The organism is Kitasatospora sp. NPDC054939 (assembly GCF_053610105.1).
In genome coordinates this window covers 1-46,061 of the sequence record NZ_JBSGXP010000059.1, presented here as the reverse complement: position 1 = coordinate 46,061, position 46,061 = coordinate 1, and the positions used below count along the sequence as shown (strand labels likewise).

Below are 46,061 nucleotides of genomic sequence, written 5' to 3'. Positions count from 1 at the left end.
GAGCACGAGCCCGCAACCGGAGCACCGGTGAGCGCCCCGCGCCCCGGGCCGACAGCGGAACGGAATCCGGCCGCCGGGCCACCGGCCCCGCAGACGGCCCCGGGCGGAGAGCCGGCGGGACCCCCGCCACCGCCGACAACCCGGGCAGGCGGGCATGAGCGACACCCCGCCCCACCGGCGACCGCCGCCCGCCCGACCACGCCACCGCAGCACGAGGAGGAACGGTGCCCCGTCGACCACCGCTGACCACGGGCCTCGGCCTCAGCGCCCCCGCGGCGCGGCTGCTCGCCGACGGGCTGCGCGGCAGCCGCGCGCCGCTGCGCCGGATCGCCGGCTGGTCGGCGCTGGAGGGCGCCCCCGCGCTGGCGTCCGGCTGGGTGACGGCCGCGGCCCTGGACCGGGGCTTCCTGGCCGGCCGCCCGGGCGTCGGGCTGGCCTGGATCGCCCTGCTCGCCGGGCTGTTCCTGGTCCGGGCCGCCGCCGAGCGGGCGATGTTCGCGTCGTTGGCGGAGGTGGTCGAGCGGCTGCGGGACACCCTGGTGCGCCGGGTGGTGCACGGCGTCCTGGAGCGGGCCACCGCGGCCGGGCGCAGCAGCGGGTCGGCGGCCGTCTCGCAGCTGAGCGGTCAGACGGAGACGGTCCGGAACCTGGCCGGGACGCTGCTGCGCACCGCCCGTCCGCTCGCGGTGTCGCTGCTGGCGGCCGTGGTCGGACTGGCCGGGCTGAGCCCGGTGCTGGCGCTGCTGGTGCTGGGGCCGCTGCTGCCGGCGGTGGCGGTGTTCCTGTGGTCGATGCGCCGCTTGACGGCCCGTCGCCGGGAGCTGGTCCTCGCGGAGGAGGCGGTGGCGGGCCGGGCGGGGGCGGCGCTGGGCGCGGCCCGGGACCTGACCGCGCTGGGTGTCGAGCGGCAGGCCGCCGCGCTGGTGGAGCAGGAGGTGGCGGTGGCGGCCCGGGCGCAGCTGCGGGTGGGGCTGGCGGCGGCGGTGCGGGTGCCGATCGTGCTGCTGGGCGGCTACCTGCCGCTGCTGCTCCTGCTGTTCGCCGGTCCGGGCCTGGTGGAGCGCGGGTCGGTGAGTGCGGGGGCCGTGGTCGGGGCCGCGACCTATGTCGCGGCGCACCTCGTCCCGGCGCTGCAGCTGATGGCCGGGGCGGTGGCGGGGTACTGGAGCCAGCTGGGCGTGGTGCTGCACCGCCTGGCGGAGGCGGCGACCACGCCGGAGCCGTCCACGCCGGAGCCGCCCGCCGGATGGGAGCGGGCGCCCGGGTCCCCGCCCGCGGCGCTGCGGCGGACGGACCTCGTGGTGGAGGGCCTGGACTTCGCGTACGGGCCGCACGCCGAACCGGTCCTGCGCGGCCTCGACCTGGACGTCCCGGCGGGAGACCACCTGGCCGTGGTGGGTGCCAGCGGTATCGGGAAGTCCACCCTGGCGGGGCTGCTCGCCGGGATCGTGGCTCCGACCGGGGGTGCGGTCCGGCTGGGCGGCTGCCCGGTGGCGGAGCTGGACGAGGAGGTGCGCCGCCGGGTGGTGGCGCTGGTGCCGCAGGAGGCGTACGTCTTCCCGGGCACGGTGGCCGCCAATGTGGCCTACCTCGCCCCGGACGCGTCGCGGGCCCGGCTGGAGGCCTCGGCCCGGGCGGTCGGCCTGGACGCGGTGATCGGGCGGCTGGGCGGCTGGGACGCCAGGATCACCGCCCCGGCGACCGAACTGTCCAGCGGTGAGCGCCAGTTGTTCGCCCTGGCGCGGACCCATGCGAGTGCCGCGGCGGTGGTGGTGCTGGACGAGGCGACCTGCCATCTGGACCCGGTCGCCGAGGAGCGCGCCGAGGCGGCGTTCGCGGAGCGCCCCGGCACCCTGATCGTGGTGGCGCACCGGCTGGTCTCGGCCGCCCGGGCCCGCCGGGTGCTGCTGCTGGACGGTGGGCGGACGGCGCTGGGCACCCATGCCGAGCTGCTCGCCTCCGCCCCGCACTACGCCGAACTCGTCGGCCACTGGAACGGGCAGGCGGACGCGGGCGCCGCCGCCTCGGCCTCGGCCTGACGGGCGCGCGCTCCCGCGGACCGTACGCGCCCCCGGGCGCACCCGTGCGCCGTGCGGCGGGGCTGCGCGACCCCTGGGCGGGGGCGGCCGGCTCTGGCACGGTTGGCCGGCACGGCGCCGATCCCGCCGCGGGCGCCCGGCCGGGGCGCGGGCCGGGGTGTGTCGCGACCGACAACGACGCGACCGACGACGACGCGACCGACAACGATCTGGGGGTACCGCGTGGCAAGACGCTGGCTGGTGACCGGCTGTTCGTCCGGACTGGGGCAGGCGCTGGCGGCGGCCGCCGCCGCGGCGGGGGACACCGTGGTGGCCACCGCGCGCAAACCGGTGGCGCTGGAGGAGTTGGTCCGCGACCACCGGGACCGGATCCTGCCGGTGGCGCTGGACGTCCGCGACCCCGCCCAGTGCGCGGAGGCGGTCGCCACCGCCGTGGACCGCCTCGGCGGCCTGGACGTGCTGGTCAACAACGCGGGCAACGGCGTCTTCGGGACCGTCGAGGAGGTCGGCGACGAGGAGTTGCGCGACCAGCTGGAGACCCTGGTGGTGGGGCCCTGGCGGCTGGCCCGGCTGGTCCTGCCGGTGATGCGGGCGGCGGGCGGCGGCCACATCGTCAACGTCTCGTCCCTGGCGGGCCGGATGGCCTTCCCCGGTCTGGCCGCGTACGTCACCGGCAAGTACGCGCTGGAGGGGATGACGCAGGCGCTGGCCGTGGAGGCCGAGCCGTTCGGCATCCGGGTCACCGCGCTGGAGCCCGCCGGGTACGCGACCCGCTACGGCACCTCGGTCACCGATGCGGCCGGGCGCTCCCCGGTCTACGCCCCCTACACGGACCCGATGCGCGGGCAGTTGCGGATCATGGCGGACCTGCCGACGGTCGGCCGCCCGGAGGACTTCGCCCGGGACGTCCTGCGGCTGGTCGCCGAACCCGGTCCGCTGCCGGTCCGGATCCCGCTCGGTCCCGACAGCCACACCTTCGTCGGGGCGGCCGAGGAGGCGGCCCGGACGGAGCTCGCCGCCGCGGCGGCCCTGCTGCCGGACCCCGGGAGCCGCTGACGCCCCCGGCGCGGACGTGCGACGGCCGGCCCCCCCGGGGTGGGGGCCGGCCGACAGCGGCGTCAGGCCTTCTCGCCCGCACCCTCGGTGTCGATGTGCGGCAGGATCCGGTCCAGCCAGCGCGGCGTCCACCAGGCGCGCGGGCCCAGCAGCGTCATCACCGCGGGCACCATCAGCAGTCGGACGATGGTGGCGTCGATCAGGACGCTGACGGCGAGGCCGAGGCCCATCATCTTGATGACGATGTTGTCGCTGACGATGAAGGCCGCGAACACGCTGACCATGATCAGCGCCGCGCAGGTGATCACCCGGGCGGTGATCTCCAGGGCGTGCGCGACGCTCCCGGCGCTGTCGCGGGTGCGGATCCACGCCTCGTGGACGCGCGAGAGCAGGAAGATCTCGTAGTCCATGCTCAGGCCGAAGACGATGGCGAACATCATCATCGGCACGTAGCTCTCGATCGGGACGGTCCCGGAGACGCCCAGCGCCGGTCCGCCCCAGCCCCACTGGAAGACGGCGACGACCACGCCGTAGGAGGCGCCGATCGAGAGCAGGTTGAGGACGGCCGCCTTCACCGCGATCAGCAGCCCGCGGAAGACCGCCAGGATGATCAGGAAGGCCAGGCCGACGACCACCAGGATGATCCACGGGAGCCGGGCGGAGACGATGTCCAGGAAGTCGACCTGGCCGGCCGTCGTGCCCGTCACGTAGGTCTGCGCCCCGGTGCCCTGGACGGCGTCCGGGAGCACGGTGTCCACCAGGTTGCCGACCAGCTTGGTGGTGCTCTCGTCCTGGGGGCGGTCGGTCGGGATGACGGTGTTGTAGATGACGACGCCGTCCGGGCTGGTCTGGAACGGCGTCATGCTGGCCGTGCCGGGCAGTCCGGTGAGGGCCTGTTCGACGGAGGTCAGCAGGGCGGGCCGGGCGTCCGCGGCCACCGCGGTCTGGTCGACGACCACGGTCAGCGGACCGTTGGACCCCGGGCCGAACGCATCCGACATCAGGTCGAAGGCACGCCGGTCGGTGAACGAGGTCGGGTCGGCGCCGTCGTCGATGTGGCCGAGCTGGATCGAGAACAGCGGGATCGTCAGGATGCCCACCGCGACCAGCCCGCCGGCCAGGAACCACCACGGGCGGTGCTCGACCCGCTGGGCGTACCGGTGCCAGACGCCGGTGACCTCCTCGCCGGGCGCGGCGCCGGTCTCGGCGACCGGCTTCTTCACGGTGATGCGGTCCATGTTCCGGCCGATCAGGCCCATCATCGCCGGGAGCAGGGTGAGCGCTCCCAGCACCGCGGACACCACGGTGACCGCGGCGGCCACGCCGAGCTTGGCGATGAAGGAGACGCCGGAGACCGAGAGACCGGTCAGCGCGATGATGACCGTGCAGCCGGAGACCAGCACCGCCCGGCCGCTGGTGGCCACCGCCTGGCCGGCCGAGGCGACCGGGTCGACGCCGTCCATGAGGTTCTGCCGGTGCCTGGTCAGCAGGAACAGCGCGTAGTCGATGCCGACGCCGAGGCCGATCATCGTCGCCAGGGTCGGGGCCACCGTGGCGAAGGTCGACACCGCGGCGAGCAGCCCGAGCGCCCCCAGGCCGCAGATCGCCGCCACCAGGGCGGTGATCAGGGGGAGTCCGGCGGCGATCAGGCTGCCGAAGCCGATCAGCAGGACGACGATCGCCACCGCGAAGCCGATCGCCTCGCTGGTCCGGTCGTCGGGCGCGGGGCGGGCCAGCTCGCCGAGCGGGCCGCCGTACTCCACCTCCACGCCGGCCGCGCGCAGCGGGGCGACCGCCTGGTCCACCTCGGTCAGGTAGTCGTCGCCCAGGGTGCTGGGGTTGGTGTCGAAGCGGACGGTGATGTAGCCGGTGAGGCCGTCGGTGGACAGCGGCCCGTTCGGCGGGGCCGGCTGGCCCTGCGGGGGCAGCGGGCTCTGCGCGGAGTTCACGTGCGGGAGCTGCTGCAGCGCGGTGACGGCCTGTTCGATCTGCGCCTGGAAGTCGGTGAGCGGCTGCCCGTCGTGCAGGACGACCTGGGCGTTGGTGCCGCCGGCGGCGGGCTGGTGCTCCTGCAGGACCTGCTGGCCCTTCTGCGACTGGCTGCCGGACAGCGAGAAGTCGTCCGAGTACTCCCCGCCGACGCTCCGGTTCGCCACCTGGATGCCGATCAGGGCCAGGATCCACAGCGCGATCACGATCACGAAGTGCCGGGCGCACCACGACCCGAGGCGGTGCAGCCCCCCGGGCGCGGCCGGGGCCGAGGGCGCCGCGCCGGAGGACTGGGTGGACGGCGGCATAGGCGCTCCCGGGCCGGTGGAGGTGACGGACCATCGTCCGATACGGGCGTTTTGCCCGGTTCGTGATGGTAGGCAGTCGTCCGCCCGCTGCTGCACAGGCGCGGCGGTGGGTCCCCCGGCCGGTCGGCAGGACCGTTTCCGCAGGACGCCGCCCCGCCGGTCCGTCCTGCTCTGGCCCCGCCCGCCGGCCCCGCCCACCCCGTCTGCCGCCCCGCCGGCCCCGCCCCGTCCGCCGGGCCCGGCGGGAGCGGCGGCTCAGTGCGGGAGTTCGACCTCGACGTGCGGGGCCAGCGCCCGCAGGAAGTCCGCGGCGTCGAACATCGCGCCCGCCGAGGCCGTCCCGCCGCCCCGGGTCCGCCCGTCCAGGATCCGCCGGACGGCCTCCACCGCCAGCGGCGCGGAGACGGCGTAGATGTCCCGGCCGCGGGCCGTTGCCCGGCGCTCCGCACCGCCCGCGCGGACCAGCACGTCCACCACGAAGGTCTGGTCCGAGCGCCCCTGGTCGTCGACCGCCTCCGGCGCCGGGGTGCCCTCGTCCGCGAGGTCCCGGGCGGCCTCGACCGTCATGTAGGTGCGGACCTCCGGCACGGCCAGGTGGCTGGGCACCGTGACGACGTCGGCCATCGAGAACTCGGCGAGCACCCGCCGCCGGCCGAGCGGCTGCGGGAACTCCCAGTCCTGCTGCGCCGCCGGGTCGTCGTGGTACTGCAGCGCGCCGCCGGTGAAGCGCACCCGCCGGCCGGCGCGGCGCTCGTGGGAGACCCGCCCGGCCGCCCGGGTGCCCTCGGTGGGGCGCCAGCCGCTCAGCCCGTACGCGATGTGCACCTCGTCGGCGGCCCGCCACCCGCCCATCGCCGCGGTGGCCAGCAGGTCGCCCAGACCGCCGTAGAAGGCCATCGCCGGCAGCACCGGCGGGCCGTCGTCCCCGGCCGCCCCGGCGAGGACGGCGGCGTTGGCCTCGATCTCGGCGGCGACGTCCACGTACGGGATGCCCGCGCGCCGGGCCGCCGCGACCAGCGGGCCGCCGGTCACCGCGAACGGGCCGGCGCAGTTCACGACGGCCGCGGCCCCGGCGAGGGCGCGGTCCAGGGCCGCCGGATCGTCCACGGCGGCCGGGCGCACGGCCACGTCGTCCCAGTCGGCCGCCGCCTGCGCCAGCCGGGCCGCGTCGCGCCCCGAAGCGACGGCGGTGAAGCCCCGCCGCCGCAGCTCCGCGACCACGAAGCGGCCGGTGTGCCCGGTCGCCCCGTACACCACCACCGCCGGTGCCGTGTGCTCGCCGTCCATGCTTTCCCCCGATTCCTCCGGTTCCGATGGGTCCAGTGTTGCGGCGGTCGGCGGGCGGCCGTGATGGTCCGGAAGGACAGCACCCGTACACTTTCGGACATGCCCTCTGTCGCCCTGCTGACGGCCGGTCACCTGCTGCACTTCGAGCTGGCCGTGGCGTACGAGATCTTCGGGAACCCGCCGCGGGAGGCCGTCGACGACTGGTACGAGGTGCTGCTCTGCGGGCCCGGGCCGGTGCGGGTGGGGCCGTTCACGGTGGTGCCCGAGCACGGGCTGGAGCGGGCGGCCGACGCGGACACCGTGATCGTGCCCGCCTGCGCCGACATCGACGAACCGCTGCCGCCGGAGCTGGTCGAGGCCGTCCGGCGGGCGCACCGGGCGGGCGCCCGGGTGGCCTCGCTCTGCACCGGGGCGTTCGTGCTGGGCGCGGCCGGGCTCCTGGACGGCCGGCGGGCCACCACCCACTGGGCGCACGCCGCGGAGCTGAGCGCCCGCCACCCGCTGGCCGAGGTCGACCCGGACGTCCTCTACACCGACAACGGCAGCGTGCTCACCGCCGCCGGCAAGGCCGCCGCCGTGGACCTCTGCCTGCACCTGGTGCACCTCGACCACGGCGCCGGCATCGCCAACTCGGTCGCCCGCCGCCTGGTCATGCCACCGCACCGGCCGGGCGGGCAGGCGCAGTTCGTGGCCACCCCGGTACCGGCCGGCGGCGACCACGCGCTCTCCGAGCTGCTCGCCTGGGCCCACCGGCGGCTGGACCGGCCGCTGACCGTCACCGATCTGGCCCGGCGGGCGAACACCAGCCCCCGCCACCTCGGGCGGCAGTTCCGCGCGGTGACCGGCGAGACCCCGCTGCAGTGGCTGCTGACCCAGCGGGTGCGCCGGGCCCAGGAACTGCTGGAGGCCACCGACGACGGCATCGAGGCGGTCGCCCGGGCCACCGGCATGGGCACCGCCACCACCCTCCGGCGCCAGTTCAAGCGTGTCGTCGGGGTGCCGCCGGACGCCTACCGCCGCTCCTTCCGCGCCGCGGGCCCGGTCTGACGGGAGGTCGGACCGGGCCCCGGGGAGCGGGATCAGGCAGCCCGGTGCCGGTGGAAGCCCCGGCCGGACTTGTGGCCGAGCAGCCCGGCCTCCACCATCCGGGCGAGCAGCGGCGGCGGGGCGTACAGCGGCTCCTTGTACTCGTCGTACATCGACTCGGCGATGGCCAGCACGGTGTCCAGGCCGATCAGGTCGGCGAGGGCGAGCGGCCCCATCGGGTGGGCGCAGCCGTGCACCATGCCGGCGTCGATGTCCTCGGCGGTGGCGTGCCCGGCCTCGGCCATCCGGATCGCCGAGAGCAGGTAGGGCACCAGCAGGGCGTTGACGACGAAGCCGGCCCGGTCGCGGGAGCGGATCACCCGCTTGCCGAGGACGTCCCGGGCGAAGGCCTCGACCCGGTCCAGCACCGCCGGGCCGGTGTGCAGCGAGGCGACCAGCTCGACCAGCGGCATGACCGGCGCCGGGTTGAAGAAGTGCAGTCCGAGGACGTACGGGGCGCGGCCGGTGGCGATGCCGAGCCGGGTCACCGGGATGGCCGAGGTGTTGGTGGCCAGCACGGCGTCCCCGTCGACGAGCACCTTGTCGAGGGCGGCCAGCACCTCGGCCTTGACCCGCTCGTCCTCCACGACGGCCTCGACGACCAGTTGGCGATCGGCCAGCGCGTCCGGGTCGTCGGCGAACAGCAGGTGCGCCCAGGCGTCGGTGCGCTGCCGCTCGTCGATCCGGCCGCGGTCGGCGGCGCGGTGCAGCGAGCGGTCGATCCGGCCGCGGGCGGCGCGCAGGGCGGCCGGGTCCCGCTCGCAGACGATGGTGTCGAGTCCGGCGCGGGCGAAGACCTCGGCGATGCCGGAGCCCATCTGCCCGGCGCCGACGACGGCGACACGGCGGATGTCGTTCATGCGGGTGCCCTTCTGAGCGCCGCTCCCGTCAGGGGAGCGGGACCGGGGTGGGGGTGCGGACCAGGTGGCGGGCGTAGGCGTCGGTGGTGAGGAAGGCGGGGAGTTCCGCGCCGAGGGCGGTCTCGTCGAGGATGCGCACGGCACCGTCGACCAGCGCCGGGTCGGCGCCCTCGGCGAGCAGCGCGGCCCGCTCCCGGTCGATCAGCCGGCGCACCGTGCCGGCGGTGGCGAGCGAGCCGCCGGTGAGCCGGGAGGTGTGGTGCTGCCACTGCCAGAGCTGGCAGCGGGCGATCTCGGCGGTGGCGACGTCCTCCATCAGTCCGAACACCGCGACTGCGCCGGTGCCGCCGAGCCAGGCGGTGAGGTAGCGCAGGGCGACGGCGACGTTGGCGCGCAGACCCTGCTCGCTCGGCAGCCCGGGGGTGAGCCGGTGGACGGCCAGCAGGTCGGCGGCGGTCACCTCGACGTCCTCGCGGATGCGGTCGAGCTGGTGGGGGCGCTCCCCGAGGACGGCGTCGAAGACCGCCCGGCAGGTGGCGACCAGGCCGGGGTGGGCGACCCAGGAGCCGTCGAAGCCGTCGCCGGCCTCGCGCTCCTTGTCCAGCCGGACCTTGGCGAGGGCGGCCTCGTTGGCGTCGGGGTCGCGCTGCGGGATCGCGGCGGCCATGCCGCCGATGGCGTGGGCGCCGCGCCGGTGGCAGGTGCGGACCAGCAGCTCGGTGTAGGCGCGCAGGAAGGGCTGGGTCATCGTCAGGGTGGCGCGGTCGGGCAGGACGAACCGCGGCCCGTGCCGGGCGAAGTTCTTGATCAGGCTGAACAGGTAGTCCCAGCGGCCCGCGTTCAGCCCGGCGGCGTGCTCGCGCAGCTCGTACAGGATCTCGTCCATCTCGAACGCGGCCGTGACGGTCTCGATCAGGACGGTGGCCCGGATCGTGCCGTGCGGGATGCCCAACTCGGCCTGGGCGTAGGTGAAGACGTCGTTCCACAGGCGGGCTTCGAGGTGGTTCTCCAGCTTGGGGAGGTAGAAGTACGGGCCGCTGCCGCGCTCGATCTGGCGCCGGCCGCAGTGGAAGAGGTACAGGCCGAAGTCGACCAGGGCGCCGACCGCCGGGCGGCCGTCGACCAGCAGGTGGTCCTCGGGCAGGTGCCAGCCGCGCGGCCGGACCACGATGGTGGCGGGCGTGTCGCCGACCCGGAGGCGCCTGCCGTCCGGCGTGGGATCGTCGATCCGGCGCTCGACGGCGTCGAGCAGGTTGAGCTGGCCGTTGACGAGGTTGTGCCAGGTCGGGGCGGTGGCGTCCTCGAAGTCCGCGAGCCAGACCTCGGCGCCGGAGTTGAGCGCGTGGACGGCCATCCGGCGCTCGGGCGGGCCGGTGATCTCCACCCGGCGGTCGTGCAGCCCGGGCCCCGCGCCGGCCACCCGCCAGCTGCGGTCCTCCCGCACCGCGCGGGTCTCCGGGAGGAAGTCCAGGGTGCCGCCCGCGGCGAGGTCGGCGGCCCGCCGCTCGCGCTCGGCGAGCAGGTCGGCCCGGCGCCCGGCGAACCGGTTGTGCAGACGGGCGAGGAAGGCGAGCGCCTCGGGGGTGAGGATCTCCTCGAAGCGGTCCTCGGACGGGCCGAGGACCTCGGTACGGCTGATCGGGTTCATCGCTGCTCTCCGGGAGGCGGGCCCGGGGCCTCGTCCCTCAACGAGGCCCCGGGCGGGGTGGGCGACGGCCGCGGGGCTTCCCCGGCCCCGATCGGGTCGGCCGTCGGCGGTGGTCCGGGTGCGCCGGGCTCAGTGGAACTGCTCGGTCTCCGTGGAGCCGGTCAGGGCGAGCGTCTCGGCGTTCGGGTTGAGCGCGGTGGAGACCAGGTCGAAGTAGCCGGTGCCGACCTCGCGCTGGTGCTTCACCGCCGTGTAGCCGTTCGGGACGGCCGCGAACTCGGCCTCCTGCAGGTCGACGTAGGCCGTCATGCCGTGCTCGGCGTAGCCGCGGGCCAGCTGGAACATCGAGTGGTTGAGGGCGTGGAAGCCGGCCAGCGTGATGAACTGGAAGCGGTAGCCCATCGCGCCCAGCTCCCGCTGGAACGTGGCGATCTGGTCGTCGTCCAGCGCGGCCTTCCAGTTGAAGGACGGCGAGCAGTTGTACGCCAGCAGCTGGTCCGGGTACTCCGCCTTGACGGCCTCGGCGAACTCCCGGGCCTGGGCGAGGTCCGGGGTGCCGGTCTCCACCCACAGCAGGTCGGCGTACGGGGCGAAGGCGAGGCCGCGGGAGATCACCGGGGCCATACCGGGCTCGACCCGGTAGAAGCCCTCGGCGGTGCGATCGCCGGTGCAGAACCGGGCGTCGCGCTCGTCCACGTCCGTGGTGAGGAGGTTCGCCGCCAGCGCGTCGGTGCGGGCCACGATCAGCGTCGGCACGTCGGCGATGTCGGCCGCGAGCCGGGCCGAGTTCAGGGTGCGGATGTGCTGGGCGGTGGGGACGAGCACCTTGCCGCCGAGGTGGCCGCACTTCTTCTCGGAGGCGAGCTGGTCCTCGTAGTGGATGCCCGCCGCGCCGGCCGCGATCATGCCCTTGGTGAGCTCGAAGGCGTTCAGCGGGCCGCCGAAGCCGGCCTCGGCGTCCGCGACGATCGGCACCAGCCAGTCCGGGCCGTCATTGCCCTCGGCGGCGTCGATCCCGTCCGCCCGCAGCAGCGCGTTGTTGATCCGCCGCACCACCTGCGGCACCGAGTTCGCGGGGTACAGGCTCTGGTCTGGGTAGGTCTGGCCGGCCTGGTTGGCGTCCGCCGCGACCTGCCAGCCGGACAGGTAGATCGCCTCCAGCCCGGCCTTGACCATCTGGACGGCCTGACCACCGGTCAGCGCGCCCAGGGCGTGGACGTAGTCCCGCTCGTGGAGCAGGCGCCACAGCCGCTCGGCCCCGCGCCGGGCCAGTGTGTGCTCCTCGCGGACGGTGCCCGACAGCCGGACCACGTCCGCCGCGGTGTACGTGCGCTCGACGCCGGCCCACCGGGGGTCGGACGCCCACCGGGCGGCCAGCTCCGCCGCCTGCTGCTCCTGCTGCTGCCGAACCGACTGGGTCATGCTGATCCGCTCCCGGGGTGCTCGCTGCGAAGGGTGTGAGGGTTGTCACGCCGTGGCGTGGGGTGCGGACCGGAGGCGCCGGGACCGGCCGGGGAACTGCCCGGAGGTTGCTGCGCCGTGCCCGGCCGACGGGCCCGACTTCCCTGGTGGGGAAGGTTCGTGGCGCTGCGCCGTCCGGCCGCGGCACCGACTCTGCCAGCGCCCGCGGCACCCGTCACCGGTGGACGGCTGCCAACTTCTGCGAAGCCCGGGCCGCCACTCTGCGAAGCCTGCGAAGGGTGCGGACGGGTCGGCGCGGCTATGCTGCGCACGAGCCGGCGGGACGGGCCCGCCCGGCAGCCGGCCGAGCGCCCACGGCAGACCGGACCGGACGGCGGGATCGGGGGCGACCGGATGGCACGGACCTTCGCCGGCGCGCGGCTGCGCCGGCTGCGGGAGGACCGCGGGCTCAGCCAGGCCGCACTGGCCCGGCTGGTCGACCTCTCGCCCAGCTACGTCAACCAACTGGAGCACGACGCCCGCCCGTTGACCGTCCCGGTGCTGCTCAGGCTGACCGAGGCGTTCGGCATCGACGCCGGCTGGTTCGCCCCGCCCGACACCGCCCGGCTCACCGCCGAGCTGCGCGAGACCCTCGGCGAGGAACTCGCCGACGGCCGGCTCACCCCCGGCGACCTGGACGACCTCGCCGCCCGGCTGCCCGCCGTCGCCCGGGTGCTGACGGAGCTGGGCCGCGGACGCCGGTCCGCCGCCGAACAACTCGCCGTCCTGGCCGGGGAGCGCGGCCTGCCCCGGGACACCGTGCGCACCCCGCACGAGGAGGTCCGCGAGTTCTTCTACCGCCGCCGCAACTACGTCGACGGGCTCGACACCGCGGCCGAGGCGCTGGCCGGCGCGATCGGGCTGCGCCGCGGCGAGGTCCGCAGCGCGCTCGCCCAGCGGCTGGCCGAACGGCACGGCGTCCGGCTCGCCACCGGCGGCGACCGGCTGCACGCCTACGACCCGCAGGCGCGGGTGCTGCGGCTCTCCGACCGGTTGCGGCCCGGCCAGCAGGCCTTCCGGATGGCCACCCAGCTCGGCTACCTGGAGCACGACGCGCTGCTCTCCGAACTCGCCGCCGAGGACAGCCCGGTGGACTCCACCGCCTGGTCGCTGACCCGGATCGGCCTGGCCAACTACTTCGCCGCCGCCCTGGTGCTGCCCTACCGGGCCTTCCACACCGAGGCGGAGGCGTCCCGGTACGACATCGAGCACCTCGCCGACCACTTCGGCGTCGGCTACGAGACCGTCTGCCACCGCCTCAGCACCCTGCAGCGGCCCCGGCTGCGCGGCGTGCCGTTCTCCTTCGTCCGGGTCGACCGGGCCGGCAACGTCTCCAAACGGCAGTCCGCCACCGGCTTCCACTTCTCCCGCACCGGCGGCACCTGCCCGCTCTGGAACGTCTACGAGGCCTTCGCCTCGCCCGGCCGGGTGCACGTCCAGGTCGCCGCCATGCCGGACGGGCAGCGCCACCTGTGGACCGCCCGCGCCGTCACCCGCTCCACCGGCGGCTGGGGCCGTCCCGGGAAGACCTTCGCCATCGGCCTGGGCTGCGAACTCCGGCACGCCCCAAGGCTGGTGTACTCCGCCGGGCTCGACCTCGCCGACGCGTCGGCGGCCACCCCGATCGGGCTGGGCTGCAAGGTCTGCGAACGCCCGGCCTGCCCCCAGCGCTCCGCCCCGCCGATCGGCCGCCCGCTGGTCGTCGACGAGCACACCAGCACCTTCGTCCCGTACCCGGTGCGCCCCGGACCACCGGGGTAGCGGCCCGGGGGCTGTCCTCAGGCGTCCTGCGGGCCGGGTGCGGCGGGGTGCCGCGGGTCGACCAGGACGACGGGACTGCCCGGCCCCGCGACCGGTCCGGTCAGCTGGCGCCAGCCGAGGCGCCGGTAGAAGGCGATCGGTCCGCCCTCCTCGACGGTCGCCAGCAGCCAGCAGCGCCCGTCGGGCGCGTCGGCGGTGACGGCGTCCAGCAGGGCCCGGCCGAGGCCGTGTCCGGCGTGGGCGGGGTGGACGGCCAGCTCGTCGACCTTGCGTGCGCCGCACAGCCAGGCCTCGGTGTGCCGGTCGCCCAGGGCACGCCGGACCACGGGGTGCAGGCGGTCGGCCGGGAAGGGGGTCGGGGTCGTCCAGCCGGTGGCGAAGCCGATCGTCCGGCCGTCCGGGGCCTCGGCCAGCGCGGCCGTGAAGCCGGGCCGCCGGGCGTCCTCGGCGAGTCGGCCGAGGTAGGCGTCGGCGTGGTCCGCGGTCTCGTTCCACGGCGGCCGGCCGAACGCGGCCGCATAGACGCCGCGGACGCCGGCCGCCCGGGCGAGCAGGTCGTCGGGAGTCACACGGCGCACGTCGACGGCCGTCATGCGGCCCGGCCCGGTGCGAGCGGGGTCAGGGCGGCGAACTCCAGCGGCGCCGACGGGTCGATCGAGAGGTCGGCGGGGGCGGGCGCGGCGCCGGAGCGGACCAGCAGGTCGCCGATCGCGGCGATCATCGCGCCGTTGTCGGTGCACAGCCGCAGCGGCGGCACCCGCAGGGTGATCCCGGCGGCGGCGCAGCGCTGCTCGGTCAGCGCGCGGATGCGGGAGTTGGCGGCGACACCGCCGACCACGACCAGGGTGTCGATGCCGTGGTCGGTGCAGGCGCGGACGGCCTTGCGGGTCAGGGTGTCGGCGATCGCCTCCTGGAGTGCGGCGGCGGCGTCGGGCACGTGCGGTTCGCCGCCGGCGGCGCGCCGGGCCTCGACCCAGCGGGCGGCGGCGGTCTTGAGGCCGGAGAAGGAGAACGCGTACGGCGGGTCGTTCGGGCCGCTGAGCGGGCGCGGGAAGCGCACGGCGGCGGGGTCGCCGTCGCGGGCGGCCCGGTCGATGGCGGGCCCGCCGGGGTAGGGCAGGTGCAGGATGCGGGCGACCTTGTCGAAGCACTCGCCGGCGGCGTCGTCCAGGGTGTCGCCGAGGTGCAGGATCGGGTCGCGGGCCAGGTCGCGGACGAGCAGCAGCGAGGTGTGGCCGCCGGACACGATCAGGACGATGCACGGGTTCGGCAGCGGCCCGCCGTCGAGGGTGGCGGCGGCGACGTGCCCGGCGAGGTGGTGGACGCCGTACAGCGGGACGCCGAGCGAGAAGGCGTAGCCCTTGGCGGCGGCGACGCCGACCTGGAGGGCGCCGGAGAGCCCGGGGCCGGCGGTGACGGCGACGGCGCCGACGTCGGCGAGGGTCAGGCCGGCCTGCCGCAGGGCCTCGTCGACCACCGGGGCCATCGCGTGGACGTGGGCCCGGGCCGCGATCTCCGGCACCACGCCGCCGTAGCGGGCGTGCTCGTCCATGCTGGAGGCCACGGCCTGGCCGAGCAGCCGGCCGTCCTGGACCAGGCCGGCCCCCGTCTCGTCGCAGGACGACTCGATGCCCAGTACCACCGGCGATCCGGTCACCGGACCCCACCTTCTCCCTGTTGCCCACAAGCACTTGTTGCATAGATTGTGCAATAAGTGGGCTGGTCGGTGTTCCGGGGGAGCGGCCGTCGCCGGACGGTGGACGGGCCGGGATTGCGACTGCAAGATGATCGCATCGCGCTGCGGGTCCGGTCGCGGCGGCAGGCGGACGACGCGAGGAGACACAGTGGGCGGTCGGACCCCGAGCAGGCCGCCGGCCGGGGCGGGGGCCGCGGGCACGGCGCCGGGTGCCGCCCAGGAGCTCGACCGGTTCTGCCGCGACCTGCTGCGCTCCGGCGGGGGCCGCTGCACCGCGCCCCGGCTGCGGGTGCTCGCCGTCCTCCGCGACAGCCGGGGCCACCTGCCGGCCGCGACGATCCACCAGCGGCTGCGCGCCGCAGGCGACTGCACCAACCTGTCCACGGTCTACCGCAGCCTGGAGCGGCTGACCGAACTGGGCCTGGTCCACTCCGTGCGCGCCCCGGGCGGGGAGTCCAGCTACGGCCTGGTCGGCGAGCCGCACCACCACGCCGTCTGCACGGGCTGCGGGGAGGTCCGGGAGTTCCCGCACGCGGTCACCGCGGGTGCGGTGGAGGCCGCCGCCCGGCACACCGGCTTCCGGCTGGAGTCACTGACCTTCACCGGGGTCTGCGCCGACTGCTGCTGACGGTGCGCCGCCGGGGCCGACCCGGGAGGCCGCCCGCGGGCCGCCGCGACCGACATGCCGGGGCCCGCCATGTGCTGTTGCAAGTGATACGCAATAGTGTGGGTCCGGCACGATCGACCGTCATACCGAAAGGGGCCGTGTCCTGATGGGCACCTACTCGCTTCCCGACCTGCCGTACGACTACTCCGCGCTGGAGCGGGCGATGTCGGCGGAGATCCTGGAGCTGCACCACTCCAAGCACCACGCGGCGTACGTCAAGGGCGCCAACGACACGCTGGAGCAGCTGGCCGAGGCGCGTGACAAGGAGCAGTTCGGCGGGCTGGTGGGCCTTCAGAAGACCCTGGCCTTCCACCTGTCCGGCCATGTGCTGCACTCGCTGTTCTGGGAGAACCTGTCGCCGGAGGGCGGGGAGCGTCCCGAGGGTGCGCTGGCGGACGCGATCACCGAGCACTTCGGTTCGTTCGAGGCGTTCCGGAAGCAGCTGACGACCGCGACGGTGGGCGTGCAGGGTTCGGGCTGGGGCATCCTGTCGTGGGAGCCGCTGGGTCAGCGCCTGATCGTGGAGCAGGTCTACGACCACCACGGCAACGTGGGGCAGGGGACCACGCCGCTGCTGGCGTTCGACGCCTGGGAGCACGCGTACTACCTGCAGTACCGCAACGTCCGTCCGGACTACGTGACGCGGCTGTGGGACGTCGTCAACTGGCAGGACGTCTCCGCCCGGTTCGCGGCAGCCAAGGGCTGACCCGTCCCGGCGGTGCGCGCGGCGCGTTGATGCGCCCCGGCCCGGCCGCCCCCGCCACGGGGGCCGCCGGGCCGCGGCATGCCCGGGGCCACGCCCACCGGCCCGCCGCCGGCGGAGAATTCGGGGGCGCACGAGTCCGGGACTTGCGAGGATGGGCCGGTTCCACGCCCTGCCCGCAGCCGTACCTTCCCCGCTGGAGAACGCCATGGCCCGTGCCGTCACCCTGATCCGCTCCGCCGCCCTCTCCGACGTCGCCGAGTACGCCTACGCGTCCACCGCGCCGGCCGGCGCGCGGCTGGTCTTCCTCGCCGGGGCGTGCCCGCTGAACCTCGACGGCTCGACCGCCGCGGTCGGCGACTACGCCGGCCAGGCCGCCAAGGCGGTGGAGAACCTGGTGCTGGCCCTGGAGGCGGCCGGCGCCACCCTGCAGGACGTCGTGAGCACCCGCGTCCTGGTGGCCTCCACCCGCCAGGAGGACCTGGTGAAGGCCTGGGAGGCGGTCCGCGACGCCTTCGGCGACCACGACGTGCCGAGCACCCTGATGGGCGTCACCGTGCTGGGGTACAACGACCAGCTGGTGGAGCTGGAGGCCGTCGCCGCGGTGGTCGACTGACCGGCGCCCCGGTCCAAGGACCCCCGGGACGGCGAGGGCGGGCGGCGGCCGCAGCCGTCGCCCGCCCGAGCTGTGCGCGAGCGCGCGTCAGATCCGCTTGTGGCAGCCGGTACCGGTGGTGACGGCGATCCGCCGCATCCCGGCCACCGACTCCACCTTGACCGTCACCGGCAGCTGCGGGTGGGTGCCCCAGGCCTCGTAGTCGCTGCTCTTGCCGACCTGGCCGAAGCCGGTGGCCGTCCAGCCGTTGGCCTTCATGTACTCGTGCAGCCGGGTGACGGCCGGCTGCAGCTCGGCCGGGTCCACCTCCTCGATGCTCCAGAAGAACGCGGCGTTGTAGGTGCCGTCGAGCCGCTTGCCGGCCTTGTCGGAGCAGGTCAGGAAGCTGATCGCGTCGACATTGTCCTCGTTGCGCCGGCCCTGGACGCCCAGGGCCTTGTGGACGGTGTCGGACTGCCCGCGCAGCTCCTCCTCGACCTGCTGCTTGCTGGCGCTGCGCATGGGCTTCTCCTTGTCGTCCGTACTGGTGCCGCTCCCGCCGCTGCCGCACGCGGTGGCGAGCAGCAGCAGGACCAGCGTCGTCAACGCGGCGGCGGTTCTGCCGGCCAGGTGGTTCATGTGCCCGCCGTTCAGTGGGTGGTGACCTTGTCGTAGTTGCCGGTGACGATCCGGGCCTGGTTGTCCAGCGCCTCGTTCGGCACCCCGGGACCGTCCATGTTCCAGTAGTCGCTGTGCTCCTTGGCGGTACCGCTGCGGATGATGTTGGCGCCGAACTCGGGCGAGGTCGGGACGTTGGGGTGGTCGAACCAGCCGCCCTCGCCGTGGCCGATCGAGCCGACGTCGGGCACCTTGTCCTCGCTCGCCTCGGCGGCCCACACGTGCTCCGGGTCGATGTTGAGGTCCTTGGCGTAGCGGACGTGCATCCCGGGGCTGCCGAGGGTCACGATGTCGTCCACGGCCAGGCCGTTGCCGTTCTTCGCGGCCTCGCCCATGACGACCGTGCCGTAGCTGTGGCCGATCACCGAGGTGTGCCGGGGCCCGCCGTCGTGGGTGGCGCCCAGGCTGTCGATGTAGCGGTCGAGCTTCGGCGCGCCCTCCTCGGCATAGTGGTCGGCGGGGGCGTTGGTGTACGCCGAGTCCGGGGTGTCGTAGCCGAGCCACATGATGGCGGCGGTGTCACCGCGGTTGCCGTACCGGTCGCTGGACTGGACGAGCCGCTGGGCCCGGTCGAGGTCGTTGCCCTCGTCCGAGATGTTGGAGAGGTCGGTCTCGCTGCCGGGCACGCAGACCGCGGTGTTCTTGGCGGTGTCCGGGTTGCCGATGGAGACGATCGCCCGGCCGTCGCCCTTCGGGTCCAGGCCGATCAGGTACATCTCGTGGCCGGGGGGCGCCCCGTCGGACTTGTTGAGGCGCCCGCTCAGCTCGCGCAGGCCCTCCTCGCGCAGCTTCCACTCGTCGGCGTCCATCTTGTCCTTGTTCGGATAGCCGACGTTGTACATCTTGTCGAGCTCGCGCTCCAGGATGTGGCGGTTCGCCATGTCCCGTACGTGGGTGGGGATGCCGTCGCGGTTGGCGAGGGTGTCCGGGTCGAGCAGCAGGTACTGCCGCTGCATCTCCGGGCTGAGCGAGTCCCACCACTTCTTGTTGTCGGCGGGGCTTGCGGAGTCGCTGAGGCAGGGGAACAGCGCGAACTTGTCCTTGACCAGCTTGGCGTCGGCGGTCGCCTCGGCGAGCTTGCTCGGGCCGTTGGACGGCCGCGGCGAGGTCAGGATGTCGCCGCGCAGCTGGGCGAGCGCCGAGGCGCCGTCGTTGGACGCCTTCTGGGCGTTGTTGACGGCGGTGGTGATCCGCTCCTGGAAGCCGCGCGCCGAGTTGCCGTTGTTGCGCTGGACCTCCTGGTAGTCGGGGTCGTTGCGCCAGGCCGGGTCGAGCTTGGGCGGGGTCACCACACCGTCGTCGGAGACCTGGTGGCCGGCGGCCTCGGCCTCCCTGACCGCCCGGCGCAGCTCGCTCTGACAGCTCTCCATCTGCGACTTGACACTGGTCAGCGTGGTCGAGATGGCCTGCGCCTCGACCGCGATCAGCCCGAGGTCGGTCTCGTTGAGCTCCAGCTGCGGGATCGCGCTCTCCGCGGCGGACCCGGACCAGCCGGAGGCGTGCAGCGGGCCCGACACCTGGCGGCGGTGGGTCTGCTGGTCGGTGTCGGCCTTCGCGGCGAGGCTGCGCCAGGCGGTGGCGGCGGCCTCCAGGTCGCCGAAGTCCTGCTTCATCAGGAGGGAGAAGAGGGTCGCCACCGGGTCACCGCCCCGCCTGCATCGACTGCGCGTTCGCCTGCTCCGTGCTGCGGTAGTTGCCCGCGGTGGTGCGCAGGTTGCCGGCGGCGGCGTCCAGTCGGCCGTGCACCAGCTGGAAGGCCTGCTGCCAGGTCGACTGGGTCTGCACCAGCTCGCCGGCTATCGACCAGCCGTTCAGCGAGCCGGCGGCCTCGCCGCTCTCGGTGGCCGCCTTGCCGGTGAGCGGCCGGAGTTCGTTGGAGATGTCGCCGGCGTGCTTGGCACTGTTCTCCAGCACCCCCGGATCCACCCGTACTTCTTGAGCCATCGCTCGTTCCCCCGTGCTGTGGTGTTCCCGTCGCTCCGCGGCCGGGCCGGCGTCACGGATACGTCAAGATCGGGGCGACATCCTAGCGGGCCGACACCCCCGGCGGACCGCGCGGTTCCGCGCTCCCGGGGCTCCCGCCGGCGGTCTTGCCGATACCTCCACGGCATCTCCCCGGCCCGCGCCCGTCCTTTACCGGACGCCCTCCGCGGTACGGCCCGGCCCGTCGGCGGCCGTACCGGGCGGCGGGTCCGATCCGGGCCTGGCCGCGGGTCCGGGCCTGGCCGGGTGGCGTCCGATTGACCTGTCGGACCATGGGGGGATTGACCTGGTTCGGCAGGTCAATCGGCCGATAGGGTGGCGGGCATGAAGATCACGCAGCCCCCCGCGTCCCCGTCCGCCGCCGAGTCCGCCACGTCCGTTGAGTCCGCTCAGGCCACCGAGTCCACCGAGTCCGCCGCACCGGTCGCCGCGATCGGGCCTGCCACCCACATCCGGATCGCCCGGCCCTCCCGCGACCTGGCGGCGGCCGAACGGTTCTACGTCCACGCCCTGGGCCTCGACGTGCTCTGGCGCAGCACCGAGCGGGAGCCGGGCAAGCACGACCTGCTGATGGTCGGTCCGGCCGGGGGCGGCTGGCACTTCGAGCTCACCCGCGACCCCGACCGCCCCGTGGAGCCGACCCCCACCGCCGACGACCTCTTCGTGGTCTACCTCGGGAGCCCCGTCGACGGCGCCCTGCTCGACCGGCTCACCGCCGCCGGCGGCACCCGGGTGGCGGCCCACAACCCGTACTGGGACGAGTTCGGCGCCACCGTCGAGGACCCCGACGGCTACCGGCTCGTCCTCTGCACCCGCACCTGGGGCTGACCCCGCGCCCGTTGCCCGGGGCCGACCCCTGCACCCGTGCCGTCCTCCGGGAGGGGCGCTGCGGGGCGGGCCCGGGACCCCGGCCGAACCCTCCGGCAGGCGCGAGACCGCACCCGTGGCTCCGTACCCGCGGCTCTGCATCTGCGACTCCGCATCCGGTCCGGCGCTTTCGGGCAAGGCGAACGGCCCGGGTTCGCCCGAAAGGGTCACACCCGGCTCCGTTCCGGCCGACCGCCCGGCGCCGCCTCGTACAATCGTCCGCATAGCGGGAGGGGTGGCACCGGGATACGGACGGTGCCGATCGACGAACGGGGGACGCCCACATGACGGCACGTCACGAAGAGCGCGGGGGACTCACCAGACGGCAGCTGCTCGGCGCCTCGACCGCCCTCGGCGGCGCGGCCTGGCTGCTGCGCGGCACCCTCGGCCCCGACAGTGCGGACGCCGCCACCCCGGCACCGCCCGCACTCCCCGGCGGCCTCGAACCGTTCCGGCGCGTCTACCAGAACTGGTCCGGCGAGATCCGCACCGACCAGCTCTGGACCTGCGCCCCCGCCGCCCCCGAGCAGATCCCCTCCCTCGCCGACTGGGCCCGCGCGCACGGCTGGCGGCTGCGCGCCCACGGCCACCGGCACACCTGGGCACCGCTCACCGTCGCCCCCGGCACGCCCGAGGCCGCCCGCGTGCTGCTGGTCGACACCACCCGGCACCTCACCGCGATCGGCGCCGACTCGCCGACCACCGTGCGCGTCCAGACCGGCGCGAGCATGGAGGCCCTGCTCACCCACCTCGCCGAGCGCGGCCTCGGCGTCGCCAACTGCCCCGCACCCGGCGAACTCACCGTCGGTGGGGTGCTCGCCATCGGCGGCCACGGCACCGCCGTCCCCGCGGCCGGCGAGCGGCGCACCGACGGCCACGGCTACGGCTCGCTCAGCAACCAGGTCACCGAACTCACCGCCGTCGTCCACGACCCGGCCACCGACCGCTACCGGCTGCGCACCTTCGGCCGGGCCGAGGCCGACAGCGCCGCCTTCCTGGTCCACCTCGGCCGGGCCTTCGTCACCGAGGTCGTGCTGCGCGCCGGCGCCGACCGCCCGCTGCGCTGCGTCAGCCGACTGGACATCCCGGCGAGCGAGTTGTTCGCCCCGCCCGGGACGTCCGGTCTGTTCGGCGCCCCGCGCACCTTCGCCGGCTTCGTCGACGAGCACGGGCGCGCGGAGGCCATCTGGTTCGCCTACACCGACCGCCCCTGGCTCAAGACCTGGACCGTTGCCCCGCAGCGCGCCCTCGGCTCGCGCGCCGTCGACGAGCCCTACAACTACCCCTTCAGCGACAACCTCCCGGAGCCCGTCGCCCGGCTGGCCGGCGACCTCGTCGCCGGCTCCTGGGCCTCCGCCCCGCTCTTCGGCCAACTCCAGTACCTCGTCGCCAAGGTGGCGCTCACCGGGGACCTCACCGACGTGCTGCTCTCCGGCGGCCTGCTGCGCGAACTGCTCTCCGGCGGGGTCCTCACCCACCTGCTGGCCGGCGGCCTCCGCTCCGACCTGTGGGGCCCCTCCCGCATGCTGCTCCAGTACGTGCGGCCCACCACCCTGCGGGTCACCGCCAACGGCTATGCCGTGCTCGCCCGGCGCGCCGACCTGCAGTGGGTGGTCTCCGAGTTCGCCGCGTACTACCGCCGGCTGCTCGACCAGTACCGGGCCCGCGGCGAGTTCCCGGTCAACGGGGCGGTGGAGATCCGGGTCACCGGCCTCGACGACCCCGCCTGGAGCGGGGTGCCCGGTGCCCGCCCGCCGCTGCTCTCCGCCGTCCGCCCGCGGCCCGACCGCCCCGAATGGGACACCGCCGTCTGGCTGGACATCCTCGCCCTCCCCGGCACCCCCGGCCTGCACCGCTTCCTGCGCGAGATCGAGCTCTTCCTGCTGCGCACCTTCGACGGCACCCGGGCCGGACTGCGCGTCGAGTGGTCCAAGGGCTGGGCGTACACCGAGAACGCCGCCTGGGCCGACCCGGACGTCCTGGGCCGGGTCGTCCCCGACAGCCACCGCGCCGGGGGCGGCCCCGGCTGGGACGAGGCGGTCGCCGTGCTGGACCGCCACGACCCGCACCGGGTCTTCGGCAACGACTTCCTGGACGGGCTGCTGCGCTCCTGACCGCGCGGGGCCGCCGGCGTGTTCGCCGCCGTCGTGCCGCCGCTGTGCCGGGCCGCCCGGGCGTCACCCCGGCCTGATCCCGACGGGCCCGGGTCCGCCGCGCGGGGCGGACCCGGGTCGGGGGACGGGGTCGGGGTGAGCGGGGACGGGACCCGGGCGGCAGACGGGGACGGGATCCGGGCGGCCGACGGGTTGGCCGGGCCCGCGGCGGGGAAGGCAACCGGCATCTCACCCACAGGGAGCGCTTCATGACCATCAGTCACCGCACCGTCGGCGCCGGCCCGCACAAGGTCCTGGTGCTGCACGACTGGTTCGGCACCGCCGCGGGCTGGGGCCCGTTCCTCGACCACCTCGACCCGGAGGCGTTCACGTACGCCTTCCTCGACTACCGGGGGTACGGCGACCGGATCGCGGTGGAGGGCGAGTACACGCTCGCCGAGATCGCCGCCGACGCGCTCGCCCTGGCCGACGAACTCGGCTGGGAGTCCTTCTCGCTGGTCGGCCACTCGATGGGCGGCAAGGCGGCGCAGCGCGTCCTCGCCGAAGCGCCCGCCCGGGTGCGCCGGCTCGCGGGCATCACCCCGGTGCCGGCGAGCGCCTACCCGCTGGAGGGCGACGCCCACGACCTGTTCCACGGCGCGGCCGAGCGCCCCGCCAACCGCCGGGCGATCCTCGACCTGGTCACCGGCGGACGCGCGGGCGCCCGCTGGCTGGACCGGATGACGGCGCGGTCGGTCGCGGCCTCCCGCCCGGAGGCCTTCGCGGCCTACCTCGACGACTGGACCGGACAGGACTTCGCCGGCAAGGTCGCGGGCAGCCCCCACCCGGTCGGCGTCTTCGTCGGCGAGCACGACGCGGCGCTCACACCCGACCTCATGCGGGCGACCTGGCTGGTGCACTACCCCAACGCGGAACTCGTGGTCCTCCCGAACTCGGGCCACTACCCGATGCACGAGGTCCCGGTGGCCTTCGCCGCCGCGCTGGAGGCGTTCCTGCGCGGCTGAGCGGGACGGCCGCGGGCGGGGCTGCGGGGTGCGGGTCGGGACGGTACGGGTCCCGGGCCTGTGGTCAGGCGGCGCGGCGGTAGCTGCTGCCGTCCCGGGGGCGGGCCAGGTGGCCGGACTCGACCAGGTAGCGGCGCAGCGCCGGGTAGTCGTCGTGCACCGTCCGCAGCGCGTCGTTCACCTCGCCCTCGCTGTACGAGCGGCCGGGCTCGAAGAGCGTGGCGGTGAGGTGGTCGAGCAGCTGGGCGCGCCGGGCGGCCCGGCGCGGGATCGCCGTCAGCCGGCCGTCGGCGCTGAACAGGCCGGACACGGCGCGGGCGGGAGCGGCGGGGCTGCCGGTGGTAGGGGAGCCGGTGGTGGGGGAGTTCGTCACCCGCCGAGCCTCGCTGGTCGGCCCGCGGCCCGGCAACCGGTTTTCCCGGGGCTGCCGGGTTCGGTGGGGCCTGCGGGGCTTCCGAGTTCAGCGGGGTCGATCGCGAGCAGGGGGCGCAGCGCGCCGAGCACCGCGCCCACGCAGACGTCCCGCAGCTCCTCGCGGGTACAGGTCTCCTCGGTGAGCCAGTCGACGACGAGCACCTGGACGAACACCAGCCAGCTCTGCAGCACCGCGGAGACGGCCGCCCGGGCGCGTGCGTCCGTCAGCGGCAGCACGCCCAGCAACCGGGCTCGGAGGGCGTCCAGTTCGTCGTTCATGATGGTCCGGATCACCGGGTCGCCGGCCAGTACCCGGTTGGCCGCCAGGACCGCGTGCCGGTTGGCGGTGAAGTAGTCGAGGTGGGCGTCCAGCCCCTGGGCCAGCTGCTCGACCAGGGTGTCGCCCGGGTCCAGGCGGGTCGCGGCGAGGAGGCGGTCGGAGGCCTCCTGGTACACCGCGGCGAAGAGGTCGCGCTTGCCGGGGAAGTGCCGGTACAGCAGCGCGCGGGAGACCCCGGCGCGCTCGGCCACCTCCTCCATCAGCACCTCCTCGTACGGACGCGCGGCGAACAGCTGCGCACCCACGGCGAGCAACTGGGCGCGGCGCTCGTCGGGGCTGAGCCGGCGGCGGGGCTGCGGGTCGGGCGTCCCGGGCGTGCTGGGTGTACTGGGCGTGCTGGCGGTCACGGGGAGAACACTACTTGACACGTGTCTACTTGTGGCCACACCTTAGTAGACAGGTGTCAACTAATCCTGAGGGGTGGGGTGAGGACCGTGGCGAAGACGCTGCGCGTGCTGTCGTGGGTGATGGGTGTCGCGTGCGTGCTCATCGGGCTGGGGCACGTCCTGGGAGGCAACGCGGCCATCCCCGGCGCCGAGGACGCCGGCGCCACCGTCGACAGCCTCGGCCGCTTCCTCGGCGCCATGTTCACCGGCTACGGACTCGCCTGGATCTGGGCCGCCCGGCAGCCGACCGTCCCCGCCGGTCCCGTCCGCTGGCTCACCGCCGCCTTCGCCCTCGGCGCCGCCGGCCGACTGTTCTCCCTCGCCGTCGAAGGCCGCCCGCACGGCTTCCAGATCGCCCTCACCGTGCTCGAACTCGCGCTGCCCCCGGTCTACTTCTGGCTCGCCGACGCCGACGAGAAGGCAGCGGCCCGGGCCACCCGCGCTGGAGGGGCCCGGATCGCCGCTGTCCCTACCGAGCGCTGACCCCCGGTGCGTCGCGGTGCAGCAGGAGCAGATCCAGGACGGGCCCGCCCGGCCGGCTCTCGTACGGCCCCGCATAGCGGTACCCGAGACGGTGGTAGAGCCGCCGCTCGGGGCGGTCGGCGCCCGGCATCACGGTCAAGGACGACCAGGCGGCGCCGAGGCCGTCCAGCAGCGCGCCGTGGATCGCCGTCCCCGTGCCCCGGCCCTGCCGCCCGGGCAGCACGGCGAGGTCGCACACCCCGGCCAGCCGTTCGACGGCGGTGACCGGGCTGTCGAGCACCGCCAGCAGGCCGGACCCGAACCAGTTCTCGGGCGTGCAGAGGAAGCCGTACCCGAAGCCGAGCGGCACCGGGTCGTCCCCCTCGTGTGCCGTGACCAGGGTGAAGCCGTTCTTTCGCGCATGCCCCCCGATCTGCCCCCGGAACCCCTCCACCGTGAACCCGCCCTTTGCCACCTCGGGATCCCCCGCATGCGCCGCCCCCCACACCGAGGCAAGCCCGTCGAGCCCCGGTGCGACCGCCTCCGGCCCACGGACGCACAACTTCAGTTCGACGGAACGCACGGCAACACCTCGGCGGAGTAGGGGACGGATGAGATGCCGTGGGGATCCCTGCCCCGCAGATGCCTCCTGAACCCCACGGGTAGGCCCGGTGCGACGCCTCCAGTCAGGCCGGGTGGGCCAGTTGGGGTGGAGCGCTGTACCTGCGCAGGACGTCGTCGGCCGTCGACCGGTCGAGCAGTCGGAGTTCCCAGGGGCCGGTGTTGACGTCGAGCTCCTTGCCGAAGCCGACCCACTTGCCGGCCATCCGTCGGCCGGTCGGGTCGACGAGCAGTTGGACCGCGCCGTGGTAGCGGGCCCCGTGGTAGTGGCCGTCCTCGGCGGTCTGCTCGGTCCACGTGCCGGTCACGACGTTGCGGTCCACCGTGAGGTCGAGGGTGAGCGGCGAATCGGGGTTGACGGAGGCGCCCGGCAGGGACTCCGCCGTGATGCGGTTGCCGTGGTGGCGTAGCACCACGTGGTGCAGCCCGGAGAAGGTGTTCTCGCGGCTGCTGCTGAAGTACTCGTAGTGGCTCAGCCAGACTCCGCTGTAGTCGTCGCCCAGTGGGGCTGGTGCTTCCTGGGACTGGCTGATGGGGGTGCTCCGGTCCGTGTGCATGTCGTGCCCTCCGGCTCCGTCGTCCGTGACACGGGGCGGCAGGTGGACGGACTGAAAGCCCAACTGGTCGGCCGAAACCCGGGTCACAGCTTCCAGGGCTCGAAGGTACACCGGTCGAGGAGCCCGCACCTCCCCCGATTCCCAGCGCTGGACGAGACGCTTGCTCGCGTCGTTGGGTTCCCCCAGCGCGTCGCCGACGTCACGCAGCCGACGCGCCATCTCGTCCTGACTCAGGCGGAGGCCGATGCGGACGGCTCGCAGGGTGTCGTTGGGTGCTGCCATGCCTCCAATCTAGGACGAAACCGGCCCGTATGACACCGAAATGACGTCTTGCCATGGAGCCGAAGTGGCGCCTTCCTGCCGTTACGGCGGACCTGCCCGAGGCAGCACGATCGGACGTATCCATCCGATGAGCGGACCGAAGGGATCGGCGCCGTGCCCTCCAGTGAGTTCACCCGTCCAAACAGCCCACGTGCAGGGAGCCCTGCGGCGGGGGACGCCGCTGTGTCGCCCGCCGAATGGAGCCCTCTCGACGACTACCGGGCGCATGCGGCCGCGGCCGGGTACGCCGCGGTGGCGGAGAGGCTGCACATGGAAGCCGTTCGCGCGTGCTGTGAATGCATCAACTGCGTGTCGCGGAGGCCCGAGTGAGTACGGACGAACGGGAACCGGTTCCCACCGTGTCGTACGGCTACGGTGTGCGCTTCGATCCCGGCGCGCAGTGCTTCCGCGTCCGCAACGAGCTGACCGGTGAGTGGAAGCGGGAGCCGGACGGCACGTTGAGCGGATGGACGTCCTTCCTCAAGGCCGATGCCGCCTGGCGGTCCTTCCAACCCGCCGGGGTGTACCCGACGCCGCTGCAGGACACCGCTCGCAGACGGGCCGCGCCGGAGGACCGGGTCCGGGACGAGAACCGGCGGTCGCGGTGGCTCTGACCGGGGCCCGCCCCGGTGCGCGGGTTGCCCGTTCGGCGCGGGGGAGGACGACTGCGGCCGTCACTGGGAGGGCCCGGACCCGGTTCGACCGGTGGTGGCTTGGGTTGCCTCGTTGATGTCCGTGGCCGTCTTCGCCGGGCTCGTGGCCGCGGTGGGTCGGTCCCTGTTCTGATCTGGCGACGTGAAATCGGACCGACTGATCGTCAGAGGAATGGCCGGTGCCGGCCCGCCCCGCTCGGCCGGTGGGTGCAACCGGGGGTGGTGTTCCGCGTGGCCGGGGTGGGGGGACGGGAGGCGGGGCGTACTGTCGACGGCATGTCGTTGGGTCTGGTGTCTGCGCTGGTGGCGGCTGTTCTGACGGGGACGGCGACGGTTCTGCAGGCGCTCGGGGCGCGGCGGGCTGCCGTGGGTCATCGGCCGGGGGAGGCGGCGGCGATGGCGGGGACGCTGCGCCAGTGGCCGTTCGTGATCGGGGTGGGGATGGACATGCTGGGCTTCGTGGCCGAGTTGTTCGCCCTGGAGCGCCTGCCGCTGTACGTGGTGGAGGCTGCGCTGGCGTCCGCGCTGGCGGTCACCGCGGTGGGTGCCGCCCGGGTGCTGCGGGTGCGGCTGCGGCGGGTGGAGTGGTCGGGTGTCGCGGCGGTGTGTGTGGGCCTCGCCGTGCTGGCCCTGACGGCGGGGCGGGAGGGGGAGCACAAGGGCGGGTTGTCCTTGCGGCTGGGGGTGTTGGCGACCGGCCTGGTGCTGCTGGCCGCGGCCTGGGCGGCGGGCCGCTGGGCGGGTCGGCTGGCCGCGCCGCTGCTGGGGTTGGTCGCGGGGTTGCAGTTCGGGGTGGTGGGGGTGGCGGTGCGGGTGCTGCCGGGGCTGCGTCCGGCGGATCTGGTGACGGAGCCGGCGGCGTACGCGGTGGTGGTGTCGGGTCTGGGCGGTTTCGCCGCGCTGACGTGGGCGATGCAGTGCGGTTCGGTGACGGCTGCGACGGCGGCGATGGTGCTGGGCGAGACGCTGGGGCCGGCGGTGGTGGGGGTGGCGCTGCTCGGCGACGACACCCGGCAGGGTGCGGTGCCGTTGGCGGTGGCCGGGTTCGTGCTGGCGATCGCGGGTGCGCTCGCGCTGGCCCGGTTCGGCGATGCCGAGCAGCCCGCCCCGCCGGAGCCCGCCTGAGGGCGTGCTCCGGGGCGAGGGGGCGTGGGGGCGCAGGTGCGAGCGCGTCGGCTGTCCGGGCCGAGGGGGTCAGCTGCGCAGGTAGGAGGCGCCGTTGAGGTCGAGGATGGTGCCGGAGGACCATTCGGCGTCGGGGGAGGCGAGCCAGTGTACGGCGGCCGCGATCTCCTCGGGTGAGGCGACCCGGTCGAAGGGGCTCTGGGCGCGGATCGCGGCGCCTTCGGGGCCTTCGAGGCGGGGTGCGACGCGTTCGGTGGCGAAGAAGCCGGGGGCGACGGAGGCGACGGCGATGCCGTGCGGGGCGAGCGAGACGGCGAGGGACTGGCCGAGGGCGTGGACGGCGGCCTTGGTGGCGCCGTACGCGGGGTGGTCGGGTTCGCCGCGGAAGGCGCCGCGCGAGCCGATGTTGACGATCCGCCCGCCGGTGCCCTGGTCGATCATGCGGCGGGCCGCGAGGTGGCTGAGGTTGGCGGTGGCGAGCAGGTTGACCGCCACGTGCTGGTGCCAGGCCGCGACCCACTCCTCGTACGGGGTCTCCGGCAGGGGGTGGCGGGTGTTGACGGCGGCGTTGTTCACCAGGACGTCGAGGCCGCCGAGGGCGTGGGCCGCGGCGTCGGCGACGGCGGCCGCTCCGGCCGGGTCGGCGAGGTCGCCGCCGGTGAGGGCGTGGCCGGTGCCGGGGAGGGAGGCGAGGGTGGCGGCGGCCTCGTCGGGGCGGGAGCCGTAGTGGACGGCGACCCGGTCGCCGTTGGCGGCGAAGGCGCGGGCGACGGCGCGGCCGAGGCCGCGGGAGGCTCCGCTGACGAGGACGCGGCGGCCGGTGGCGGGGAAGGTCATGGGCGGTGGCTTTCGGTCGGCGGCTGTCGGGTTCGGCGCGGCCGGTTGTCCCGGACGTGCCGTCAGGAGTCTTGCGCACGCGGCATGCTCCGGTGGCACCGCCCCGCGTCTCGCTCCGTGGACACTCGCCGGAACGGCGTGTGCCGCCCGCCGGACGCGCTATAGGGTGGCTCCGCAGCTGGTTCGCCCTGTCCGCCAGGCAGGCGCGTCGTAAGAGGGAACCCGGTGACGCCTTTTCAACTGGCCAGTCCGGGACTGCCCCGCAGCGGTGAGCGGGAACGACCGCCGTCATACGCACTGGACCCGGGACGGGTCTGGGAAGCGACGGCCAGTAGGTGTCCGCCCTTCACAGGGCGGGTGTGCCCGCGAGTCCGAAGACCTGCCCGTTGCCCGCACGCGGACGTCCGCGTGCGGTGTCCCGGTGACCTCGTGGGCGGGTCGGCGTACGCACCAGGCGGTTCAGGCACGCGTGTCCGACGCGTCCGCCGCCGGGTCCGTCACCCTTCGCGCGCTCGTTCCGTCTCCGGGGACCTCAGGAGTACGACTCGCGAAGGAGAGTCCCTTGACCGCGAAGTCCGCAGCCGCGGAGACCCGGGCCACCGTGCACGGCTACCCCCGCCAGGGCCGTGACCGGGAACTGAAGAAGGCGATCGAGGGGTACTGGAAGGGCGCCGTCACCGCCGACGCCCTGCAGTCCACCGCCGCAGGACTGCGCCGGGAGAACTGGCGGCAGCTCGCCGAGGCCGGCGTCCACGAGGTCCCCACCGGGGACTTCTCGCTCTACGACCACGTGCTGGACGCCACCGTCGCCGTCGGCGCGATCCCCGCCCGCCACCGGGCCGCGGTGGACGCCGACCCGCTGGCCGGCTACTTCGCCATGGCCCGCGGCACCCAGGAGGTCGCGCCGCTGGAGATGACCAAGTGGTTCGACACCAACTACCACTACCTGGTGCCGGAGTTGGGCCCCGGCACGGCGTTCGCCGCGAACCCGGCCAAGGCGGTCGGCGAGCTCGGGGAGGCCCTGGCGCTCGGCCACACCGCCCGCCCGGTGCTGGTCGGCCCGGTCACCTACCTGCTGCTCGCCAAGCCCGCCCCGGACGCGCCCGCGGACTTCCGGCCGATCACCCTGCTGGACCGACTGCTGCCGGTCTACGCCGAACTCCTCGCCGACCTGCGCGCCGCGGGCGCCGAGTGGGTGCAGCTGGACGAGCCCGCCCTCGTCCAGGACCGCACCCCGGCCGAACTGAACGCCGCCGCCCGCGCCTACCGCGATCTCGGCGGGCTCACCGACCGGCCGAAGCTGCTGGTCGCGAGCTACTTCGACCGGCTCGGCGGGGCGCTGCCCGTCCTCGCCAAGGCGCCGGTCGAGGGCCTCGCGCTGGACTTCACCGGCCCGGCCGCCGCCAACCTCGACGATCTGGCCACCGTCGGCGGCCTGCCCGGCAAGCGCCTGGTCGCCGGGGTAATCGACGGCCGCAACGTCTGGATCAACGACCTGGAGCGGTCGCTCGCCACCCTGGCCGTCCTGCTCGGCCTGGCCGGCACCGTGGACGTCGCCCCCTCCTGCTCCCTGCTGCACGTGCCGCTCGACGCCGCCGCCGAACGCGACCTCGACCCGCAGATCGCCCGCTGGCTGGCCTTCGCCCGACAGAAGGCCGCCGAGGCGGCCCGGCTCGCCCGCGGACTGCGCGGGGGAGCCGGCGCCGTCGCCGGGGAACTCGCCGCCAACCGCGCCGACCTGGCCTCCCGCGCCAACTCCCCGATCACCCGCGACCCGGCCGTCCGGGCCCGCGCCGCGGCCGTCGCCCCGGACGACGCGCAGCGCCCGCAGCCCTACCCGGAGCGGGCCGCCGCCCAGCGCGCCCGCCTCGGCCTGCCGCTGCTGCCCACCACCACCATCGGCTCCTTCCCGCAGACCACCGAGCTGCGCACCGCCCGCGCCGACCTGACCGCCGGCCGCATCGGCGCCGCCGCCTACCGCGAGCGCATCGAGGCCGAGGTCCGCGAGGTCGTCGCCTTCCAGGAGAAGGCCGGCCTGGACGTCCTGGTCCACGGCGAGCCCGAACGCAACGACATGGTCCAGTACTTCGCCGAGCAGCTCACCGGCTACCTTGCGACCCGCCACGGCTGGGTGCAGTCCTACGGCACCCGCTACGTGCGCCCGCCGGTGCTGGCCGGCGACGTCTCGCGGCCCGAGCCGATGACCGTCGACTGGTTCCGCTACGCCCAGGACCTCACCGACCGCCCGGTCAAGGGCATGCTCACCGGGCCGGTCACCATGCTCGCCTGGTCCTTCGTCCGCGACGACCAGCCGCTCGCCGACACCGCCCGGCAGGTCGCGCTCGCCCTGCGGGACGAGGTGACCGACCTGGAGGCCGCGGGCGCCGCGGTGGTCCAGGTCGACGAGCCCGCGCTGCGGGAGACCCTGCCGCTGCGCGCCGCGGCCCGCCCCGGCTACCTGGCGTGGGCCACCGAGGCGTTCCGCCTCGCCACCTCGGGCGTCCGCGCCGACACCCAGATCCACACCCACATGTGCTACGCGGAGTTCGGCGCGATCATGGCGGCGATCGACGAACTCGACGCGGACGTCATCTCGTTGGAGGCGGCCCGCTCGCACATGGAGGTCGCCGGCGAACTGTCCGCGGCCGGCTACCCGCGCGAGGTCGGGCCCGGCATCTGGGACATCCACTCGCCGCGGGTGCCCGGTACGGACGAGAGCGTCCGGCTGCTGCGCGCCGGGCTCGCGGCGATCCCGGCCGAACGGCTCTGGGTCAACCCCGACTGCGGTCTGAAGACCCGCGGTTGGGCCGAGACCCGCGCCTCCCTGGAGAACCTGGTCGCCGCCGCCAGGCTGCTGCGCGGCGAGCTGGACGGCTGACCCGCCGCGCGGGTCCGGGGGCGGTCGCAGCACCGCCCCCGGGCCCCGCCCGCCGTTCCCCTGCCGGGCTGCCTGGCCACGGGGCCACCGGGCCGGCGGGCCGACGCCGGCCCGCTCGCGTAGCATCGCCGTCGAACCGGTGGCGCGACGAACCGGTACCGGACGAGGGGGAGACGGCATGGGCACGGAAGCGGCACGGCGGATCGGCGTCTACCTGGCACACCCGCGCCCCGGCAGCTTCAACCACGCGCTGTACGGGGCCGTGCTCGACGAACTGCGCGGCCGCGGCTGCGAGGTGGTCGCGCACGACCTCTGCGCCGAGGGCTTCGACCCGCTGCTGGCCCCCGACGAGACCGGCACCGTCGACGCCGCGACCGCGGCCCGGGACCCGCAACTCGCCCGACACCGGGCGGAGGTGGCCGGCCTGGACGCCCTGGTCCTGATCCACCCCAACTGGTGGGGCATGCCGCCCGCCGTGCTCACCGGCTGGGTGCAGCGGGTGCTCGTCCCCGGCGTCGCGTACAAGCTCGGCACGGCGGACGGCGACCCGGTCGGACTGCTGCGGGCCGGCCGCGCGCTGGTCCTCAACACCTCCGACACCCCGGAGCAGCGCGAGCGCGAGGAGTTCGGCGACCCGCTCGACCGGATCTGGTCCGCCTGCGTCCTGCCCTACGTGGGGATCGACGACGTGCGCCGGGTGGTCTTCCGCACGGTCACCGACTCCACGGAGGACACCCGCGCCGCATGGCTCGACCGGGCCCGGCGGGAGGCGGCGGCGCTGCTCGCCTGAGCGCGGATCCTGCTCCATCACCGTGCTTCTGACGGAACGTCCGGGGGCGGGCGCCGACCGATCGCGCGTGTGCGTATGATCGTCCCCGATCCCAGGTGGACCCCTCGGCGCTCCCGCGCCGGCCGAACCGGAGGCGAAGCGCCTTGGCAGACCAGCGAGTTGTGATCGTCACCGGTGGCGGGACCGGCATCGGCGCCGCCACCGCCCGCCTGCTGCGCGCCGAGGGCCACCACGTGGTGGTCTCGGGGCGCCGGGCCGAGCCGCTGGAGCGGATCGCCGAGGAGACCGGCGCCGTCGCCCACGTCTCCGACACCGCCGAACCCGCCGACGTCCAGGACCTCGTGGCGGCCACCGTCGCCCGCCACGGCCGCCTGGACGGCCTGGTCGTCAACGCCGGCATCGGCCGCGGCGGCGCCGTCGGCGACATCCCGGTCGAGGACTGGGAGGACGTGATGCGCATCAACGTCACCGGGCCGTTCCTGCTGCTGCGCGCCGCCCTGCCCCACCTGCTGGCGGCCCGCGGCTCGGTCGTCGCGGTCGCCTCGGTCTCCGCCCTGCGCAACGGTGCCGGCAACGCCGCGTACGCCACCTCCAAGGCCGCTCTCCTCCAGCTCTGCCGCTCGCTCGCCGTCGACTACGGCCACCGCGGGCTGCGCGCCAACACCGTCTGCCCCGGCTGGGTCCGCACCGAGATGGCCGACCGGCGGATGGCCCGCTTCGCCGAGGCGGAGGACCTGCCCGGTGGCGCCGAGGAGGCGTACGAGCAGGCGACCCGGCTCAGCCCGGTCCGCCGCCCCGGCGAGCCGCGCGAGGTCGCGGAGGCCGTCGGCTGGCTGCTCTCCCCGGCCGCGAGCCTGGTCAACGGCGCGGTCCTCACGGTGGACGGGGGAGTGACCGCGCTCGACCCGGGCACGGTCGCCTTCGACGTCGACCTCCGTCCGCGCCGGGCCGACTGAGCGCACGGGCCGCAGGCGGACGGCCGGCCGGGGCCGACCTGGCGTCCGTGCCGACCAGGGCCGACCTGGCGTCCGGGCTGCGCGGGGACGGTGGTCGGGGGCGGGGCCGCCCGACCGTGCGGCCGGCCGGTCTGCTTGAGTACCCGTACTCAGGCGCCCGCCGTCGCTGCGGCGCCACGATGGGCCCGGGCCGCCGTACCGCGGACGGCCCGCACCACAGGCGAAGGAAGTCCCCATGCTCAGCCGTACCGCCGGCACCGTCGTCCCGCTCTTCGGCCGGCTGACCGTCAGCAGCGACCTGCCCGGTCCGGTCGCCCCCGGCACCGTGGTGGCCGCCAACCACACCTCGCTCGCCGACCCCGCCGTGGTGCTCGCCGCCCTGCACCGCCTGGACACCGCGCCCGTGGTCATGGCCACCGCGGGCCTCTGGCGGATCCCGCTGCTGCGCGGGCTGCTGCTCTCCGGCGGGCACATCCCCGTCCACCGCGGCTCCGCGCGGGCGGCCGAGTCCCTCGACCGGGCGGCCGAGGCGCTCGCAGCCGGCCGCGTCGTGCTGATCTACGGCGAGGGCGGCCTGCCGCGGCGCACCGATCCGCACGACGCGGCGCCGGGCGCGTTCCGCACGGGTCTGGCCCGGCTCGTGGCGGCCTCCGGGGCGCCGGTCGTCCCGCTGGGCCAGTACGGCACCCGGCGGCTCAGCTCCGGCGGTACGGCCAAGCAGCTCGCCGGCGTGCTCACCGCTCCCGTCCGCCGTCCGGCCCTGCACGTCCACGTCGGCGCGCCGGTCCGGCTGGACGGTGACGTCGCCGCTGCCACCGCCGCCGCGCACCGCGCCGTCACCCGGGCCTGGGAGACCGCCGCCGCCTCCGCGAACGCCTGACCACCGGCGGCCGTGAATGCATGGTCACCGGCCGCCGCGAACGCCCGATCGTCAACCCTCGGTGAAAACGCGGGTGCGTGCAGTAATGACGGGACCGCCCCGGACTGCTTTGATTGACCCACTCACATCAAAGGAGGAAGGCTCGGATGGTGGACCTCAAGACGACGTGGTGGGCCTGGCTGCTGGCGCTGGCGGGTCTGGTGACGCTCATCATCATCGGCCTGCCCCACTGACCGGGGCCGGGCGGTCGGCCCGGCGGCGGTGCACCGCGTGAGCGCACAGGACGAAGGCCCCGACGGGTGTCGGGGCCTTCGCGTGCTGCTACCGCCGTGTGCGGTTCTCCGTGATCAGCAGCGGACGCTGCGCTCGCAGTCCAGCAGCTGCTTGATCCGGACCTCGATCGCGCGGGCCTTGGCGTCCACGACGTTGGCCTCGCGGAAGTGGCCGGCGTGGCGGAGCCGTGCGGCCTGGGCGCGGAGCTCCGCGGCCTGGTTCTGCAGCTCGGCGATGTTGACGTTGATGGAGCCGGCGCGGGCGGCGGCGACCGGAGCGGCCTGGGCGGGTGCGGCGGCGAGGAGCAGGCCCCCGGCGAGCACGGCGGAGACGGCGACAGCGGACATGCGTCGACGCATGGTTCCCCCTGGTGTTGCGGATCGTTCATTTACAGGACGGTCACCCGTGGAACTGATGACCGATCAGTAGTGTAAATGATCTTGTCCGTAGACCGGACACCGGGCACCGCGGTCCGGGGCTGCAGCAGCCGCTGCGGGGGGAGCTCGACGATCTCCGTACCGGTGCTCGCCAGGAAGTCGGTCACCGAGCGGGCCGTCCGGTCGTCGATCGAGAAGCTCCACGGCCCGACCACGAGCACCGTGTCCACCGCCCCGGCCGCCGCCAGCGCCAGCAGCCCCCGCAGCTGCGGCCGCACGAGGCAGGTGGAACCCACCGTGTCGAGCAGCACCCGCGGCGGGGTGAAGCCCAGCGCGTCCGCGTGGTCCTCCAGCGCGCGTACGTGGGTCTGGGCCTCCCACGGGTCGTACGGGTAGCACCGCAGGTATGCGGCCACGCGGCGCCGACGGTTGTGGGCGAAGGTCATCGTCGTCCCTCCGGAGGGGGTGGTGGGGCCGGGCCTCGCGGGCCGGCTCGGCGGGCCGTCGTGGCCCGCGCGCCGCCACCGACCGACTCCGACCGACAGCGTCCGCTCCGGAGCGACCTGCTCGCGCTGCCCGCCCGGGACGGGGCGGGCCGGACGGAGCGCGGCCTTCCGGATCCCCCCATGGTTGCGGCGGGACCGGTGAATGTCTATACCTGGCCCGCGCCGATTTCGACAATGAGTTATGCAATCTCCTTGAACTTATCGGCGGCGTATGTGGAGCGGATTCCTGACGCCATGTCGCGTGATCTTGTCTTCGCAGGTTGTCGGAGGTTTCTGTCGGCAATGGAAAGCCTGCTGGGCCGGTCGCCCCGTGGAAAGGGCCGCCGTCGTGACCCGCTGCGACCGCCCGGCTGCCCCCGCCGGACCCTCTCGCCGGATCTACCCGCGTAGGTGCCCGCCCACGCACGGTCACCGGCAACCCGCCCGCCGACGGCCCTCGGAACGACAGGTCTTCGTGTACGTCCGGCGGCCGGGCGGAGGGTTTCGCGACGGGTGGCGGGCCGTGCGAGGAGTGGTGCCGGTGCCGGTCGAGCGCCGTACGCGCCCCGTACGGGCCGGTGGAAATGCACGAACAATCCGCGGGAATTCGGTTCCGGGCGGTCGGCGCGGCCAATGGCGCAGGTAATTCCGGGAACGCTCCGGGGCCGCGGGTGAATTCTCCGACCGGGAGCGCTCCCCGCGCTTGTCCGGCGCCCGCGGCCCGGGCCCGCCGGGGCGGGGCGGGCGGCTGTGCGGAGCCGCCCCCGAGGGAGGGGAGCCGAGCGGCCGGCCGGGCGGGCGGAGGCGGCGCCGGACGGGGGGAGGGGTGACGATGGACGTGTGGCGAGTGAGTGGCAGAGCGCGGGCCGCGGTCCGGTGCGATGGCTGTTCCGGACGATGGTGGCGGATCCGGGGCGGCTGCCGGAGATCCTGGCGGCGTTCGCGTACCGGGAGATGGGGCCGCGGGCGGACGCGGCGGTGGCCAGGCTGCGGAAGGAGCACCCGGAGGCCGGGCCCGAGGAGCTGTGGGGCCTGGTGGTGGAGCACGGCCGCCGCCGGGTCGAACTGGAGGGGGCCTTCGTCGGCGGTCCGCTGATGGTGCTGATGCCGGTGGCGTTCTGTGCGGCCCTGCTCGCCCAGTTACGGATGGTGCTGGAGCTGGCCGTGGTCGCGGGCCGGGACGCCGCCGAGCCGGAGCGGGCCGCCGAGCTCCTGGTCGTGCAGGGTGCGCACCCCGACCTGCCCGCCGCGCGGGCCGCCCTCGCGCACCTGGACGAGAATCCCGCCGTGCTCCGGAAGCGGACGCCGAAGAAGGGCTTCTGGGCGGTGATCAAGCGGATGGCGTTCCTACTCGGCCTGGTCACCACCTCGGCGCGACCGGTCTCCCGGCTGGTGCACGTCGGGCGCTGGGCCCTGGTGGCCGTGGTGCTCGTGGCCGGCTTCTTCGCCCCGCTGGTCTGGCTGCCGTACCTGGGCTGGTCCTACCACCGCTCGACCAACGAACTCGCCGCCCACACCATCGCGTACTACCGCCTCGGCACCGCCCCTCCGCCCGGCAGGATCCGGCTGAGCGCCGACCCGGGCATGCTGGCCGCGTTCCTGAAGGCGATCCTGTCGCTGCTGGTGGTCCTGGCGACGATCTTCGTCTTCCTGGTCGGCCTGAGGAACACCTGGGACGGTGCCTCCGGCTGGTTCACCTTCGGTGGGGTGCTGATCGCCACCTCCACCTTCGTGGGCGCCGCCTGGTACGTGTACCAGCGCCGCCGGCGCAGGCGGGAGCGCGCACGCCGGGCGGCCGGACCGGAGGCCTGAACGGGCGCGGCGCACCCGCCCGCGCGCCCGGGCCCGGCGCGGGAGCGGCACCGGGGCGACCATGGACGTGTGGCGAGTGAGTGGCGCAGTGCCGGGCGGGGCCCGGTGCGGTGGCTGTTCCGGACGATGGCGGCGGATCCGGGGCGGCTGCCGGAGATCCTGGCGGCGTTCGCGTACCGGGAGATGGGCCCGCGGGCCGACGCGGCCGTGGCCAGGCTGCGCGAGGAGCACCCGGAGGCCGGGCCGGCGGAGCTGCGCGCCCTGGTGGCGGCCCGGGGGCGCCGGACCGTCGTGGCGGAGGGGGCCTTCGTAGGCGGGCCGTTCATGGCGATGATCCCGGTGGCGTTCTGCGCGGCACTGCTCGCCCAGCTGCGGATGCTGCTGGAGCTGGCCGTGGTCGCGGGCCGGGACGCCGCCGAGCCGGAGCGGGCCGCCGAACTGCTGGTCCTGCAGGGCGCGCACCCCGACCTGCCCACCGCCCGGGCGGCCCTGGCGCGGCTGGACCGGGCCCCCGCCGTCCTGCGGAAGCGCACGCCGCACAAGGGCTTCTGGACGGTGATCAAGCGGATGGCGTACCTGCTCGGCCTGGTCACCACCTCCGCGCGACCGGTGTCGTGGCTGGTGCACGCCGGCCGCTGGGCGCTGCTGTTCGCCGCGATCGCGGTCGGCTTCGTCGTACCGCTGGTGTGGCTGCCGTACCTGGCGCTGTCGTACCACCGCTCGACGGACGAGCTCGTCGTCCGCGCCGTCGACTACTACTGGCCCGGGGCCGGGACGACCCCGCCGCCGGGGCCGGACCCGCAGACCGCGCACGCCGACCCGGGGGTCCTGGCCGCGGTGCTGCGCGCGGTGACGTCCCTGCTGCTCGCGGCGGGCACCGTGATCGTGTTCCTGATCGGGCTGAAGGGGGCGGGCAGCGGCGGCTCGCACTGGCTGGTGCTGGGCGGCCTGCTGATCGCCTCGTCCACGGCGGTCGGCACCGTCTGGTACCTGCGGCACCGCCGTCGGCGCGCCGGAGAGGCCTGACGGAACGTCACCACCGGTGCCCTCCCCGGTTCTAGACTCCCGGCATGCCCACACCAGCCCTCAGCATCAGCGCCGGACCGACCGACACCCCGCTCCTCGACCACACCATCGGCGCCGCCCTCGACCGGGCCGTCCGCGACTTCCCCGACCGCGAAGCCCTGGTGGACGTGCCGTCCGGCCGCCGCTGGACCTACCGGCAACTCGCCGCCGAGGTCGACCTGGTGGCCCTCGGCCTGCTGGGGCTGGGCGTGCGCCGCGGCGACCGGGTCGGCATCTGGGCCCCCAACCGCCCCGAGTGGGTGCTCGTGCAGTACGCCACCGCCCGGATCGGCGCGATCCTGGTGACCGTCAACCCCGGCTACCGCGCACACGAACTCGCCTACGTGCTCCAGCAGTCGGGCGCCCGGACGGTCGTCGCCGCGCCGTCCTTCAAGACCTCCGACTACGCGGCGATGCTGGCGGAGGCGGCCCCGAGCTGTCCGGACCTCCGCGACACGGTGCTGCTCGACTCGGAGGCCTGGCACGGCCTGCGCACGGCCGGGGCGGCCGCCGACCCCGCCCGACTGGCCGCAGCCGCCGCCGAGCTGGACGCCGACGACCCGATCAACATCCAGTACACCTCGGGCACCACCGGCTTCCCCAAGGGCGCGACCCTCTCGCACCGCAACATCCTCAACAACGGCTACTTCGTCGGCGCGCTCTGCGGCTACACCGAACACGACCGGATCTGCGTGCCCGTCCCCTTCTACCACTGCTTCGGCATGGTGATGGGCAACCTCGCCGCCCTCGCGCACGGCGCCTGCGTGGTCATCCCCGCGCCCTCCTTCGAACCCGCCGCCACCCTGCGCGCCGCGGCCGCCGAACGCTGCACCTCCCTCTACGGCGTGCCGACCATGTTCATCGCCGAACTCAACGACCCCGCTTTCGCCGACCACGACCTCTCCACCCTGCGCACCGGCATCATGGCCGGCTCGCCCTGCCCGGTCGAGGTGATGAAGCAGGTCGTCGAACGGATGGGCATGCGCGACGTCTCCATCTGCTACGGCATGACCGAGACCTCCCCGGTCTCCACCCAGACCCGCCCCGACGACCCGCTGGAGCGCCGCGTCTCCACCGTTGGCCGGGTCGGACCGCACCTGGAGGTGAAGGTCGCCGACCCGCAGACCGGGCGGACCGTCCCCCGCGGCACCCCCGGCGAACTCCGCACCCGCGGCTACTCGGTGATGATCGGCTACTGGGACCGGCCCGAGGGCACCGCCGAGGCCGTCGACACCGACGGCTGGATGCACACCGGCGACCTCGCCGTCATGGACGAGGACGGCTACCTCACCATCACCGGGCGCATCAAGGACATGGTCATCCGCGGCGGCGAGAACATCTACCCGCGCGAGATCGAGGAGTTCCTCTACACCCACCCCGACATCCTGGACGCCCAGGTGATCGGAGTCCCCGACGCCACGTACGGCGAGGAGCTGATGGCCTGGGTGCGGCTGCGCCCGGCCGCGCCCGAACTGACCGCCGCATCGCTGCGCGCGTACTGCACCGGCCGCATCGCGCACTACAAGATCCCGCGCTACGTGCACCTGGTGGACGAGTTCCCGATGACCGTCACCGGCAAGATCCGCAAGGTGGAGATGCGGGAACGCGCCGTCGAGCTGCTGGGCCTCGCCGCGGAGGCCGGCACCGGGCCCGCCTGAGCGCGGACGGCGTCCGTCAGAACGGCCCGGCGGCGTGCTCCTTCAGGAGTTGCAGGTAGGCCAGGGCGGCCGGGGACGGCGTGAGGCCCGAGGCGGTGGCGGCGTGGACCTCGCGGCGGGGGAGGTCGCCGGGGTCGAGGGGGACGACGGTGACGTCGGGGCGGACGGCGCGGGCGGCGAGCGCGGGGACGAGGGTGATGCCCAGGCCCGCGGCGACGAACCCGAGTTTGGCCATCCAGTCGCGGGCGACGTACTCGACCCGCGGCTGGAAGCCGGTGCGCAGGCAGGCGCTGATGAGGGTCTCCTCCGGCCGGGTGCTGCCGGCGATCCAGTGCTCCTCGGCGAGTTCGGCGAGGCGGACGGTCCGGCGGCCGGCCAGGCGGTGGCCGGGCGGGAGGGCGACGAGCAGGAAGTCGTCGCAGAGCTTGTGGAGTTCGAGGCCGCCGGGCACCTGGCCGAAGGCGGTGCTGAGGACGCCGAGGTCGGCCTCGCCGTCGAGGAGCATGGCGACCAGGTCGGGGGTCAGGCCCTCCCGCAGGCTGACCGTGATGCCGGGGTGGCGGCGGCGGAAGACGGCGATGGTCTGCGGGACGAGGGCGGCGTCGGCGGTGGCGAAGGCGGCGATCCGGAGCCGTCCGGCGGTGAGTCCGCGCAGGTCGGCGAGGTCGCGGCGGGCGGTGTCGAGCCGGTCGAGGACGGCCTCGGCGTGGGCCAGCAGCCGGCGCCCGGCCTCGGTGGGCCGGACGCCGCGCGCGAGTCGGTCGAAGAGCGGCATGCCGGCCTCCTCCTCCAGCGCGCCGATCTGGCGGGAGACGGCCGACTGGGTGTAGCCGAGCGAGCCGGCCGCGGCGGTGAACGAGCCGAGCCGCGCCACCTCGGCGAAGACCCGCAACAGGGGCGTGGAGAACTCATGCGTCGTGGGCATGGCTGCCATGCTAGACATTCGCTGGTGGCATCCCTGCCGGGTCCGTACGGTGGAGCGCATGGAGACGAAGATCGCATTCATCGGACTCGGCGGGATGGGTGCACCCATGGCGGCCCGGCTGCTGACGGCGGGTCACCGGCTGACCGTGTGGAACCGCACCCCCGCCCGGGCCGAAGCGCTGGCCGCCGCCGGCGCGCAGGTGGCGGACTCGGCGGCCGGGGCCGTCCGGGACGCCGACGTGGTGATCACGATGCTGGCCGACCCGGCGGCGGTGCTGGCCGTCGTCGCGGAGATCGCCCCGGCACTGAAGCCGGGCGCGACCCTGGTGGACGCGTCGACGGTCGGCCCCGACACCGTGCGGACGGTCGCCGGGCTGCTGCCCGAGGGCGTGGCCCTGGTGGACGCCCCGGCGATGGGCAGCGTCGACCGGGCCGCCGAGGGCACGCTGCTGCTGTTCGCGGGCGGGGAGGTCGAGCGGGTGCGGCCGGTGCTGGACCTGCTCGGCAGCGTCACCCCGTGCGGGCCGAGCGGCAGCGGGGCGGCGCTCAAGCTGGTGATGATCAATGCGGTGATCGGCGGGGTCGCCCTGGTGGCGGAGGCGATGGCGCTGGCCGACGCCCTCGGGGTGCCGGAGGAGTCGGCGCGTACGGCGCTGGCGGCGGGGCCGCTGGGCGGCGCGGCCGGGCGGGCCTTCGCGGAGGGCGTGCACTTCCCGATCCGGCTGGCGGCCAAGGACGTCGCCCTCGCCCTGGGGGCGGCGGGCGGTGATTCCGCGGGCCCGGAGCTCCGGGTCGCCGACGCCGTGCACCGGACGCTGACGGCGTTTCCGCGGGCGGCCGACCTCGACCTGGCGCAGATCGTCCCGCAGCTCAGGGCCGCGACGGGGGTGTAGCGGCGGATCCGGCCGGGGTCCCCGGGGCCACTGCGTCGGGCCGTCGGAGGTTTGAAGCGGGCGGCGTCGGCCGAGGAAGTCTCTGTCATGTCCGGTGAAAGCCAGGCCCGTTGGACGGGCACCGGGAGGTCGCCGTGCACCGCATCGTCAGACTCGTCCTCGCCGCCGCCGCGACGGCCGCGCTCCTCGCGGCCCCCTCCGCGGCGGGGCCGGTGGCCGTCGCCGCCCCGCCGCCGCAGTCCCGGGCGGAGCCGGCCCCGCCCGCCGCGCGGCCGTTGCCGAACCCGGTGGTGTTCGTCCACGGCCGCAACGCCGGCCCTGGCGTCTGGGGCGGAATGATCAGCGCCTTCGAGGCTGCCGGCCACCCGGCCGACCGCCTCTTCGCCTGGGAGTACGACACCGCGCAGTCCACCAACGAGGTCCTCTCCGCCCGCCTCGCCGGGTACGTGGACGAGGTGCTGCGCCGCACCGGCGCCGCGCAGGTCGACCTGGTCGCCCACTCGCTCGGCAGCCTGCCGACCCGCTGGTACATCCGGTACGGCGGGGGCGAGCGGAAGGTCGGCCACTGGGTCTCCCTCGGCGGGCCCAACCACGGCACCGGGCTCGCCTGGTTCTGCGCGGTCTGGGACCAGGGCTGCCGGGACATGACGCCCGACTCGTACGTGCTGACGCGGCTCAACGCGGCCCCCGAGGCGTGGGGGCCGGTGCGGTACACGACGATCCGGTCCTCCTGTGACGAGCAGATCACGCCCGCCACCAGTACGCAGCTGGCCGGTGCGACCAACGTCCGGGCGGCCTGCCTCAAGCACAACGACCTGCTGAGCGACCCCGGCGTCCGGGCCCGGGTGCAGGCCGCACTGGCCGCTTGAGTCGGCCGGGGTGGGCCGAGGGGCGGCGTCTCGTAGGGCAGGATCATCCGTCCCGCCCTGTGGGACGACCGGCCGTCGACCTGGCTTCCCGCCGGGGGTTCGGCGAGAATCGCACGTATGGGAAAGACCTATGAACGGATCGACGGCAGGCTGCGGGAGTTCATCGAGCGTCAGCCCGTCTTCTTCACCGCCAGCGCCCCGCTCTCCGGCGACGGGCACGTCAACGTCTCCCCGAAGGGCCGGGCCGGCACCCTCGTCGTGCTGGACGAACTGACCCTGGCCTACCTCGACTTCGGCGGCAGCACCGCCGAGACCCTCGCGCACCTGCGGGAGAACGGGCGGATCACCCTGATGTGGTGCGCCTTCGACGGCCCGCCGACCGTGGTGCGGGTGCACGGCAGGGGTGAGGCGGTGTTCCGCGACGACCCTCGCTTCGCCGGACTGCTGCAGCACTTCGACCCGGCGGCGGACGGCTCCGGCCTGCGCGCGATCGTCCTGGTCAACGCCGAGCGGGTGAGCGACTCCTGCGGTTTCGCCGTCCCGTTCATGGACTACCGCGCCGACCGCGACCTGCACGCCCAGTACTTCGACCGCAAGACCGACGAGGAGTTCGGCACCTACTGCGAGGGCAAGGAGTTCGTCGGCACCAGCATCGACGGCCTCCCCGCCCTGCCCCTCCCACTGCCGGCCCGCCCCTGACCGCAGCGGCCCGCCCCTGGCGCCGGAGCCCCGGACGGCCGCGGCCGTCCGAGGCGCCGCGCCGTCAGTAGCCGGCGGTGAAGCGGCGCTGGACGAAGCGCGGGAGTTCCGCCTCGTCGACCAGGGCGACGGCCGCGTCCTCCGCGGAGATCCGGCTCAGGCCGTCGGCGTCGACCACCGGCTGGTCGCCGCCGATCCGGAAGCGCCCGGTGCGCTCGCCGGGTGCGATGTCCGCCGCAGGGCTGAAGTACGTCCACAGCCGGTTGGAGGTCCGCAGCACGTTCAGGGCGTCCCGGTGCCCGCGGACGGCGGCGGCGTACTCGGCGGGCAGCCCGACCCGGGCGAGGGTCGCGAGCAGGAGCTCCTCGTCGTCGGCCAGCACCCGCCCGGGCGCGACCTCCAGGCTGCCGGCGCCGCCGATGACGATCAGCCGGGTGCGCGGGTGCGAGTCCAGCGCCGTGAGCAGGGAGCGCGCGGCGGTCGCGTAGAGGGTCGGGTCGGCGATCGAGCGCTGCAGGGTGTCCGCGAGGTCGGCGGCCGCGTTGCCCGGCTGGAAGGCGCTGATCAGGACGTCGAGCCCGGGCAGCACGGCCGCCACGCTCGCGGGGTCCAGCACGTCGGCGCTGCGCCAGACGACGCCCGGCCGCTGCTCGGTGGCGGCGTGCGGGTCGGCGCTCCGGCTGAGCGCGGTGATCCGGTGTCCGCGGTCGAGGGCCTCCGTGACGACCCGGCTGCCGATGGTTCCGGTGGCTCCGATGATTCCGATCTGCACGGCACTCCCCTGTATGGCGTTCGAAAACTGCACGGCGTGAACTATACGGTGTGAAGTTATAGCACGCCGTACAGGGGCGTGACGCTGTAGAGTTCCCGTCATGGTGACCAGGGAGCGGCCGGGCGGCGGGCGCCGCGAACGGCTCAGGGCCGAGACGACCGCCGAGATCAAGCGGATCGCGCTGCAGCTCATGGCCGCCGACGGACCCGACGCCATCACGCTGCGCGCCATCGCCCGCGAGATGGGCATGACCGCCAACGCCATCTACGGCTACTTCCCGACCCGCGACGACCTCGTCACCACCCTCGTCGACGACGTCTACACCGCCCTCGCCGACGCCGTCGAAGCCGCCTGGCGCGCAGCCCCGGCCGACGATCCGGCCGCCAGGATCCGGGCCTGGGCGGTCGCCTTCCGCGCCTGGGCCCTCACCAACCCCGAGGGCTTCCGCCTCGTCTACGGCGACCCGGTGCCCGGCTACCGCGCCCCCGAGGGCGGCGCCGCCCCCGATGCGGCCCGCCGGGTCTGCACCGGCCTCGCCGGTCTCGCCGACGCCGCCTGGCCGTCCGCCGCACCGCTCTGCGCCGACAGTGGGTTCACCTGGTCCGACTTCGACCCCGGCCTGCTCGCCAAGGTCCGCCCCGCCCACCCCGACCTCCCGCCCGCCGGGGTCGCGCTCGCGCTGCGCCTGTGGGCCCGCCTCCACGGCCTGGCCGCCCTGGAGGTCTACGGCCACCTGCGCAACCAGACCCTCAACGCGGACCTGCTCTTCCACGAGGAACTCGACGCGCTGCTGAGGTCGCTGGGCCTCGGCCGGTGAACCGCGCCGCGCCGCCGGGGGGACGGCGGCGCGGTGGGCCGGCGCGCAGATCGCCGCAACCCCCCTCGGCCAGCGCGGCGGGCCGATGTCCGGTCGGCGCCCTGGAGCCGACCGGACTCCTGCACTCCGGTTCCGGAGCCCGGGGTTCCGGTGCGGGTGGCTGCTTGAGATCATGAGGGCCCTGCCCCGGGCCCCGCCGGCCCCGGCAGGCGGGCGCCGGACGTGCCCGCGCGCGCCGCGCTCCCGGCCCCGGGCGCCCGGTGCGGAGACCTCGACGAAGGGAAGCTCCCGTGCCTGTGCCCCGGCTGAAATCGACTCCGTTGCCCGGGATCGGTGTCCGGTACGACCTGACGACGCGTGAGCACCGGAACGTGTCGGTGGTCGCGCATCGGGAC

At 74.9% G+C, this 46,061-nt stretch carries 43 protein-coding genes, 1 pseudogene and 1 riboswitch; of the genes and pseudogenes, 25 read left to right on the top strand and 19 right to left on the bottom strand.

Features of this window, described 5'->3' with window-relative positions:
• Positions 1–224: 224 nt before the first annotated feature.
• Entirely contained in the window at positions 225–2,039 is a 1,815-nt protein-coding gene (locus tag ACWGB8_RS18785; RefSeq protein WP_452214611.1) for an ATP-binding cassette domain-containing protein, read from the top strand.
• Positions 2,040–2,261: 222 nt separating this feature from the next.
• Complete coding sequence (locus ACWGB8_RS18780; protein WP_452214610.1) at positions 2,262–3,095, top strand: SDR family oxidoreductase; 834 nt, start codon at positions 2,262–2,264, stop codon at positions 3,093–3,095.
• A 62-nt stretch (positions 3,096–3,157) separates the two neighbouring features.
• Here ACWGB8_RS18780 and ACWGB8_RS18775 read toward each other — a convergent pair whose 3' ends face one another.
• Together ACWGB8_RS18775 and ACWGB8_RS18770 are read right to left on the bottom strand one after the other, a co-directional pair.
• Positions 3,158–5,392, bottom strand: coding sequence for an MMPL family transporter (locus ACWGB8_RS18775; protein ID WP_452214609.1), 2,235 nt, complete (start codon positions 5,390–5,392; stop codon positions 3,158–3,160).
• A gap of 255 nt (positions 5,393–5,647) precedes the next feature.
• A complete protein-coding gene (locus ACWGB8_RS18770) occupies positions 5,648–6,679 on the bottom strand; it encodes a saccharopine dehydrogenase NADP-binding domain-containing protein (protein ID WP_452214608.1) in 1,032 nt (343 codons plus the stop codon).
• 99 nt (positions 6,680–6,778) lie between these two features.
• On the opposite strand from ACWGB8_RS18770, the gene ACWGB8_RS18765 reads away from it, so the two are divergent.
• Positions 6,779–7,726 carry a helix-turn-helix domain-containing protein gene (locus ACWGB8_RS18765; protein ID WP_452214607.1) on the top strand — a complete coding sequence of 316 codons (948 nt, stop codon included), beginning with the start codon at positions 6,779–6,781 and terminating at the stop codon, positions 7,724–7,726.
• A 32-nt stretch (positions 7,727–7,758) separates the two neighbouring features.
• On the opposite strand, the gene ACWGB8_RS18760 is transcribed toward ACWGB8_RS18765, so the two are convergent.
• The 3 genes from ACWGB8_RS18760 to aceA all read right to left on the bottom strand — a co-directional run bounded on the left by ACWGB8_RS18760 (position 7,759) and on the right by aceA (position 11,695).
• Positions 7,759–8,625, bottom strand: a complete 867-nt coding sequence (locus ACWGB8_RS18760) for a 3-hydroxybutyryl-CoA dehydrogenase (protein WP_452214606.1) — start codon at positions 8,623–8,625, stop codon at positions 7,759–7,761.
• Positions 8,626–8,653: 28 nt separating this feature from the next.
• Positions 8,654–10,273, bottom strand: coding sequence for a malate synthase A (gene aceB / locus ACWGB8_RS18755; RefSeq protein WP_452214605.1), 1,620 nt, complete (start codon positions 10,271–10,273; stop codon positions 8,654–8,656).
• 129 nt (positions 10,274–10,402) lie between these two features.
• The gene (gene aceA, locus ACWGB8_RS18750) at positions 10,403–11,695 is read right to left on the bottom strand and encodes an isocitrate lyase (RefSeq protein WP_452214604.1); all 1,293 of its coding nucleotides are present in this window, start codon (positions 11,693–11,695) and stop codon (positions 10,403–10,405) included.
• A gap of 393 nt (positions 11,696–12,088) precedes the next feature.
• On the opposite strand from aceA, the gene ACWGB8_RS18745 reads away from it, so the two are divergent.
• A complete protein-coding gene (locus tag ACWGB8_RS18745; RefSeq protein ID WP_452214603.1) occupies positions 12,089–13,495 on the top strand; it encodes a short-chain fatty acyl-CoA regulator family protein in 1,407 nt (468 codons plus the stop codon).
• Positions 13,496–13,512: 17 nt separating this feature from the next.
• Here the strand turns inward: ACWGB8_RS18745 and ACWGB8_RS18740 are convergent, their stop codons facing one another.
• Both ACWGB8_RS18740 and tsaD read right to left on the bottom strand, forming a co-directional pair.
• Positions 13,513–14,064, bottom strand: coding sequence for a GNAT family N-acetyltransferase (locus tag ACWGB8_RS18740; RefSeq protein WP_452214602.1), 552 nt, complete (start codon positions 14,062–14,064; stop codon positions 13,513–13,515).
• Positions 14,065–14,084: 20 nt separating this feature from the next.
• Complete coding sequence (gene tsaD / locus ACWGB8_RS18735; protein WP_452214615.1) at positions 14,085–15,137, bottom strand: tRNA (adenosine(37)-N6)-threonylcarbamoyltransferase complex transferase subunit TsaD; 1,053 nt, start codon at positions 15,135–15,137, stop codon at positions 14,085–14,087.
• Positions 15,138–15,339: 202 nt separating this feature from the next.
• On the opposite strand from tsaD, the gene ACWGB8_RS18730 reads away from it, so the two are divergent.
• The 3 genes from ACWGB8_RS18730 (at position 15,340) to ACWGB8_RS18720 (ending at position 17,177) form a co-directional block, all read left to right on the top strand.
• On the top strand, positions 15,340–15,819 hold the full coding sequence (locus ACWGB8_RS18730; RefSeq protein WP_452214601.1) for a Fur family transcriptional regulator: 480 nt from the start codon (positions 15,340–15,342) through the stop codon (positions 15,817–15,819).
• 145 nt (positions 15,820–15,964) lie between these two features.
• Complete coding sequence (locus ACWGB8_RS18725; protein ID WP_452214600.1) at positions 15,965–16,564, top strand: superoxide dismutase; 600 nt, start codon at positions 15,965–15,967, stop codon at positions 16,562–16,564.
• Positions 16,565–16,769: 205 nt separating this feature from the next.
• A complete protein-coding gene (locus ACWGB8_RS18720) occupies positions 16,770–17,177 on the top strand; it encodes a RidA family protein (RefSeq protein ID WP_452214614.1) in 408 nt (135 codons plus the stop codon).
• Between the two features lie 87 nt (positions 17,178–17,264).
• Here the strand turns inward: ACWGB8_RS18720 and ACWGB8_RS18715 are convergent, their stop codons facing one another.
• From ACWGB8_RS18715 to ACWGB8_RS18705, 3 genes are read right to left on the bottom strand one after another with little or no spacing between them, the layout of a single operon-like run.
• On the bottom strand, positions 17,265–17,795 hold the full coding sequence (locus ACWGB8_RS18715) for a hypothetical protein (protein WP_452214599.1): 531 nt from the start codon (positions 17,793–17,795) through the stop codon (positions 17,265–17,267).
• 11 nt (positions 17,796–17,806) lie between these two features.
• On the bottom strand, positions 17,807–19,471 hold the full coding sequence (locus ACWGB8_RS18710) for an alpha/beta hydrolase (protein ID WP_452214598.1): 1,665 nt from the start codon (positions 19,469–19,471) through the stop codon (positions 17,807–17,809).
• 4 nt (positions 19,472–19,475) lie between these two features.
• On the bottom strand, positions 19,476–19,778 hold the full coding sequence (locus ACWGB8_RS18705) for a type VII secretion target (RefSeq protein WP_452214597.1): 303 nt from the start codon (positions 19,776–19,778) through the stop codon (positions 19,476–19,478).
• Between the two features lie 471 nt (positions 19,779–20,249).
• Here ACWGB8_RS18705 and ACWGB8_RS18700 point away from each other — a divergent pair, with 471 nt between their 5' ends.
• The 3 genes from ACWGB8_RS18700 to ACWGB8_RS18690 all read left to right on the top strand — a co-directional run bounded on the left by ACWGB8_RS18700 (position 20,250) and on the right by ACWGB8_RS18690 (position 23,802).
• Positions 20,250–20,645, top strand: a complete 396-nt coding sequence (locus ACWGB8_RS18700; RefSeq protein ID WP_452214613.1) for a VOC family protein — start codon at positions 20,250–20,252, stop codon at positions 20,643–20,645.
• 323 nt (positions 20,646–20,968) lie between these two features.
• Entirely contained in the window at positions 20,969–22,798 is a 1,830-nt protein-coding gene (locus ACWGB8_RS18695; protein WP_452214596.1) for a cholesterol oxidase substrate-binding domain-containing protein, read from the top strand.
• Between the two features lie 248 nt (positions 22,799–23,046).
• Positions 23,047–23,802, top strand: a complete 756-nt coding sequence (locus ACWGB8_RS18690; RefSeq protein ID WP_452214595.1) for an alpha/beta fold hydrolase — start codon at positions 23,047–23,049, stop codon at positions 23,800–23,802.
• Between the two features lie 64 nt (positions 23,803–23,866).
• Here ACWGB8_RS18690 and ACWGB8_RS18685 read toward each other — a convergent pair whose 3' ends face one another.
• Both ACWGB8_RS18685 and ACWGB8_RS18680 read right to left on the bottom strand, forming a co-directional pair.
• Positions 23,867–24,112: a DUF2087 domain-containing protein gene (locus ACWGB8_RS18685; protein ID WP_452214612.1), complete on the bottom strand. Its 246-nt coding sequence runs from the start codon at positions 24,110–24,112 to the stop codon at positions 23,867–23,869.
• Between the two features lie 59 nt (positions 24,113–24,171).
• Positions 24,172–24,903 carry a TetR/AcrR family transcriptional regulator gene (locus tag ACWGB8_RS18680; protein ID WP_452214594.1) on the bottom strand — a complete coding sequence of 244 codons (732 nt, stop codon included), beginning with the start codon at positions 24,901–24,903 and terminating at the stop codon, positions 24,172–24,174.
• 87 nt (positions 24,904–24,990) lie between these two features.
• Here ACWGB8_RS18680 and ACWGB8_RS18675 point away from each other — a divergent pair, with 87 nt between their 5' ends.
• Positions 24,991–25,425: a DUF4345 domain-containing protein gene (locus tag ACWGB8_RS18675; RefSeq protein ID WP_452214593.1), complete on the top strand. Its 435-nt coding sequence runs from the start codon at positions 24,991–24,993 to the stop codon at positions 25,423–25,425.
• On the opposite strand, the gene ACWGB8_RS18670 is transcribed toward ACWGB8_RS18675, so the two are convergent.
• On the bottom strand, positions 25,412–25,879 hold the full coding sequence (locus tag ACWGB8_RS18670) for a GNAT family N-acetyltransferase (RefSeq protein WP_452214592.1): 468 nt from the start codon (positions 25,877–25,879) through the stop codon (positions 25,412–25,414). The genes ACWGB8_RS18675 and ACWGB8_RS18670 overlap by 14 nt on opposite strands.
• A gap of 211 nt (positions 25,880–26,090) precedes the next feature.
• Positions 26,091–26,864 carry a helix-turn-helix domain-containing protein gene (locus tag ACWGB8_RS18665; RefSeq protein ID WP_452214591.1) on the bottom strand — a complete coding sequence of 258 codons (774 nt, stop codon included), beginning with the start codon at positions 26,862–26,864 and terminating at the stop codon, positions 26,091–26,093.
• Positions 26,865–27,229: 365 nt separating this feature from the next.
• Between ACWGB8_RS18665 and ACWGB8_RS18660 the strand changes: the two genes are divergently transcribed.
• Entirely contained in the window at positions 27,230–27,517 is a 288-nt protein-coding gene (locus tag ACWGB8_RS18660; protein ID WP_452214590.1) for a hypothetical protein, read from the top strand.
• Positions 27,518–27,952: 435 nt separating this feature from the next.
• The gene (locus tag ACWGB8_RS18655) at positions 27,953–28,681 is read left to right on the top strand and encodes a hypothetical protein (RefSeq protein WP_452214589.1); all 729 of its coding nucleotides are present in this window, start codon (positions 27,953–27,955) and stop codon (positions 28,679–28,681) included.
• 69 nt (positions 28,682–28,750) lie between these two features.
• Here ACWGB8_RS18655 and ACWGB8_RS18650 read toward each other — a convergent pair whose 3' ends face one another.
• On the bottom strand, positions 28,751–29,518 hold the full coding sequence (locus tag ACWGB8_RS18650; RefSeq protein ID WP_452214588.1) for an SDR family NAD(P)-dependent oxidoreductase: 768 nt from the start codon (positions 29,516–29,518) through the stop codon (positions 28,751–28,753).
• A 162-nt stretch (positions 29,519–29,680) separates the two neighbouring features.
• Positions 29,681–29,919: riboswitch (cobalamin riboswitch) on the top strand.
• A gap of 161 nt (positions 29,920–30,080) precedes the next feature.
• On the opposite strand from ACWGB8_RS18650, the gene metE reads away from it, so the two are divergent.
• The 4 genes from metE (at position 30,081) to ACWGB8_RS18630 (ending at position 35,022) form a co-directional block, all read left to right on the top strand.
• Positions 30,081–32,396, top strand: a complete 2,316-nt coding sequence (gene metE / locus ACWGB8_RS18645) for a 5-methyltetrahydropteroyltriglutamate--homocysteine S-methyltransferase (protein ID WP_452214587.1) — start codon at positions 30,081–30,083, stop codon at positions 32,394–32,396.
• Positions 32,397–32,574: 178 nt separating this feature from the next.
• Positions 32,575–33,186, top strand: a complete 612-nt coding sequence (locus tag ACWGB8_RS18640) for an NAD(P)H-dependent oxidoreductase (RefSeq protein WP_452214586.1) — start codon at positions 32,575–32,577, stop codon at positions 33,184–33,186.
• Positions 33,187–33,329: 143 nt separating this feature from the next.
• The gene (locus ACWGB8_RS18635; protein WP_452214585.1) at positions 33,330–34,142 is read left to right on the top strand and encodes an SDR family NAD(P)-dependent oxidoreductase; all 813 of its coding nucleotides are present in this window, start codon (positions 33,330–33,332) and stop codon (positions 34,140–34,142) included.
• Between the two features lie 235 nt (positions 34,143–34,377).
• The gene (locus ACWGB8_RS18630) at positions 34,378–35,022 is read left to right on the top strand and encodes a lysophospholipid acyltransferase family protein (RefSeq protein ID WP_452214584.1); all 645 of its coding nucleotides are present in this window, start codon (positions 34,378–34,380) and stop codon (positions 35,020–35,022) included.
• Between the two features lie 347 nt (positions 35,023–35,369).
• Here ACWGB8_RS18630 and ACWGB8_RS18625 read toward each other — a convergent pair whose 3' ends face one another.
• Together ACWGB8_RS18625 and ACWGB8_RS18620 are read right to left on the bottom strand one after the other, a co-directional pair.
• On the bottom strand, positions 35,370–35,642 hold the full coding sequence (locus tag ACWGB8_RS18625) for a hypothetical protein (RefSeq protein ID WP_452214583.1): 273 nt from the start codon (positions 35,640–35,642) through the stop codon (positions 35,370–35,372).
• Positions 35,643–35,683: 41 nt separating this feature from the next.
• Positions 35,684–36,118, bottom strand: coding sequence for a hypothetical protein (locus tag ACWGB8_RS18620; RefSeq protein ID WP_452214582.1), 435 nt, complete (start codon positions 36,116–36,118; stop codon positions 35,684–35,686).
• Between the two features lie 879 nt (positions 36,119–36,997).
• On the opposite strand from ACWGB8_RS18620, the gene ACWGB8_RS18615 reads away from it, so the two are divergent.
• From ACWGB8_RS18615 to ACWGB8_RS18605, 3 genes are all read left to right on the top strand, one after another.
• Positions 36,998–37,969 carry a hypothetical protein gene (locus tag ACWGB8_RS18615; RefSeq protein WP_452214581.1) on the top strand — a complete coding sequence of 324 codons (972 nt, stop codon included), beginning with the start codon at positions 36,998–37,000 and terminating at the stop codon, positions 37,967–37,969.
• A gap of 69 nt (positions 37,970–38,038) precedes the next feature.
• The gene (locus ACWGB8_RS18610; RefSeq protein WP_452214580.1) at positions 38,039–38,995 is read left to right on the top strand and encodes a hypothetical protein; all 957 of its coding nucleotides are present in this window, start codon (positions 38,039–38,041) and stop codon (positions 38,993–38,995) included.
• Positions 38,996–39,039: 44 nt separating this feature from the next.
• Positions 39,040–40,692: an AMP-binding protein gene (locus ACWGB8_RS18605; RefSeq protein WP_452214579.1), complete on the top strand. Its 1,653-nt coding sequence runs from the start codon at positions 39,040–39,042 to the stop codon at positions 40,690–40,692.
• 16 nt (positions 40,693–40,708) lie between these two features.
• Here the strand turns inward: ACWGB8_RS18605 and ACWGB8_RS18600 are convergent, their stop codons facing one another.
• On the bottom strand, positions 40,709–41,617 hold the full coding sequence (locus ACWGB8_RS18600; protein WP_452214578.1) for a LysR family transcriptional regulator: 909 nt from the start codon (positions 41,615–41,617) through the stop codon (positions 40,709–40,711).
• A 58-nt stretch (positions 41,618–41,675) separates the two neighbouring features.
• Between ACWGB8_RS18600 and ACWGB8_RS18595 the strand changes: the two genes are divergently transcribed.
• From ACWGB8_RS18595 to ACWGB8_RS18585, 3 genes are all read left to right on the top strand, one after another.
• Positions 41,676–42,509 (top strand): NAD(P)-dependent oxidoreductase, encoded by an 834-nt coding sequence (locus tag ACWGB8_RS18595; RefSeq protein WP_452214577.1) that lies wholly within the window; start codon positions 41,676–41,678, stop codon positions 42,507–42,509.
• Positions 42,510–42,643: 134 nt separating this feature from the next.
• Positions 42,644–43,378 (top strand): esterase/lipase family protein, encoded by a 735-nt coding sequence (locus ACWGB8_RS18590; RefSeq protein ID WP_452214576.1) that lies wholly within the window; start codon positions 42,644–42,646, stop codon positions 43,376–43,378.
• A gap of 117 nt (positions 43,379–43,495) precedes the next feature.
• On the top strand, positions 43,496–44,077 hold the full coding sequence (locus tag ACWGB8_RS18585; protein WP_452214575.1) for a pyridoxamine 5'-phosphate oxidase family protein: 582 nt from the start codon (positions 43,496–43,498) through the stop codon (positions 44,075–44,077).
• A gap of 64 nt (positions 44,078–44,141) precedes the next feature.
• On the opposite strand, the gene ACWGB8_RS18580 is transcribed toward ACWGB8_RS18585, so the two are convergent.
• Entirely contained in the window at positions 44,142–44,849 is a 708-nt protein-coding gene (locus tag ACWGB8_RS18580; RefSeq protein WP_452214574.1) for an NAD(P)-dependent oxidoreductase, read from the bottom strand.
• Positions 44,850–44,949: 100 nt separating this feature from the next.
• On the opposite strand from ACWGB8_RS18580, the gene ACWGB8_RS18575 reads away from it, so the two are divergent.
• The gene (locus ACWGB8_RS18575; protein WP_452214573.1) at positions 44,950–45,666 is read left to right on the top strand and encodes a TetR/AcrR family transcriptional regulator; all 717 of its coding nucleotides are present in this window, start codon (positions 44,950–44,952) and stop codon (positions 45,664–45,666) included.
• A gap of 290 nt (positions 45,667–45,956) precedes the next feature.
• A pseudogene (locus ACWGB8_RS18570) lies at positions 45,957–46,061 on the top strand (potassium transporter TrkA); the annotation flags it as partial.

Coding starts and splice junctions, on each gene's coding strand:
- ACWGB8_RS18775 (WP_452214609.1), bottom strand. CDS start 5,392: ATGCCGCCGTCCACCCAGTCCTCCGGCGCGGCGCCCTCGGCCCCGGCC.
- ACWGB8_RS18770 (WP_452214608.1), bottom strand. CDS start 6,679: ATGGACGGCGAGCACACGGCACCGGCGGTGGTGGTGTACGGGGCGACC.
- ACWGB8_RS18765 (WP_452214607.1), top strand. CDS start 6,779: ATGCCCTCTGTCGCCCTGCTGACGGCCGGTCACCTGCTGCACTTCGAG.
- ACWGB8_RS18760 (WP_452214606.1), bottom strand. CDS start 8,625: ATGAACGACATCCGCCGTGTCGCCGTCGTCGGCGCCGGGCAGATGGGC.
- aceB (WP_452214605.1), bottom strand. CDS start 10,273: ATGAACCCGATCAGCCGTACCGAGGTCCTCGGCCCGTCCGAGGACCGC.
- aceA (WP_452214604.1), bottom strand. CDS start 11,695: ATGACCCAGTCGGTTCGGCAGCAGCAGGAGCAGCAGGCGGCGGAGCTG.
- ACWGB8_RS18745 (WP_452214603.1), top strand. CDS start 12,089: ATGGCACGGACCTTCGCCGGCGCGCGGCTGCGCCGGCTGCGGGAGGAC.
- ACWGB8_RS18725 (WP_452214600.1), top strand. CDS start 15,965: ATGGGCACCTACTCGCTTCCCGACCTGCCGTACGACTACTCCGCGCTG.
- ACWGB8_RS18720 (WP_452214614.1), top strand. CDS start 16,770: ATGGCCCGTGCCGTCACCCTGATCCGCTCCGCCGCCCTCTCCGACGTC.
- ACWGB8_RS18715 (WP_452214599.1), bottom strand. CDS start 17,795: ATGAACCACCTGGCCGGCAGAACCGCCGCCGCGTTGACGACGCTGGTC.
- ACWGB8_RS18705 (WP_452214597.1), bottom strand. CDS start 19,778: ATGGCTCAAGAAGTACGGGTGGATCCGGGGGTGCTGGAGAACAGTGCC.
- ACWGB8_RS18695 (WP_452214596.1), top strand. CDS start 20,969: ATGACGGCACGTCACGAAGAGCGCGGGGGACTCACCAGACGGCAGCTG.
- ACWGB8_RS18690 (WP_452214595.1), top strand. CDS start 23,047: ATGACCATCAGTCACCGCACCGTCGGCGCCGGCCCGCACAAGGTCCTG.
- ACWGB8_RS18665 (WP_452214591.1), bottom strand. CDS start 26,864: ATGGCAGCACCCAACGACACCCTGCGAGCCGTCCGCATCGGCCTCCGC.
- ACWGB8_RS18655 (WP_452214589.1), top strand. CDS start 27,953: ATGGCGGGGACGCTGCGCCAGTGGCCGTTCGTGATCGGGGTGGGGATG.
- ACWGB8_RS18650 (WP_452214588.1), bottom strand. CDS start 29,518: ATGACCTTCCCCGCCACCGGCCGCCGCGTCCTCGTCAGCGGAGCCTCC.
- ACWGB8_RS18640 (WP_452214586.1), top strand. CDS start 32,575: ATGGGCACGGAAGCGGCACGGCGGATCGGCGTCTACCTGGCACACCCG.
- ACWGB8_RS18630 (WP_452214584.1), top strand. CDS start 34,378: ATGCTCAGCCGTACCGCCGGCACCGTCGTCCCGCTCTTCGGCCGGCTG.
- ACWGB8_RS18625 (WP_452214583.1), bottom strand. CDS start 35,642: ATGTCCGCTGTCGCCGTCTCCGCCGTGCTCGCCGGGGGCCTGCTCCTC.
- ACWGB8_RS18620 (WP_452214582.1), bottom strand. CDS start 36,118: ATGACCTTCGCCCACAACCGTCGGCGCCGCGTGGCCGCATACCTGCGG.
- ACWGB8_RS18605 (WP_452214579.1), top strand. CDS start 39,040: ATGCCCACACCAGCCCTCAGCATCAGCGCCGGACCGACCGACACCCCG.
- ACWGB8_RS18600 (WP_452214578.1), bottom strand. CDS start 41,617: ATGCCCACGACGCATGAGTTCTCCACGCCCCTGTTGCGGGTCTTCGCC.
- ACWGB8_RS18595 (WP_452214577.1), top strand. CDS start 41,676: ATGGAGACGAAGATCGCATTCATCGGACTCGGCGGGATGGGTGCACCC.
- ACWGB8_RS18585 (WP_452214575.1), top strand. CDS start 43,496: ATGGGAAAGACCTATGAACGGATCGACGGCAGGCTGCGGGAGTTCATC.
- ACWGB8_RS18575 (WP_452214573.1), top strand. CDS start 44,950: ATGGTGACCAGGGAGCGGCCGGGCGGCGGGCGCCGCGAACGGCTCAGG.